At 72.7% G+C, this 55,888-nt stretch carries 55 protein-coding genes (1 of these 55 cut by a window edge); 35 read left to right on the top strand and 20 right to left on the bottom strand.

The window, feature by feature from the left end:
- Positions 1-18 precede the first annotated feature (18 nt).
- Both BAW75_RS28800 and BAW75_RS28805 read left to right on the top strand, forming a co-directional pair.
- Positions 19-702 (top strand): transketolase, encoded by a 684-nt coding sequence (locus BAW75_RS28800; protein WP_104115615.1) that lies wholly within the window; start codon positions 19-21, stop codon positions 700-702.
- Positions 703-716: 14 nt separating this feature from the next.
- Positions 717-1,592, top strand: a complete 876-nt coding sequence (locus tag BAW75_RS28805; RefSeq protein ID WP_167435632.1) for a transketolase family protein — start codon at positions 717-719, stop codon at positions 1,590-1,592.
- Positions 1,593-1,662: 70 nt separating this feature from the next.
- Here BAW75_RS28805 and BAW75_RS28810 read toward each other — a convergent pair whose 3' ends face one another.
- The 6 genes from BAW75_RS28810 to BAW75_RS28835 all read right to left on the bottom strand — a co-directional run bounded on the left by BAW75_RS28810 (position 1,663) and on the right by BAW75_RS28835 (position 7,040).
- Entirely contained in the window at positions 1,663-2,373 is a 711-nt protein-coding gene (locus BAW75_RS28810) for a glycosyltransferase family 2 protein (protein WP_043327778.1), read from the bottom strand.
- Between the two features lie 78 nt (positions 2,374-2,451).
- Positions 2,452-3,036 (bottom strand): hypothetical protein, encoded by a 585-nt coding sequence (locus tag BAW75_RS28815; RefSeq protein ID WP_104115617.1) that lies wholly within the window; start codon positions 3,034-3,036, stop codon positions 2,452-2,454.
- A gap of 59 nt (positions 3,037-3,095) precedes the next feature.
- Complete coding sequence (locus BAW75_RS28820) at positions 3,096-4,502, bottom strand: sensor histidine kinase (protein WP_104115618.1); 1,407 nt, start codon at positions 4,500-4,502, stop codon at positions 3,096-3,098.
- Positions 4,495-5,178 carry a response regulator transcription factor gene (locus tag BAW75_RS28825; RefSeq protein ID WP_104115619.1) on the bottom strand — a complete coding sequence of 228 codons (684 nt, stop codon included), beginning with the start codon at positions 5,176-5,178 and terminating at the stop codon, positions 4,495-4,497. Before BAW75_RS28825 ends, BAW75_RS28820 begins: the two co-directional genes overlap by 8 nt.
- Before the next feature lie 68 nt (positions 5,179-5,246).
- Positions 5,247-5,759, bottom strand: a complete 513-nt coding sequence (locus BAW75_RS28830) for a hypothetical protein (protein WP_064448114.1) — start codon at positions 5,757-5,759, stop codon at positions 5,247-5,249.
- Positions 5,760-5,867: 108 nt separating this feature from the next.
- Positions 5,868-7,040, bottom strand: coding sequence for a thiolase family protein (locus BAW75_RS28835; protein WP_043327774.1), 1,173 nt, complete (start codon positions 7,038-7,040; stop codon positions 5,868-5,870).
- A 99-nt stretch (positions 7,041-7,139) separates the two neighbouring features.
- Here BAW75_RS28835 and BAW75_RS28840 point away from each other — a divergent pair, with 99 nt between their 5' ends.
- Positions 7,140-7,574: a PH domain-containing protein gene (locus BAW75_RS28840; protein WP_208635336.1), complete on the top strand. Its 435-nt coding sequence runs from the start codon at positions 7,140-7,142 to the stop codon at positions 7,572-7,574.
- Positions 7,575-7,577: 3 nt separating this feature from the next.
- Here BAW75_RS28840 and BAW75_RS28845 read toward each other — a convergent pair whose 3' ends face one another.
- Together BAW75_RS28845 and BAW75_RS28850 are read right to left on the bottom strand one after the other, a co-directional pair.
- Positions 7,578-8,519 carry a rhomboid family intramembrane serine protease gene (locus BAW75_RS28845; protein ID WP_167435630.1) on the bottom strand — a complete coding sequence of 314 codons (942 nt, stop codon included), beginning with the start codon at positions 8,517-8,519 and terminating at the stop codon, positions 7,578-7,580.
- Between the two features lie 25 nt (positions 8,520-8,544).
- Entirely contained in the window at positions 8,545-9,075 is a 531-nt protein-coding gene (locus tag BAW75_RS28850) for a peptidylprolyl isomerase (protein WP_030499381.1), read from the bottom strand.
- Positions 9,076-9,159: 84 nt separating this feature from the next.
- Here BAW75_RS28850 and BAW75_RS28855 point away from each other — a divergent pair, with 84 nt between their 5' ends.
- Entirely contained in the window at positions 9,160-9,999 is an 840-nt protein-coding gene (locus tag BAW75_RS28855; RefSeq protein WP_104115621.1) for a hypothetical protein, read from the top strand.
- 72 nt (positions 10,000-10,071) lie between these two features.
- On the opposite strand, the gene corA is transcribed toward BAW75_RS28855, so the two are convergent.
- A complete protein-coding gene (corA, locus tag BAW75_RS28860) occupies positions 10,072-11,223 on the bottom strand; it encodes a magnesium/cobalt transporter CorA (protein ID WP_104115622.1) in 1,152 nt (383 codons plus the stop codon).
- A 324-nt stretch (positions 11,224-11,547) separates the two neighbouring features.
- Entirely contained in the window at positions 11,548-12,642 is a 1,095-nt protein-coding gene (locus BAW75_RS28865) for an aminotransferase-like domain-containing protein (protein WP_104115623.1), read from the bottom strand.
- 199 nt (positions 12,643-12,841) lie between these two features.
- Here BAW75_RS28865 and BAW75_RS28870 point away from each other — a divergent pair, with 199 nt between their 5' ends.
- Positions 12,842-13,720 (top strand): 3'(2'),5'-bisphosphate nucleotidase CysQ, encoded by an 879-nt coding sequence (locus BAW75_RS28870; protein WP_104115624.1) that lies wholly within the window; start codon positions 12,842-12,844, stop codon positions 13,718-13,720.
- Between the two features lie 100 nt (positions 13,721-13,820).
- Positions 13,821-15,317, top strand: coding sequence for a hypothetical protein (locus BAW75_RS28875; RefSeq protein ID WP_104115625.1), 1,497 nt, complete (start codon positions 13,821-13,823; stop codon positions 15,315-15,317).
- Positions 15,318-15,377: 60 nt separating this feature from the next.
- Here the strand turns inward: BAW75_RS28875 and BAW75_RS28880 are convergent, their stop codons facing one another.
- The 4 genes from BAW75_RS28880 to BAW75_RS28895 are packed head-to-tail and all read right to left on the bottom strand — an operon-like array spanning position 15,378 to position 18,338.
- The gene (locus BAW75_RS28880; protein ID WP_104115626.1) at positions 15,378-16,292 is read right to left on the bottom strand and encodes a glycosyltransferase family 2 protein; all 915 of its coding nucleotides are present in this window, start codon (positions 16,290-16,292) and stop codon (positions 15,378-15,380) included.
- Positions 16,289-17,287, bottom strand: a complete 999-nt coding sequence (locus BAW75_RS28885) for a sulfotransferase family protein (protein WP_104115627.1) — start codon at positions 17,285-17,287, stop codon at positions 16,289-16,291. The genes BAW75_RS28880 and BAW75_RS28885 overlap by 4 nt, the downstream gene beginning before the upstream one ends.
- Positions 17,284-17,862 (bottom strand): glycosyltransferase, encoded by a 579-nt coding sequence (locus BAW75_RS28890; RefSeq protein WP_043327766.1) that lies wholly within the window; start codon positions 17,860-17,862, stop codon positions 17,284-17,286. Before BAW75_RS28890 ends, BAW75_RS28885 begins: the two co-directional genes overlap by 4 nt.
- Complete coding sequence (locus BAW75_RS28895; protein ID WP_030499390.1) at positions 17,862-18,338, bottom strand: glycosyltransferase family protein; 477 nt, start codon at positions 18,336-18,338, stop codon at positions 17,862-17,864. Before BAW75_RS28895 ends, BAW75_RS28890 begins: the two co-directional genes overlap by 1 nt.
- A gap of 498 nt (positions 18,339-18,836) precedes the next feature.
- Here BAW75_RS28895 and BAW75_RS28900 point away from each other — a divergent pair, with 498 nt between their 5' ends.
- From BAW75_RS28900 to BAW75_RS28940, 9 genes are all read left to right on the top strand, one after another.
- A complete protein-coding gene (locus BAW75_RS28900; RefSeq protein ID WP_104115628.1) occupies positions 18,837-20,660 on the top strand; it encodes a Wzz/FepE/Etk N-terminal domain-containing protein in 1,824 nt (607 codons plus the stop codon).
- Complete coding sequence (locus BAW75_RS28905) at positions 20,657-21,664, top strand: DUF3048 domain-containing protein (protein ID WP_104115629.1); 1,008 nt, start codon at positions 20,657-20,659, stop codon at positions 21,662-21,664. The genes BAW75_RS28900 and BAW75_RS28905 overlap by 4 nt, the downstream gene beginning before the upstream one ends.
- Complete coding sequence (locus BAW75_RS28910) at positions 21,661-23,142, top strand: O-antigen ligase family protein (RefSeq protein WP_069089222.1); 1,482 nt, start codon at positions 21,661-21,663, stop codon at positions 23,140-23,142. The genes BAW75_RS28905 and BAW75_RS28910 overlap by 4 nt, the downstream gene beginning before the upstream one ends.
- The gene (locus BAW75_RS28915) at positions 23,142-24,347 is read left to right on the top strand and encodes a hypothetical protein (protein ID WP_064448107.1); all 1,206 of its coding nucleotides are present in this window, start codon (positions 23,142-23,144) and stop codon (positions 24,345-24,347) included. Before BAW75_RS28910 ends, BAW75_RS28915 begins: the two co-directional genes overlap by 1 nt.
- 17 nt (positions 24,348-24,364) lie before the next feature.
- Positions 24,365-25,228: a sulfotransferase family protein gene (locus BAW75_RS28920; RefSeq protein ID WP_043327762.1), complete on the top strand. Its 864-nt coding sequence runs from the start codon at positions 24,365-24,367 to the stop codon at positions 25,226-25,228.
- Complete coding sequence (locus BAW75_RS28925; RefSeq protein WP_104115630.1) at positions 25,195-26,808, top strand: oligosaccharide flippase family protein; 1,614 nt, start codon at positions 25,195-25,197, stop codon at positions 26,806-26,808. The genes BAW75_RS28920 and BAW75_RS28925 overlap by 34 nt, the downstream gene beginning before the upstream one ends.
- A gap of 28 nt (positions 26,809-26,836) precedes the next feature.
- A complete protein-coding gene (locus tag BAW75_RS28930) occupies positions 26,837-27,769 on the top strand; it encodes a sulfotransferase family protein (protein WP_104115631.1) in 933 nt (310 codons plus the stop codon).
- Between the two features lie 141 nt (positions 27,770-27,910).
- A complete protein-coding gene (locus tag BAW75_RS28935) occupies positions 27,911-28,954 on the top strand; it encodes a glycoside hydrolase family 26 protein (protein ID WP_043327759.1) in 1,044 nt (347 codons plus the stop codon).
- 189 nt (positions 28,955-29,143) lie between these two features.
- Positions 29,144-32,230, top strand: coding sequence for a malectin domain-containing carbohydrate-binding protein (locus BAW75_RS28940; RefSeq protein ID WP_104115632.1), 3,087 nt, complete (start codon positions 29,144-29,146; stop codon positions 32,228-32,230).
- A gap of 96 nt (positions 32,231-32,326) precedes the next feature.
- Here the strand turns inward: BAW75_RS28940 and BAW75_RS28945 are convergent, their stop codons facing one another.
- Positions 32,327-32,719, bottom strand: coding sequence for a CBS domain-containing protein (locus BAW75_RS28945; protein WP_030499400.1), 393 nt, complete (start codon positions 32,717-32,719; stop codon positions 32,327-32,329).
- 112 nt (positions 32,720-32,831) lie between these two features.
- Between BAW75_RS28945 and BAW75_RS28950 the strand changes: the two genes are divergently transcribed.
- The 4 genes from BAW75_RS28950 to BAW75_RS28965 all read left to right on the top strand — a co-directional run bounded on the left by BAW75_RS28950 (position 32,832) and on the right by BAW75_RS28965 (position 35,841).
- Positions 32,832-33,287, top strand: coding sequence for an NUDIX domain-containing protein (locus BAW75_RS28950; protein ID WP_231915615.1), 456 nt, complete (start codon positions 32,832-32,834; stop codon positions 33,285-33,287).
- A gap of 70 nt (positions 33,288-33,357) precedes the next feature.
- Positions 33,358-34,089 (top strand): phosphocholine cytidylyltransferase family protein, encoded by a 732-nt coding sequence (locus tag BAW75_RS28955; RefSeq protein WP_043327756.1) that lies wholly within the window; start codon positions 33,358-33,360, stop codon positions 34,087-34,089.
- Positions 34,077-35,144: an iron-containing alcohol dehydrogenase family protein gene (locus BAW75_RS28960; RefSeq protein WP_043327755.1), complete on the top strand. Its 1,068-nt coding sequence runs from the start codon at positions 34,077-34,079 to the stop codon at positions 35,142-35,144. The genes BAW75_RS28955 and BAW75_RS28960 overlap by 13 nt, the downstream gene beginning before the upstream one ends.
- Entirely contained in the window at positions 35,119-35,841 is a 723-nt protein-coding gene (locus tag BAW75_RS28965) for a CDP-alcohol phosphatidyltransferase family protein (RefSeq protein WP_104115633.1), read from the top strand. Before BAW75_RS28960 ends, BAW75_RS28965 begins: the two co-directional genes overlap by 26 nt.
- Positions 35,842-35,914: 73 nt before the next feature.
- Here the strand turns inward: BAW75_RS28965 and BAW75_RS28970 are convergent, their stop codons facing one another.
- Positions 35,915-37,189 (bottom strand): glycosyltransferase family 4 protein, encoded by a 1,275-nt coding sequence (locus BAW75_RS28970; RefSeq protein ID WP_104115634.1) that lies wholly within the window; start codon positions 37,187-37,189, stop codon positions 35,915-35,917.
- Between the two features lie 24 nt (positions 37,190-37,213).
- Between BAW75_RS28970 and BAW75_RS28975 the strand changes: the two genes are divergently transcribed.
- The 5 genes from BAW75_RS28975 to BAW75_RS28995 all read left to right on the top strand — a co-directional run bounded on the left by BAW75_RS28975 (position 37,214) and on the right by BAW75_RS28995 (position 42,646).
- Positions 37,214-38,074 (top strand): Fpg/Nei family DNA glycosylase, encoded by an 861-nt coding sequence (locus BAW75_RS28975; RefSeq protein WP_030499405.1) that lies wholly within the window; start codon positions 37,214-37,216, stop codon positions 38,072-38,074.
- Positions 38,075-38,399: 325 nt separating this feature from the next.
- Complete coding sequence (locus BAW75_RS28980) at positions 38,400-39,908, top strand: sugar transferase (RefSeq protein WP_064448099.1); 1,509 nt, start codon at positions 38,400-38,402, stop codon at positions 39,906-39,908.
- Between the two features lie 33 nt (positions 39,909-39,941).
- On the top strand, positions 39,942-41,165 hold the full coding sequence (locus tag BAW75_RS28985) for a sensor histidine kinase (protein WP_104115635.1): 1,224 nt from the start codon (positions 39,942-39,944) through the stop codon (positions 41,163-41,165).
- The gene (locus BAW75_RS28990; RefSeq protein ID WP_043327751.1) at positions 41,162-41,917 is read left to right on the top strand and encodes a LytR/AlgR family response regulator transcription factor; all 756 of its coding nucleotides are present in this window, start codon (positions 41,162-41,164) and stop codon (positions 41,915-41,917) included. Before BAW75_RS28985 ends, BAW75_RS28990 begins: the two co-directional genes overlap by 4 nt.
- 66 nt (positions 41,918-41,983) lie before the next feature.
- On the top strand, positions 41,984-42,646 hold the full coding sequence (locus BAW75_RS28995; RefSeq protein ID WP_244206305.1) for a DUF5701 family protein: 663 nt from the start codon (positions 41,984-41,986) through the stop codon (positions 42,644-42,646).
- 22 nt (positions 42,647-42,668) lie between these two features.
- Here the strand turns inward: BAW75_RS28995 and BAW75_RS29000 are convergent, their stop codons facing one another.
- Positions 42,669-43,220 carry a Uma2 family endonuclease gene (locus BAW75_RS29000; protein WP_167435631.1) on the bottom strand — a complete coding sequence of 184 codons (552 nt, stop codon included), beginning with the start codon at positions 43,218-43,220 and terminating at the stop codon, positions 42,669-42,671.
- 307 nt (positions 43,221-43,527) lie between these two features.
- Here BAW75_RS29000 and BAW75_RS29005 point away from each other — a divergent pair, with 307 nt between their 5' ends.
- Positions 43,528-43,878 (top strand): hypothetical protein, encoded by a 351-nt coding sequence (locus BAW75_RS29005; RefSeq protein WP_051611565.1) that lies wholly within the window; start codon positions 43,528-43,530, stop codon positions 43,876-43,878.
- Positions 43,878-45,518, top strand: coding sequence for a sodium/solute symporter (locus BAW75_RS29010; RefSeq protein ID WP_104115639.1), 1,641 nt, complete (start codon positions 43,878-43,880; stop codon positions 45,516-45,518). The genes BAW75_RS29005 and BAW75_RS29010 overlap by 1 nt, the downstream gene beginning before the upstream one ends.
- A 45-nt stretch (positions 45,519-45,563) precedes the next feature.
- Here the strand turns inward: BAW75_RS29010 and BAW75_RS33120 are convergent, their stop codons facing one another.
- Both BAW75_RS33120 and BAW75_RS29020 read right to left on the bottom strand, forming a co-directional pair.
- On the bottom strand, positions 45,564-46,421 hold the full coding sequence (locus tag BAW75_RS33120; RefSeq protein WP_244206306.1) for a hypothetical protein: 858 nt from the start codon (positions 46,419-46,421) through the stop codon (positions 45,564-45,566).
- A complete protein-coding gene (locus BAW75_RS29020) occupies positions 46,414-46,914 on the bottom strand; it encodes a SigE family RNA polymerase sigma factor (RefSeq protein WP_043327745.1) in 501 nt (166 codons plus the stop codon). Before BAW75_RS29020 ends, BAW75_RS33120 begins: the two co-directional genes overlap by 8 nt.
- Positions 46,915-47,065: 151 nt before the next feature.
- On the opposite strand from BAW75_RS29020, the gene BAW75_RS29025 reads away from it, so the two are divergent.
- From BAW75_RS29025 to BAW75_RS29035, 3 genes are read left to right on the top strand one after another with little or no spacing between them, the layout of a single operon-like run.
- Entirely contained in the window at positions 47,066-47,830 is a 765-nt protein-coding gene (locus BAW75_RS29025; protein WP_043327744.1) for an ABC transporter ATP-binding protein, read from the top strand.
- Positions 47,815-49,503 (top strand): ABC transporter permease, encoded by a 1,689-nt coding sequence (locus BAW75_RS29030; protein WP_104115640.1) that lies wholly within the window; start codon positions 47,815-47,817, stop codon positions 49,501-49,503. Before BAW75_RS29025 ends, BAW75_RS29030 begins: the two co-directional genes overlap by 16 nt.
- Positions 49,503-49,994 (top strand): SRPBCC family protein, encoded by a 492-nt coding sequence (locus BAW75_RS29035; protein WP_043327742.1) that lies wholly within the window; start codon positions 49,503-49,505, stop codon positions 49,992-49,994. The genes BAW75_RS29030 and BAW75_RS29035 overlap by 1 nt, the downstream gene beginning before the upstream one ends.
- Before the next feature lie 6 nt (positions 49,995-50,000).
- On the opposite strand, the gene BAW75_RS29040 is transcribed toward BAW75_RS29035, so the two are convergent.
- Positions 50,001-50,258, bottom strand: coding sequence for a hypothetical protein (locus tag BAW75_RS29040; protein ID WP_043327741.1), 258 nt, complete (start codon positions 50,256-50,258; stop codon positions 50,001-50,003).
- Here BAW75_RS29040 and BAW75_RS29045 point away from each other — a divergent pair.
- From BAW75_RS29045 to BAW75_RS29070, 6 genes are all read left to right on the top strand, one after another.
- The gene (locus BAW75_RS29045) at positions 50,248-50,844 is read left to right on the top strand and encodes a flavin reductase family protein (RefSeq protein ID WP_338109332.1); all 597 of its coding nucleotides are present in this window, start codon (positions 50,248-50,250) and stop codon (positions 50,842-50,844) included. The two genes, BAW75_RS29040 and BAW75_RS29045, sit on opposite strands and share 11 nt — an antisense overlap.
- A 239-nt stretch (positions 50,845-51,083) precedes the next feature.
- Positions 51,084-51,452 carry a DUF485 domain-containing protein gene (locus BAW75_RS29050; protein ID WP_030499418.1) on the top strand — a complete coding sequence of 123 codons (369 nt, stop codon included), beginning with the start codon at positions 51,084-51,086 and terminating at the stop codon, positions 51,450-51,452.
- Positions 51,430-53,103, top strand: a complete 1,674-nt coding sequence (locus BAW75_RS29055; protein ID WP_104115642.1) for a solute symporter family protein — start codon at positions 51,430-51,432, stop codon at positions 53,101-53,103. The genes BAW75_RS29050 and BAW75_RS29055 overlap by 23 nt, the downstream gene beginning before the upstream one ends.
- Positions 53,104-53,169: 66 nt before the next feature.
- The gene (locus BAW75_RS29060) at positions 53,170-54,147 is read left to right on the top strand and encodes an NAD-dependent epimerase/dehydratase family protein (RefSeq protein ID WP_104115643.1); all 978 of its coding nucleotides are present in this window, start codon (positions 53,170-53,172) and stop codon (positions 54,145-54,147) included.
- A 73-nt stretch (positions 54,148-54,220) separates the two neighbouring features.
- Positions 54,221-55,468, top strand: a complete 1,248-nt coding sequence (locus BAW75_RS29065; protein WP_104115644.1) for an LCP family protein — start codon at positions 54,221-54,223, stop codon at positions 55,466-55,468.
- Between the two features lie 203 nt (positions 55,469-55,671).
- Positions 55,672-55,888: the 5' end (the start) of an LCP family protein gene (locus BAW75_RS29070; RefSeq protein WP_043327735.1), read on the top strand. Its footprint extends 998 nt past the window's final position; only the first 217 of its 1,215 coding nucleotides appear in the window; its start codon is at positions 55,672-55,674; its stop codon lies beyond the right edge, outside the window.

The following is a 55,888-nucleotide window of genomic DNA, read 5'->3' on the forward strand; positions in this document are numbered from 1 at the left end:
AAGTCCGAGGCTATCGGTATGACGACGACCACCGCCACCGAGCTGGGCGCGCTGCTGGACCGGGTGCGCGCCGGCCGCGAGTTCGGCGCCAACGTGTACTCGACGCTGGACGTGCTCCAGGTGCTCTACGACCGGGTGCTCCGGATCACCCCGGCCACCGTGGACGACCCGGACCGGGACCGCTTCCTGCTCTCCAAGGGGCACGCGGTCGCCGGCTACTACGCGCTGCTCGCCGCCCGCGGCTTCGTACCGCCCGAGTGGCTGGACGACCAGGGCGGCCCGGCGAGCCGCCTCGGCGACCACCCGGACCGCACGCTCGTGCCGGGCGTCGAGATCGGTTCCGGTTCGCTCGGCCACGGCCTCGGGCTGGGCGTGGGCACCGCGCTCGGGCTGCGGGCCCAGGGCCGCACCGAACCCCGGGTGTACGTGCTGCTCGGCGACGCCGAACTGGACGAGGGCTCCAACCACGAGGCGATCGCGTACGCGGGCGCGACCGGGCTGGGCAACCTGACCGCGATCGTGCTGGACAACCGCTCGGCCACGTACGGCTGGCCGGGTGGTGCGGCGAGCCGGTTCACGGTTAACGGGTGGAGCGCCGCCACCGTCGACGGGCGCGACCACGACGCCCTGCACGCCGCCCTCACCGGGCACGACGATCACCGGCCGCACGTCGTCGTCGCGGTCGTCACGGACGGAGAGTGAGCATGAGCAGCACCATGCGGGACGCGTTCGTCACCAGCACCGAGGAGGTGCTCGCCGATCCGCGTACGACAGTCGTGCTCGCCGACATCTCCGCCGCCGCGTTCGAGCCGGCCGCCGCCCGGTACCCGGACCGGGTGATCAACGTCGGAATCCGGGAGCAGTTGATGGTCGGGGTCGCCGGTGGGCTGGCGCTGACCGGGCAGCGGCCGATCGTGCACAGCTACGCCCCGTTCCTGGTCGAGCGGGCGTACGAGCAGATCAAGCTGGACCTCGACCACCAGGGCGTCGGCGCGGTGCTCGTCGGCATCGGCGGCTCGTACGACCGGGCGGAGGCGGGACGCACCCACCTCGGTCCGGCCGACGTGGCGCTGATCGACACGCTCCACGGCTGGACCGTGCACGTGCCGGGGCACCCGGACGAGGTCCGGCCGCTGCTGCGCGACGTCGTGTGCGGGCAGGACTCGGCGTACCTGCGGTTGTCGATCCGGGCCAACGCGCGGGCGTACCCGGAGGCGGGTGACCTGCGGGTGGTGCGCGACGCCGGGCCGGGCGCGGCGCTGCTGGTGGCGGTCGGGCCGGTGCTGGACGCGGCGCTGGCCGCGACCGCCGACCGGTCGGTGACCGTGGCCTACACCCACCGGCCGCGCCCGTTCGACACGGCCGGGCTGCGGGCGCTGGCCGGAACCGAGGTGATGGTGGTCGAGCCGTACCTGGCGGGCACCTCGGCGCGGGTGGTGTCGGAGGCGCTGGCCGACCGGCCGCACCGGCTGCTGTCGCTGGGGGTGGGTCGCGAGGACCTGCGCCGCTACGGCAGCGCCGAGGACCACGAACGCTGGCACGGCCTGGACGCCGCCGGGCTGCGCCGCTCGGTGGACACGTTCCTCGGCTGAGCGCCCCGGACACGACGCAACCCCGCGGCCTCGGCTCGGGCCGGGATCGCGGGGTTGCGGCGGTGCTGGCTCAGTGCGCGGCGGCGGGAGTGGCCGGGCGGCGGCGGGCGCGCTCGCGGGCCAGGATCCAGATCGCCTCGACGCCGTCCTTCCAGGTGATCTTCTTGCCCTCCTCGCGGCCCCGCGCGCGGTAGCTGATCGGCACCTCGTAGGGGCGAATGCGCTGGCGGAGCAGCTTGCCGGTGACCTCCGCCTCCATGCCGAAGCCCCGGGAGCGGACCTGCAGCGAGCGGTACAGCTCCAGCGGCATCAGCTTGAAGCAGGTCTCCAGGTCGCCGATGTAGGAGTTGTAGAGCACGTTCGCGGCGAGCGTGACGCCCTTGTTGCCCATCACGTACCAGAAGCTGTACGAGCTGTGGCTGCCGAAGGTCCGATTGCCGTAGACGACTGTCGCCCGACCGTCGAGCACCGGCTCCAGCAGACGCGGGATGTCCTGCGGGTCGTACTCGAGGTCTGCGTCGAGGATGACCATGTACTCGCCCTCGGCGCTGTCGACGGCGGTCTTGATGGCCGCGCCCTTGCCGGCGTTGCGCTGGTGGGTGATCACCCGGAGGCGCGCGTCGTCGACCCGGCCCAGAATCTCGCCGGTGCCGTCCCGGCTGCCGTCGTCCACGACGACAAGCTCGATCTCGCACGGGTAGTCGACCGCCAATGCCTGCTTGAGGGCATCCGCGATACGTTCTTCCTCGTTGTAGACCGGCATGAGGATCGAGAGCTTCACGGATTCTCCACGGAGGCGATGTCGGGTCGGGGCATAGCGTAGCCTGGCACATTGCTTCCGTCACGACAGCCCAGGCACCTATTCCTGGCGAATCGGCACCACCACGAGCCGGGCCACGTTCCCGCCGTCGTCCTTCGCTCCGGCCACCGCGACAGTCGTGCCGATCTTGATGTCGTTCGATCGGATCGCGGTCCGGCGCTCGACCACCCGCAGTTTGTCGCCGAACGTCCAGGTCGCTGTGAAACCGTCGGTGGATTTCACGGTCATCGACCGTTCGTCGATCGCGGTCACCTCGCCGCGCTGGACCGCCACCGTCCTGGTGCCGCCGTCCCTGGTCCGCACCACCGCCTCGCCGTGCAGCGTGTTGCGCCGCAGCAGCACCCGGGCCCGGTGGCGCTTGTTCCCCTCCGCCCGCTCGCCCTTGCCGTCCGGCCCGGCCTGCGGCGTACCGGTGGACGCCGGCGCGGCTACCGGTTCCACGTCCAGGTCACCGGCGTCGAGGCCGAGCGCGGCGAGCGCCTGGCCCTCCGCGCCCATGGCGGCGCTCACCTCGACCGCCCGGTCGGGTTCCGCGCCGGGCCGGCTCGCGCCGCACCCGGCGAGTCCGAGCGCGGCGGCGGCGAGCAGCGCGGTGGCGCCGGTGACGATTCGCTGACGTGCCATCTGTGGTCCTTTCCTCGCGGTGACGACCCCGAGCGTTCCGCACCGACACGAGGGAACGGTCAAGCCGATGTTCGAGCCCGGTAAGGATCCGGGGGCACCACGACGGTGAAGGCGGCCCCGCCCTCCTTGGCGTGCCCGGCGGTGATGTCGCCGCCGAGCCGGCGGACCAGCCCGGCGGCCAGCGCCAGGCCCAGACCGCTGCCCACCTTGCGCACCCCCCGGTACCGCTGGTGCAGCGCGCCCCGCTCGAACGCCACGTCCAGGTCGTCGTCGGTGAGGCCGGGTCCGCCGTCCCGGACCTCCAGCGTCCCACCGCCCGCCGGACCGGCGGCCCGGACCGCGAGCACCACCGGCGCCCCCGGCGGTACGACCCGCAGCGCGTTCTCCAGCAGCCCGTCCACCACCTGCCGGATCCGGCCCGGATCGGTGTACGCCGGCACCGGCGCGTCCGGCGTCTCCAGCCGGAACGGCACCCCGAGCGCCGCACACCGGCCGGACCAGGCGCGCTCCGCGTCGGCGGCGAGCCGGGTCAGGTCGACCGGCACCGGTTCCAGCGGGAAGTCGACCGCCTCCAACCGGGCCAGCGCCAGCAGGTCGCGGACCAGCCGGTCCAGGTGTTCGGCCTCGGCGAGCACGGTCCGGCCGGTCGCCGGAACCGCGTCGGCCTCGATCACCCCGTCGGCCAGCGCCTCGGCGTAGCCACGGATCGCGGTCAGCGGGGTCCGCAACTCGTGCGAGACGGAGAGCAGGAACTCGCGCTGCCGACCCTCGCTCGTGGCCAGCGCGGCGGCGAGGCCGTTGAGCGCGTACGCCAGGTCGGCCACCTCGTCGGGTGGCTCGACCGGCACCCGGACCGTCCGGTCCCCGGCCCGGAGCCGCGCGGCGGCGGTGGCGGCGGTACGGATCGGCCGGGCCAGCCGGCGGGCGAGCAGCAGTCCGGCGGCCGCCCCGGCGGCGAGTCCGGCGAGCAGCGGCAACCAGAGTCCGCGCAGCACCTGCCGCCACGGCGCTGCGCTCCGGGCGCGGGTCAGCACCACCCCGTCCCCGCCGGGCAGCGCCCGCGCCTCGACCAGCCGGCGTTCCCCGTCGACCAGCCGCCGGCCGGAGACGTTGTCGCCGCCGGCCACCCGTGTCACGAGCGGTCGGGGCAGGCCCGGCCGGTCGGCCTGCCCGTCCCGGATCAGGTACACCTCAATCTGCTGCTGACCCAGTTGGCGGATGAGCCGGTCCCCGGCGCCGTCGCGCTGGCGTACCGCCCGCACCCGGAGCACGTCGGCGGCGAGCCGGGCCTGGGCGGCCAGCGCCTCCTGGTCCCGGCGCTCCGCGCCGCGTACCGCCAGGGGCACCGCCACCAGCGCGGTGACGAGCACCGACACGAGCGCCACCGCGCAGGTGGCCACTACCGCGCGGGCGGTGAGCGTCCGCCCGGGGCGGCGCGGCATCGGTCCGGCCGGCTGCTCAGGCATCGGCGGCGTACCCGACGCCCCGGTGGGTGCGGATCACGCTGTCCGGGCCGAGTTTGGCCCGGACCTGCGCCACGTGCACGTCGACGGTCCGGGTGCCGGCGTGCGCCGCGTACCCCCACACGCCGGCCAGCAGTTCCTCCCTGGTGAACACCCGGCCCGGACGGGCCATCAGGTGCGCGAGCAGGTCGAACTCGGTGGAGGTGAGCTGCACCGGCGTACCGGCGGCGGTCACCGTGCGGCGGGCCGGGTCGAGCGTGACGGCGCCGAGCGTGCGGGGCTGCTCGGCGGGCACGCCGGACGTGCGGCGCAGCACCGCCCGCAGCCGGGCGAGCAGCTCGCGCGGGCTGAACGGCTTGGTGACGTAGTCGTCGGCGCCCAGTTCCAGCCCGACGACGCGGTCCACCTCGTCGTCCCGGGCGGTGAGGAAGATGACCGGCGTCCAGTCGCCGGCCGCGCGCAGCCGGCGGCAGATCTCGGTGCCGGCCAGGCCGGGCAGCGCGATGTCGAGCACGCAGGCCACCGGGCGCAGCCGCCGTGCGGCGGCCAGCCCGGCCTCGCCGTCACGTTCCAGGTGTACGCCGAACCCGTCCCGGGTCAGGTAGAGCCGGACCAGGTCGGCGATGGCGGGCTCGTCCTCCACCACGAGGACGAGCCCGGGCGGGGCGGCGGTGGTCACCGGCCCATGATGACCGACGGTCGACCGCCCGGCCGGTCAGGAAATGTTCGGATCCGGTAAGGAGAGTGTCAGCGGGCCGGCGCCGGCCGGAGCACTGTGGGCCGGGCGCTCGCCGGCGGCTCGCCGATCGTGGCGACGACCCGCTCGGCCGGAGCCCGCAGCCGGGTACGGAAGGCGTGGTTGAGCAGCGTGTCGAGCTGCCACACCTGCTTCGGGTGGTGGGTACGGATGACGAAACGCTCCCGCGCCCCGTCGATGGCGGTCGCTGCCAGCTCCACGCTGTGCGCGCGGGGGTCGGGGCTCCACGTCACGTTGCTCAGCTCGCGCAGCTCCGTGTTGAGGTGCAGGCGCAGCCGGTGCAGCACGCGGGTCTGCCGGGTGACCACCAGGCGGCGGTGGGTGAGCAGCATCAGGTAGTCGCCGCCGACCGGGTCGTCCGGGCGGCTGCACCGGGTGACCAGGATGGTGGCGTCGCCGGAGCCGACGCACCGGCGGAACACCGGCATGTGCCGGGTGACGGTCTGGGTCGCCAGGCCGGTCTCGGCGGCGGCCGGAAGGAACGTTCGCGAGAACACGTCCATGCCCGGTCCAACGACGCGATGACCAGGGGTGATATGGGTCACGCCCGATTTCTGGAACTTCCACACGTGCAAGTCGCACCTGAGGTGCGACACCGGCGGCCGGTCGGCTCAGAGCAGCTCGACGATGGTGGCGTTGGCCATCCCGCCGCCCTCGCACATGGTCTGCAGGCCGTAGCGGATGCCGTTGTCCCGCATGTGCTGGAGCATCGTGGTCATGATCCGCGCGCCGGACCCGCCGAGCGGGTGACCGAGCGCGATCGCCCCGCCCCGGGGGTTGAGCCGCTCCGGGTCCGCCTCCGTCTCGGCCAGCCAGGCCAGCGGCACCGGGGCGAACGCCTCGTTCACCTCGTACACGCCGATCTCCTCGATGCCCAGCCCCGCGCGGCGCAGCGCCTTCGCGGTGGCCGGGATGGGCGCGGTGAGCATGGTGACCGGGTCGTCGGCGGCGACCACTGCGGTGTGCACCCGGGCCAGCGGGCGCAGGCCGTGCCGGCTGGCCCACTCGGCGGTGGTGACCGCGAGCGCGGCGGCGCCGTCGGAGATCTGCGACGCGGAACCGGCGGTGACCACGCCGTCGGCGCGGAACGGGGTGGCCAGCTCGCCCAGCTTGGCCAGCGAGGTGTCACGGCGGATGCCCTCGTCGGCGGAGAACTTGCCGCCGTCGGCGAGCGCCACCGGCGCCAGCTCGGCCTCGAACGCGCCCGCGTCCTGCGCGGCTGCCGCCTTCTCGTGGCTGGCCAGCGCGAACTCGTCCAGCTGGGTACGCGAGAAGCGCCACCGCTGGGCGATCAGCTCGGCCCCGACGCCCTGGTTGAACGGCAGCGGAGAATCCGCCGCGACGCCCTCGACACCCCGGTAGCGCTCCAGGATCGCCGCGCTGAACGGCATCCCGCCGGCAACGCTGGACCCCATCGGCACCCGGGTCATCGACTCGACGCCACCGGCCACCACCAGGTCGGCCTGGCCGGAGAGAACAGTCGCGGCGGCGAAGTGCAGCGCCTGCTGGCTCGACCCGCACTGGCGGTCGAGCGTGGTGCCCGGGACCGACTCCGGCCAGCCGGCGGCCAGCACCGCGTTGCGGGCCACGTTCCAGGACTGCTCGCCGACCTGCGACACACAGCCCCAGATCACGTCGTCGACCAGACCGGGGTCGATGCCGGTGCGCTCGGCGAGCGCACGCAGCACGTGCGCCGAGAGGTCGACCGGGTGCACTCCGGCGAGGCTGCCCTTGCGCCGCCCGACCGGGGTTCGTACCGCGCCGACGATGACCGCGTCACTCATGTCTACTCCCGGGTAACCTCGCTTGCCCCGATAGTACGTGCTGACCGGACCGGCCGTCCTCCCCCGGCGTGCGGACGGCACGGCTGGCATGCTGGTCGGATGGATCCACAGTCGCCACCGGTCCGGCAGTGGCGGGTGCCCCGGGAGGCGCCGGTGCTCAAGGCGCTCGGCGCGCTCGCGCTGCTGGCCCTGGGGCTGCTCTTCGCCGGCGGTGACCCGGTCCGCCCGGGGCTGGCCGGGCTGGCCGCGGCCGGCCTGCTCGTCTGGGCGCTGCGCGACGTGGTCGCGCCGGTCCGCCTCGCCGTCGACAGGGACGGGCTGACGGTGCTGCGGGGGTTCGCCGGGCGACGCCGGCTGCCGTGGGACTCGGTCGAGGCGATCCGCCTGGAGCGGCGCGCCCGGCGCGGAATCACCGCCGAGACGCTGGAGATCGACGCCGGGGAGTCGCTGCACCTGTTCGGCCGCCGCGACCTGGACGCGCCGCTGGACGAGGTGGCGGCGGCGCTGGACGAGGCCCGCCCCGCCGCGGGCTGAGGCTCAGCCGAGCAGGGCGGCGGTACGGACCAGGGTCAGGCCGATCATCGCGACCAGCACGATCGCGCAGCCCGCCACCTGGAACGCGGTCCGGCGTGACCGGGGGGCGTACGCCAGGATCAGCGACACCACCGCGCCGGCCGCCAGACCGCCGAGGTGCCCGGCCACCGAGATGCTCGGCACGGTGAACGTGAAGATCAGGTTGATCACCAGGATCGGGACGATCGCCGAGGTGTCCCGGCCCAGCCGCCGCATGATCACGAAGATGGCGGCGAAGAGGCCGAAGACGGCGGTCGAGGCACCGGCCGTGAAGCGGTTCGGCTCGGTGAAGACGTACGCCGCGACGTTGCCGCCGAGCCCGGCGAGCAGGTAGAGCGCCAGGAAGCGCAGCGGCCCGAGCACCGCCTCCAGCGTCCGGCCGAGCACCCAGAGCGCCCACATGTTCAGCAGCAGGTGCAGCACGCCGTAGTGCAGGAACATGGCGGTGACCAGCCGGTACCACTCGCCGTCGGCCACCCCGCCGATGTGCCCGTCGGGGAAGCGCGCCAGGCCGAGCACCGAACCCCATTCGGTGAGCGGGGTCCCGCTGCCCATCAGGCCGCCGAGGCCACCGCCGGCCACCGCGTTGCCGCTGCGGGCCGAGGCGATGGAGAGCAGCATCATCAGCACGTTCAGCGCGATCAGCGCCTTCGTGACGTTGCCCTGGCGGCCGGCGGCACCGCCACCGAAGGCGGTACGCGCCGGCCGCACGCTGCGGCGTCCCTCGGCGACACACTCCGGGCACTGGTGGCCGACGGAGGCGTCCCGCATGCACTCGGTGCAGATCGGCCGGTCGCATCGAGAGCAGCGGATGTACGTCTCCCGGCCGGGGTGCCGGTAGCAGACCGGAGTGGTCGGCACCGGGTCCCCGGTGGTGTCGCCGGGCTGGCCGGAGCGCTCAGTCATGCGAGCAAAGGTACCCGCGTGTCGCTCAGGCCTGCTTGTGCTCGATCTCGACCCGCTCGATCACCACGTCCTGCAGCGGCCGGTCGCTCGGGCCGGTCGGGGTGTTGGCGATCGAGTCGACGACCTTGGCGGACTGCTCGTCGGCGACCTGGCCGAAGATGGTGTGCCGGTTGTTCAGGTGTGGCGTGGGCGACACCGTGATGAAGAACTGCGAGCCGTTGGTGCCCGGCCCGGCGTTCGCCATGGCCAGCAGGTACGGCCGGTCGAAGCGCAGCTCGGGGTGGAACTCGTCGCCGAACTTGTAGCCCGGGCCACCGCGTCCGGTGCCGGTCGGGTCGCCCATCTGAATCATGAAACCGCTGATCACGCGGTGCGAGACGGTGCCGTCGTAGTACGGCCCGCTGCCCGGCTGGCCGGTACGCGGGTCGATGTACTCCCGGGTGCCCTCGGCCAGCTCCACGAAGTTGCGGACGGTCTTCGGCGCGTGGTTCGGGAAGAGCTCCAGCCGGATCGGGCCGGCGTTGGTGTGCAAGGTGGCGTAGACAGCCTCGGCCACGGGTACTCCTCACTCGTTGGTCAGTTCCTTGCGGATCCTCCCATGTGCCCGATCTGGCCATGCGGAGGCATCCGAAGGTGGAGGATGACGAAGGAACAACTCCCAGGAGGTGGGACCGTGTTTGGAATCGGGCGGCGAAAGACCCAGGGCCAGCTCGCCAAGGTGGAGCTGAACCAGGGCATCGGTCACCTGAGGCAAGCCGCCACGCACGCGGCGAAGGGTGCCGGCGCCACTGTCGGCCCGCGGGTCCAGGCAGCCCGGGGCGCCGTCGCGCCGACCGCGGTCATGGTCCGGGACCGGGCGTCCAGCGGGTTCGCGTCGACCGCCGCGGCGCTCGCGCCGGTGCTGCTGGCCGTGCGCAACGCCCGGGTCGAGGCCGCCGGCAAGGCGTCGGGTGGCCGCAAGGCGATGGCCGCGAAGCAGTCCGCGATGACGAAGAAGGCGAAGAACATGAAGGCCGGAAAGAAGAAGCAGCGCAGGTCGCGGGGCATGACCGCGGGCCTGCTGGTGGCCGGCACCGTCGCCGGCCTGGCCGGGGCGATGGCCATGCGGCGCCGCCGCGAGCAGCAGGAGTGGGCCGAGTACGACCCGACCGGCACGCTCGGCACGACGGGCACGCTCGGCGCGACCGGCCGGGACAAGCTGGAGCCGATGCGGGAGGACGTGGACACGATCGTGGTGGAGACCCCGGACGCGAGCGCGAAGGTGACGCAGGCCGGCCCGACCGGCGCCGGCTCCTCGGCCGTGGCCAAGGGCAGCAGCGCGTCGACCGCCACCTCCGGCAGCCAGCCGGTGATCCACCCGAACGACCAGGTCCCCGCCGTCGCCGAGGGCGCCCGGGACGTCTCCGGCCGTCCGGCCGACGACATCACCAAGGCCGTGCAGGCCGGTAAGAACGCCGCGAAGGCCGGCGGTCGCCGCTGACCTCGTACCGTCGGATCAGCGCCGGCACGCGGGGCGACCCGCGTGGCCGGCGCTTCCGCGTGTACGGGGCGGCTACAGCCAGCCGTTACGGCGGAACAGGCGGTAGAGCGTGAAGGACGCCGCGAGCATCAGCGCCCACACGCCCGGATAGCCGTACGTCCATTTCAGCTCGGGCATGTTGTCGAAGTTCATGCCGTAGATGCCGGCGATCGCCGTCCACACCGCACCGATCGCGGCCCAGGCGGCGATCTTGCGCATGTCGTTGTTCTGGTCGACGGTGACCTGGGCCAGCCGGGCCTGGAGGATCGAGTTCAGCAGGTCGTCGTAGGAGTTCACCTGCTCGACCGTGCGGCTGAGGTGGTCCTGCACGTCCCGGAAGTAGCGCCGGACCTCCTGCGGCACCGCGCGGTTGACCTGCGAGGTGAGCGTCATCAGCGGGCGCTGCAGCGGCGCCACCGCCCGCTTGAACTCGACCAGCTCCCGCTTCATCTGGTAGATCCGCTGGATCCGGCCGCTGCTCTGCCGGTCGAAGACGTCCGCCTCCAGCACGTCGAGGTCGTCCTCCAGCCGGTCGGCCACCTCCAGGTAGAGGTCGACCACGCGGTCGGTGATCGCGTACGCGACCGCCCACGGGCCGTGCCGCAGCAGGTCCCGCTTCGCCTCCAGGTCGGCGCGGACCGGCGCCAGCCGGCAGGCGTCGCCGTGACGCACGCTGATCACGAAGTGCGGCCCGATGAAGAGCATCACCTGGCCGGTCTCCACCACCTCGGAGTTCTCGGTCAGCTCCGCGTGCTCGCAGTAGCGGGCGGTCCGCAGCACCAGGAAGACGATCTCGCCGAAGTGCTCCAGCTTCGGGCGCTGCTGGGCCTTCACTGCGTCCTCCACAGCCAGCTCGTGCAGGCCGAAGGTGGCGGCGATCTCGGTCATCTCGGCCAGGTCGGGCTCGTGCAGGCCGAGCCAGACGAAGCCGTCCCGCTCCTGCCGGGCGGCGGCCAGGGCCTCGGCGTACTGGGGACGGCCGGGGCGGCGCTCGCCGTCGACGTACAGCCCGCAGTCGACGATGCCGCTGCGCTCCGGGCCGGCCGGCTGGGCGGCACGGGGGGAGCCGTCGGCGTTGAGGATGCGGGACATCGCGCGTACCGGGGCCGCCCAGGCGCGGGGGCGCAGTGCCCGGCTGCCGCCGTCGGCGCCGGCGGTTCGGTCGCGTGCCACCCGGTCCGTCATCTCTCGCCCCCTCTCCCTAGAGCTGCGGCTTGCAGGTTACGCCGACCGGCGGCAGGCGCAGCGCGGGAGCGGGACGGGCGGTGCGACGGGCGTCACGCCCCGGCGCCGGGCGGGCCGGGCCGCGTCAGGGGGGTGAGGGGCGACACGGCCCACCCGGCACCCCTTGGGGGCGGGGAGTGATGCTGGGCGTGCCGTCGGCCCTGGCCGGAGCGGCCCGGCCACCGGAAAGGTGAACGGCACTCGCAGCATTGTGGGCTGCTGGCCGGTCCAGCGGGAGTGCCGAACCGGCCAGCGGGGCCTTTTTGTCAGAAACCCGACAGAAAATCAGCCGCGTACGGCGGCCATCGCCTCCGCGAGACGCCGGACGCCCTCGTCGATCTGGTCCGCGGTCACCGCCGAGTACGCCAGCCGCAGCGCGTGCCGGCCGCCGTCGACCATGAAGTCGCTGCCCTTCACCACCGCCACGCCACGCTCGGCGGCGGCCGGCGCGAGCCGGTCGACCTCGACGTCCTCCGGCAACTCGACCCAGAGGAAGTAGCCGCCGTCCGGCTCCACGAACCGGGCCTCCGGGACGTGCCGGCGCAGCGACTCGGCCAGTACCGCCGACCGCTCGCCGAGCGCCGTACGGACCGTCCGGATCGACTCCTCGATCGCGCCGGAGACGCAGAACTGGTGCACGATCGCCTGGGCCACCATGCCCGGCGAGATGTAGAGGTTGGTGGCGCGCTTCGCGATCGTCGCGATCAGCTCGGCCGGGCCGACCAGGTAGCCGACCCGCACCCCCGGGCAGACCGTCTTGGTGAAGCTGGACGCGTGCACCACCACGCCACGGGTGTCCATCGACAGCATCGACGGCAGCGGCTCGCCCCGGAACCGGATGTCCGCGTACGGGTCGTCCTCGAAGATCGTGAACCCGTACTCGGCGGCGAGGTCGAGCAGCTCACGGCGCTTCTCCAGGGAGAGGGTCACGCCGGCCGGGTTCTGGTAGTTGGGGATCACGTGCGCCAGTCGCGGCCGTACCCCGGACTCCAGCAGCTTGCGCAGCTCGGCGGTGTCCAGGCCGTCCGGCTGGATCGTCACGCCGTGCACCTCGCCGCCCATCTGCTGGAGGTTGAGCAGCGTGCGGTCGTACGTCGGGCGCTCGACCACCACCGCGTCGCCCCGGCGGACCAGGTGGTCGAAGAGGAACGCGTCGGCCTGCAGCGAGCCGTTGGTGATCAGCACCTGATCGGCCTCGACGCCGTGCTTCTCGGCGATCCACTTCCGCAGGGGCGGGTAGCCGACGGAGGTGCCGTACGCGGTGACCCCGGCGGGGTCGGCGTCGAAGGCGCGGACAGCGGCGGCCTTGAGCCCTTCGACATCGACGATGTCCAGCGAAGGCGCGCCACGGGCGAACGAGATCAGCTGCTCGGCGGTCATGCGCAGAGCCTAGGGCCTGGCCCGGCGGGTCCGACCGCCATACACGCGAAGTTCAACATGCGGGCGGCCGGGCGGGGCACCGGGTGCGTCCGGGGGATCCGAGGGCACCTCGCGACTGTCTACGATCCGACGGACGCTGGCGCCGGTCCGACCGGACGCCGAAGGATGACGGGTCGCGGCAGACCCGGGAGAACAAGGGATGAGGCTCGTGACCGAGGACGAGGCGGGACGGCTCGACGACCAGCGGTTCGCGCAGTGGCTGGCGACCGAGGCCGGCAAGGCGCTCACCGCGCTGCGGGACCGGCAGGGCTTCGCCGACCCGAAGGCGCTCAAGGACGCCGGCGACCGCGCGTCGCACGAGCTGATGACGGCGGCGCTGGCCCGCCTGCGGCCGGCCGACGCGGTGCTTTCCGAAGAGGAGGCCGACGCCCGCCGCGCATGGGCGGACGGCGAGCGCGCGCCCCGGCACGAGGCGGACCGGGTCTGGATCATCGACCCGCTGGACGGCACCCGTGAGTTCTCCGAGGAGGGGCGGGACGACTGGGCGGTGCACGTGGCGCTCTGGCAGCGCTCCGCCGCGCCCGACGGCGCCCTGGTCGCCGGTGCCGTCGGCATGCCGGCGCGGACCACTGTGGACGGTACGCCGCTCGTGCTCGGCACCACCTGCCCGCCGCCGAAGCCGACCGACGGGCCGATCCGGATCGCGGTGAGCCGCAGCCGCCCGCCCGCGTTCGTGGGCGAGCTGGTCGAGATGCTCGGTGCGATCGCCGTACCGATGGGCTCGGCCGGTGTGAAGGTCTGCGCCGTGGTGACCGGCGAGGTCGACGCGTACGTCCACGCGGGCGGCCAGTACGAGTGGGACAGTGCCGCCCCGGTCGCGGTGGCGCTCGGCGCGGGCATGCACGCGTCCCGGATCGACGGTTCGCCGCTGCGCTACAACCGCGCCGACCCGCGCCTGCCCGATCTGCTGGTCTGCCGGCCGGAGCTGGCCGACCAGTTGCTCGACGCGATCGCGCGGACCGGGGTCGAGATGCCCGCTTCGACCGTCACCGACACCCCCGGTCAGGCGTTCGGCTGAGTGTCACGGTACATACGGCCAGGTGAATGAGGGTTATCGTCGGGCAGGTATGCGTGGCGATCTGAGCCCGGACACGGGCCGCCGACAGCCAGGGAGGGTCATGCCGGCCGATCGAGAGCCGCACAACGCCTTCGGGCAGCCGACCGGCCTGTGGCCGGGTCAGGACATTCCACGCCAGGCAGGCGGCCCGTCGCTGCCCTGGCCGGAGGCCGAGGTCACCTCGTCTCCGCCGCCACCGGCCCGGACCGGCGGCGGCGACCTGCCGTGGCCGGAACGGCCGGACGCCGGCCACCGGGACGCCGCCTGGCCGCAGGACGAGCCGACGGTCCACGGTGACCCCGGCTGGGCGCCGCACGACGACGCCGACTGGGCCGGGCCGGGTCCGGCGGGCGACGCGGTACGGGGTGCGGGCGCGGCGGCGACCGCCACCCTGACCGGGCCGCCTCCGGTGGACGCCCCGCACGATCCGGCCACCGGCGGGCCGGGCCGCCCGCCCGCTCCGCCGCTCGCACCGGGGACGACTCCGCCGCCCGGCGGCGCCCGGCGACGCTGGCGCGTGGCGGTCGCGGCGGCGCTGGCGCTGGCAGTGGCCGGCGGCGGGGTCGCGGTGGCCGCGCTGCGGCCCGACTCCGCGAACCCGCAAGCAGGCGAGGCGCCCGGATCGGTCGGCCCGGCGACCTCGATGGGCCCGGGGGCGCCGGCTACGCCGGGTGCGTCCCCGAGCGCCGACCAGGGCCTAGGTGGCAGACCCTCGGCCCGCCCGTCGGCCTCCGAGAACGCGGGCCCGGCCTTCGGCGGTACGCGGCTGACGCTGCCCGGCGCCTCCATCGGCGTGCAGAACGGGGAGACCTTCGGTCAGGCGCTGGCCCGCTCCGACCGGACGTTCGGCAAGCTGCGGATGGCCCGGATCTTCTTCCCCGGCCTGCCGCCGGCCTGGTCCGGCAGCCGGGCCGACGTGGTGGACCGGACCGTTGTGGTGTCCTTCAAGGCGGCGCCGCAGGAGATCAACACCGGCAAGTTCGACTCCCGCCTGACCTCCTGGTTCGCCTCGATCCCGCGCGAGCACAACGTCTACTGGTCGTACTTCCACGAGCCGGAGGACGACGTCGAGCGCGGCGCCTTCACCACCGAGGCGTACCGGACCGCGTGGAAGCGGGTGGCCGGGCTGGCCGCCCGGGCGAACAACCCCAAGCTGATCAACACGCTGATCCTGATGTGCTGGACGCTCGACCCGAAGTCCGGGCGCAGCTTCGACGCGTTCTACCCCGGCTCCGACGTGATCGAGACGCTCGGCTGGGACTGCTACAACTGGGGCAAGAAGTGGAAGCGGTACGCCCCGCCGCAGGAGATCTACGGCCCGATGATCAGCAAGTCGAAGGCGCTCGGCAAGCCGTGGGGCGTCGCGGAGACCGGCAGCGACCTGGTGCCGGGTGACCCGGGCACCGGCCGGGCGGCCTGGATCCGGTCGATGACGAACTTCCTCAACGGCCAGCGGCCGGAATTCGTCGCGTACTACAACCAGACCGTCAGCCAGGGCGACTTCCGGCTGCTCGACCAGCCGAGCATCCAGGCGTGGAAGTCCTTCTGCACGGCCTGACCTGATGACCGGACGAGAACGGGCGGGCGACCGAGGTCGCCCGCCCGTTCCGCGTACGCGTCAGATGCCCCGGCCGCGCTTGTGCAGCGTGCGCAGCACCCGGTCGGCCTGCACCGCCCGGCTCGCCACCGCCAGCGCCAGGTAGGCACGCGGCTCCTTCGGGTTGCGGGCCAGCGTGCGCCGCGCCCAGCGGACCGCGTCCCGCCGGTTACCCATGGCGGCCTGCGCGAACGCGATCTGACCGGCCACCCGAGCCTCGCCGTGCGGCACGGTGGCGAACTCCGGGTAGCGGCGCAGAAGCCACTGCAACGCGGTCGAGATGGTCTCCCAGCGCTGCGCGAAGTAGGACCGCTTGTGCCAGCGGACCAGCACGTACGGGCTTTCCACGTTCACCAGCGGCGCGTACCGGGCGGCGCGGAGCAGGAACTCGTAGTCCTCCGCGTAGCTGCCCGGGATCTGCTCGTCGACCAGGCCGATCGCGTCGAGCAGCGCGGCCCGGCGGATCAGGAACGTGGACGGGTGCAGCTCGGTGAGCCGGTCGCGCAGCAGCGCCTCCAGCGAGATCCGGGCGCGGTCCAGCGAGCGGTCCACCGTACGGTCGTCGTAGCTGACCCGGATGCCGCAGCTCACCAGCGCGCCGTCCGGGTGCGCGTCGAGCGCCCCGAACTGGGCGGCGAGCTTGCCGGGCAGCCACTCGTCGTCGTCGTCGCAGAACGCCACCCAGTCGCCGGCGGCCGCCTCGATGCCGGTGTTGCGCGCGCCGGCCAGCCCGGCGGTACGGGTATTGGTGATCACCCGGATCCGCCGGTCACCCCGGTCGGTCTCCAGCGACCGGTCCGGCTCGGACTGGTCGTAGACCACGATCGCCTCGATCAGGCCCGGGTGCGCCTGGCTGAGGATCGCGTCGAGCGCCGCGCGCAGCAGCTCCGGACGGTCCCGCGTCGGTACGACCACCGAGATGCTCGGCCCACTCATGCTCTCTCCACGGACTCGTCGGATCCCCGCTGGCCCAGATAGCCGTAACGGACCCGCAGGGGAAGCGTGGCCAGGCTGACCACGGCACGGCTGCGTCGCGGCAGGCGGTCGCGCCATGCCTCGTCGCGGCGCACTGTCAACGGCCCGCCGCTGAACCGCAACGGGTTGCCGGCGACGCTGTGCGCGCGGAACGGCGCGGCCGGCTCGCTGGCCGCGTCGGCCGCGTCCGCCGAGAGGATCCGCAGCGCGGCCGGGTCGTCCGGCAGGCCGGCGAAGTCCCGCACCCGGCTTACGGTGCCGGCCGGGTCGGCGGTGAAGTCCTCGTACCGCAGCCGCAGCACCTTGGCCCGGGAGGCGAGCAGGTGGAACGCCGCGTTCTGCGCGGTCCACAGCTTGCTCACCTCGAACGGCGAGAAGGTCGGCATGAAGTCCTCGCCGTCGACCACCTCGGGGCGGCGCACCTGCTTGCCCCACGAGTACGCCACCGCCCGGCTGTCCCGGACCAGGTGCAGGACCCGCAGGTCGAGCCCTTCGGCCCAGCGCAGCGCGAACGCGAGCGAGGCGTGCTTGCTGGAGTCCACCACGACCCGGGCGCCGGTCACCGCGAGCGCGGCCCGGTAGATCCGGGTGTACAGGTCGGCGTAGCGGCGCACGTCGGCGAGCTGCTCCGGCGGGAGCGCCTCCTTGGCGAGCCGGGGGATGTGCCGGGTCCGGTCGACCCGGTCCTTGAGCGCCAGCACGTCGTCCCGGTCGACCGCGTCCCAGCCGCCGAACGCCTGGTTGCCGACCTGCCGCCAGAACGGGCAGCCGGTGAACCGCTCGCCGCAGCCGCACCGCTCGTCGGCCCCGAGCGCCCGCTCCCACAGGTGCACGACCTCACCGACGGCGCACACGTCGGCGCTCTGCGCGAGCAGCAGCTCCAGCAGCGTGGAGCCGCTGCGGCCGAGGCCGCCGACGAAGAGGACCCGCGGCGCAGCCGGGTCCGGGCCGCTCATCCGCGCCGCCCGGCGGTCCGCTGGCGTACCCGGCCGGCGACCAGGCCGTCGATCACCGCGCCGACCCGGGCGACCGCCTCGGCGCGCGGGTCCGGACGGCCCGGGTCGGCGGCCAGGACGAACCGGCTCGGGTCGGCCAGGCCCTCGTCCAGCGCGGCGACCAGCTCGGCCTCGGACTCGCACAGCCGCACCATGCCGGCCGCGCCCAGGCGGCGGGAGAACAGCTGCTGGTGGTTGTCGACGTGCTCGTCGTGGGCCGGGTCGCGGGGCACCACGATCGGCAGGTGGCCGGTGCGCCGGGCCTCGGTGATGGTGGCCGGGCCGCCGTGGCTGACCACGAGCGTGGACTCCGCCATCGCCTGCTGGAGTTCCTCGTGGCCGAGGAACGGGGTGGCCTCGGGCAGGGCCGGGGTGCGGCTGTGGCCGTACTGGAGGACCAGCCGGACCTCGGGCCGGGCCGCGTGCCAGCGTTCCAGCCAGCCGACCAGCCGGTCGAAGCGGTGCACGTCGGTGCCGACCACGACCAGCACGAACGGCCTGGACCGCCGGTCCCGCTGCTGGGGAATGTGCGCCATCAGAGGAGGTTCCCCACGACGGTCGCCTCCGGGTACATCCGGCGCTGCTCCTCCCACTGCACGAGCATCGCCGAGAGGAAGGGACGGCAGAGCCGGGCGGTGAGCGTCGCGCTGTCGATCCGGTCGTACACCTCGATGTAGACCGTGGGGATCTTGCGCATGCGGGCCGCCACCACGAACGGCAGGGCGACCCCGGCGCCGGTGGTGACGACCGCGTCGACCTGGCGCCGGCGGATGACCTTCAGCGCGAGGAACGCGTTGCGTACCAGGTTCTTGACGTTGCGTGTGGTGGGGTGGTGCGCCCAGACCACGTCCTCGCCGGCGAGCAGCGAGCGCGCGTCCGGGGTGTCGAAGGTTACCCATGCGCGGCGCCGATCCCGGTACCACGGTTCCAGGGCCAGGAGCTGGGCCAGGTGCCCGCCACTGGAACCCACCAGCAGGACCTGTCCCGAGTCCTCGGTTGACCCGCTCACCACAAACGTCCTCCCGTACGCGGATGACGCGTCCGGATTTTTGTGAATGCCCCTCGGACGCGTCCTGACAACCTACTGGCGGGCCCGTGGGCAACTGAAGGGGCCATTGGACGGATCCTGGCTCGCCGGTCGGCTCACCTCGCGATTCCCGTCAACGGGATGCGCGTCGACCGGCCGTCGGGCAGGTCAGCCCGGCGGCGCCCGGACCACGGGCCGGGACACCCGGACGAAGTGAGATGTGTCAGGATTCCGTCACCGCTCCGCACGAGAGCCGTCGGCGACGTCGGCTTACCGGGGGCAAGTCGGGCCCGGCACCGGGAAACCCGCCGAATGGTCAGCGCCGATCGGCCATTTCTACGCGGGCTGCCCACACCCGGGCAGGCTTACCGGAACGTGAGCAGACTTTCCCTCGTCGTTCGGATCGGGGACACTCAAGGCCACGGTCAGGTCCAGCTGTGCCGTGGACTGCCCGGCTCGGTCGAAAGGGAGCGACAGACTCTGATGCCCTCACCCCATTTGGCCGAGAGCGACGCCGACGGTCTTGCCCTGATGGCCTACCTGGGCTGGCTGCGCCGCCGTTGGTGGATCCTGCTGCTCGCCGCGGTCCTCGGCCTGGGCGGAGGGCTGGCGCTGAGCCAGGTCCAGGAGGCGCGCTACACCTCGACCACGTCGCTGCTGGTGCGCCCGCTCGGCTCGGGCGCGGAGAACAACCCCAACGCCAAGGTCAACCTCGACACCGAGGCGCAGGTGGTCCGCTCGCTCGTGGTGGCGGAGCGGGCCAAGGCGCTGATGAAGGTCGACACCGGGGCCGACCAGCTCGTCAAGTCGGTGACCGTCAAGGTCCCGCCGAACAGCCAGATCCTCCAGGTGGCGTACGAGGCGAACAGCCCCGAGGGCGCCCAGTCGGGCTCGCACGCGTTCGCCCAGGCCTACCTCGACCTGCGCAAGGCCACCGCGCAGAAGTCGCTGGAGAACGAGACGAACACGCTCAAGCAGCAGATCGCCGATCTGCAGAAGCAGTTGAGCGCGATCGCCGGGCGGATCTCGGCGGCGCCGTCCAACTCGCCCGAGCGCGAGCGGGCCGAATCCGACCGCCAGCTCGTCACCAACCAGATCAGCAACCTGTACAACCGGCTCAACCCGCTGAGCGCGGCCGGCTCCGATCCCGGCGAGATCATCTCCGACGCCCGGCTGCCGGAGCGGCCCAGCTCGCCGAACCGCACGCTCAACCTCGCCAGCGGCATGGGCGCGGGTCTGCTGCTCGGCATCGTGCTGGCGCTGGTGCTGGACCGGCTGGACACCCGGATCCGCCGCGGACGCGACATCTCCGACCGGGTCGGCCTGCCGCTGCTTGTGGAACTGCCGTCGCGCGCGCCGTCGCTCGCAGTCCTGCCGGCCACCCACCGGGCCTCCCGCGAGCTGGGCCGGCTGCGCAACGTGCTGCTCTCCGCGGTGCCCGAAGCGGCGCAGGGCGGGCGCGGGCGCCAACTGCTGCTCTGTGACGCCTCGGCCGGCGCCGCCGCCGGGTTCGTCGCCGCCAACCTCGCCGCCTCGTACGCCCGTACCGGCCAGCAGGTCGCGCTGATCACCACCAAGCCCGACTCGGCGGTGGGCGCGATCACCGGCGTCGCCGAGGGGCGGCACAGCCTCGCCTCGGTGCTGCGCCGCGACGTGCCCCCGCTCAAGGCGCTCGCGCCGGTGCCGGGGCTCGGCCAGCTCCGGGTGCTGGTGGGCGGCGACCTGGACGCCGAGGTGGAGCTGCCGGTCGCCGGTCTGCTGGAGATCCTGCACGAGCTGTCCGCGCGCTTCGACCACGTGATCATCGAGACCCCGCAGCCCACGTTCGCCGTGGAGGCCCAGGCCCTGGGCCGGTACGTCGACGCGGTGATCATGGTGGCCGAGGCGGGCAAGACCCGCAGCGGTGAGATCACCGCCGCGCTCCAGCAGTTCGAGCAGGTGAACGCGCCGGTGATCGGCGCCGTGCTGGCTCCGCGCCTGCCCGAACCGCCCGCCGGCGCCACCCGCCCGGCGACGTCCGGCGGGTCGAACGCGTCGAGCGCCCCGGCTGCCCCGGCCAACCGGCCCAAGCCCCGGCCCAGCCCCGGCCCGTCCGCCGAGTCGACCATGGTGCTGCCGCGCATGCAGTCGTCCCGGCCCGCCCCGGCGAAGCCGGCCGCTCCGGCGCCGCAGATGCCCGGCAAGGCCACCCCGCCCGCCGCCCCGGGCAAGCCGGTGCCGCTCAACGGCACCGGCGGCACGTACCGCTCCCGGGGTGACGGCGACGGCCGCAGCTACGCCCTCGACTCCGGCGAGGACCTGGGGTGAACCGTCGGCAGATGCTCCGCGCCGCCATCGCCCCCGCCGTCGTCCTCGGCGTCGGGACCGGGTGCAGCGAGCCCGAGCCCAAGCCGGGCAAGGTCCAGGTGGTGGACCCGGGCGACGTCACCGCCTCGCCGTCCGCGGCCAGCGCTTCGCCGACCCTGCCCAAGGGCCCGCTGACCGGGGCTCCGGTCAGCACTCCGGCCGCGGCGACCCGCCAGGCGGTCGCGGTGCCGCTGCGGGTGAGCCCCGCGACCACACCGGCCGGCCTGGACGCCGCCGACCTGGTCTACGCCGAGTTCGCCGAGTCGGACACGCTGCACCTGACCGCGGTGTTTCACTCCAAGGACGCCGCCAAGATCGGCCCGGTCACCGAGATCCGGCCGGTCGACATCCGGTCGCTCACTGTGCTGCGCCCGTTCGTCGGCTACAACGGCGGCCCCACCGGCTTCCTCACCCAGTTCGAGAACTCCGACCTCGACGGCGTCACGCCCGACGACGACAGCAAGGTCTTCTCCGGCGGCTACACGTCGACCGCCGCGCTGCTCAAGGCCGCCCCGAAGGGGGGCCAGCCGCCCCCTGCGCCGATCGACCACACCACCGACGGCGAGGCGCTCGCCACCCGCGACCTGGCACCCGCCACCGAACTCACCGTCACCGTCTCCGGCGGTCCGCCGATGGTCTGGCGGTACGACCAGGCGAAGTCCGTCTGGGCCGGCAGGATCGGCAAGGTCACCGTGACCGCCGCATCCGTCATCGTGCTGACGATGGAGTACCGCACGCTCGACGTACGCAACCCGTCCCCGCGCTCGCTGCCCTCGGCGAACGTCTTCGGTGAGGGCGCGGTGCTCGCCGTGTCCGGGCCGAACAGCGCCAAGGGCCGGTGGCGCAAGCCCGGCCTGCCTCTGGTCTGCACGCTCGCCGACACCGGCGGCGACCTCCTGCGCCCCCAGCCCGGCAACGCGTGGGTCATCTACGCGCCGACCACCGCCAAGGTCTCCGTGAAATGAGCACCGCCACCCCGCCCCGTACCGCGCGCGGGTCGGTTCCGCTCGCCGCGGTGTCGCCCGGCGGGAACCGCCTCCGCCCGGTGCGGGTACGGCCGGAGGGCTGGTCGTGGCGGCTGCCGACGGCATGGCCGCTGATCGCGGTCTTCCTGCTGTACCCGCTGTGGTGGGTGCTCGGCGTGTCGAGCTTCGTGTTCGTCATCTTCGCGGTGCCGATGGTGGCGCAGATGCGCAAACGCGGCCCGGTCCGGGTGCCGCCCGGCTTCGGGATCTGGATGGTCCTGCTGCTCTGGGTGTTCCTGTCCGTGCTCACCCTCGACCTCACCGCGCCGAACACGCTGCCGCCCGGCGGCAGCGGCAAGTACATCGGCTGGGGCATCCGGCTCGCCAACTACGTCGCGATGACAGTGACCATGCTCTACGTCTACAACCTGCGCGAGCGGGAGCTGTCCCAGCGCCGGATGGTCCGGCTGTTCGGGTTCATGGGCGTGGTCGTGGTGCTCGGCGGCTGGATCGGCTCGCTCTTCCCGAACCTCAGGTTCGTCGCGCCGCTGCGGTTCGTCCTGCCGCAGTCGATCGCCGGCCACCCGTACGTCACCTCGCTCATGGAGATCAAGTTCGCCCAGGTGCAGCAGGTGATCGAGGGGGAGGCCAGCTCGCCCCGCCCGTCCGCGCCGTTCACCTACACGAACTCGTGGGGCCAGAACACCGCGATCCTGCTGGTCTGGCTGATCGTCGGCTGGGTGGTGCTGGGCAAGCCGCTGCGCCGCACCGCCGGCGTGGCCATCGCGCTGGCGGCGATCTTCCCGATCGTCTACTCCCTCAACCGCGGCCTCTGGATCGGCCTCGGCATCGCCGCCGCGTACGTGGCGCTGCGGCTCGCGCTGCGCGGCCGGATGGTGGTGCTCGGCGGGCTCGCCCTGGCGGTCGGACTGATCGGCGTGCTGATCGTCGCGACCCCGCTCGGCCGCACCTTCGACGAACGCCTGCAGAACGGGCACAGCGACGACATCCGCACCACCCTGTCGCAGGGCGCGGTCCGGGCGGCCAACCAGTCGCCGATCCTCGGCTACGGCGGCAACCGGGCGCTGATCGGCAGCAACCGGTCGATCGCCATCGGCAAGTCCGAGGACTGCAAGCAGTGCGGCAACCGGGAGCTGGGCAGCAACGGCCAGGTCTGGGCGCTGCTCGTCGGGCAGGGCTGGGTCGGCGCGATCTGCTACAACGCGTTCTTCATCTACTGCATCTGGCGCTACCGGCGCGACCACAGCGCCATCGGGATCGCCGGCACGCTCGTGCTCATCCTCATGCTCTTCTTCCAGTTCACCTACGGTGCGATGGAAGCAACCCTCGCCTACGCCCTGATCACTGTCGCCCTGCTGGCCCGCAACGACCGGATCCGCCGGTCGCTCGCGCCCGCGCCACCGCAGGGCACGATCGCCGGGCTACGGGCCCGGCTGGAAGCGACCGGTGACCGCTGATGGTGTTCCGCGTACCCCCGGACGGCGACGGCCGTGCCGCGTACCTCGGTGAACTGGCCGGGCTGATCTGGCCCGCGCCGGCCGAGCCCAGCCTGCGCCGCGGCGGCGCCGGCTGGGTGGTGGTGCCCTCGGCGGCCCGCCCCCGGCTGCTCGTGCCCACCGGCTCCGGCCGGGCGGCGGCGAGCGCGGTCCGGCACTCCACCGAGGCCGTCGGCCGCAAGGCCAAGCTGGTCCGGCAGGGCCTCGCCACCGCGTTCCGGCTCGGTCTCGGGCCGCTCGTCTTCCGCGACCGGCTGGTCGTCGACGGCGGCGGGCTGGACGCGCACCTGGCCGAGGTGCTGGGTGAGCCGGCGCTGGTCAGCCTGCACATCGGGCCGGCCCGCGCGAACCGCAAGCCGGTGCTGCAACTGCTCGCCCCGGACGGCCGGGCCCTCGGGTACGCGAAACTCGGCGTCGACCCGCTGACCCGCGCGCTCGTGCACGCGGAGGCGGACGCGCTGCGCCGCCTCGCCGAGGTGCCGCTCGGCCCGGTGGTCCTGGCCGGGGTACGCCACCACGGCGACTGGCACGGGCACGCGCTGCTCGTGCAGGAGGCGCTGCCGGTGCGGCTGCCCCGGGCCGCCCCGGCCGCCGCGCAGGCGGCCGAACGCGCGGCCATGGTGGCGGTCGCCGGCTGTCTCGGCGTACGCCGGGAGTCGTGGGCGGCCAGCGGGCACGCGGCCCGGCTCACCGCCGCGGTGGACGCGCTCGGGCCCCGGCCGGAGGCCGGGCGGCTGCGCGCGGTGCTGAAGTCCGTCGCGGACGCCGACCCGGTGGTCGCCTTCGGCGCGTGGCACGGGGACTGGAACGGCGGCAACAGCGCGGTGCTCGCCGACGGCCGGGTGCTGGTCTGGGACTGGGAGCGGTTCGAGGCGGACGTGCCGGCCGGGTACGACGCGCTGCACCTGGCGGTGCAGGGCGCGATGAGCCACGACGGGGTGGAACCGGTCGAGGCCGCGCGTGCGCTGATCGCCGGCGCCGGGGCAACCCTGGCACCGTTCGACCAGACCGGTGGGGGCGCCGATCTGGTCGCCGTGCTCTACCTGGTGGAGCTGGCTGCGCGCTACCTGCGCGACCGGCAGGCGGAGGCGGGTGCGCGACTGGGGCACGTCGACACCTGGCTGCTGCCCGCCGTGGAGGAACACCTGGCCCGCCGGGCCCGGTGAGAGTGAGGAGTGGGGACGTGACGGTGGCCAGGGAGCAGGCGCTCCGCGCGGTGAAGTCGGTGAGCCGGACGGTCGGTCGGTTGACCGCCGGCTCACGGATGGTGCCGGGATTCCTGATCGTGGGGGCGCAGCGCTGCGGCACCACCTCGCTTTTCAAGACGCTCTCGCAGCACCCCGGCGTGCTGCCGCCCGCGTACCACAAGGGCGTGCACTACTTCGACATGGACTACCACCGGGGGATGAACTGGTACCTCGGGCACTTCCCCACCACGGCCAAGGCCGAGGCGGTCAAGGCCCAGATCGGGGTACGCGGGATCACCGGCGAGTCCAGCCCGTACTACATGTTCCACCCGCTGGCCGGGCAGCGCATCGCCAAGGACCTGCCCTCGGTGAAGCTGCTGGTGCTGCTGCGTGACCCGGTGGAGCGGGCGTACTCGGCGCACTCGCACGAGCTGGCGCGGGGCTACGAGACCGAGTCTGACTTCGAGCGGGCGCTGGCGCTGGAGGAGCAGCGGACCGCGGGCGAGCGGGAGCGGATGATCCGCTCGGCCGCGTACGCGAGCGAGCACCTGCAGCACAACGCGTACCTGGCCCGGGGCCGCTACATCGAGCAGCTGGAGCGGCTGGAGGCGCTCGTCGGGCGGGAGCGGATGCACGTCATCGACAGCGACGACTTCTTCGCCGACCCGCGCCCGTCCTTCGACGCGGTCTGCGACTTCCTCGGGCTGCCCCGCTGGGCGGACATCGCGTTCGGCAAGCACAACTCGCGGTCCCGTTCGCCCATGTCGGCGGAGCTGCGGGCCCGGCTGGAGGACCACTTCGCCCCGTACGACGAGCGGCTGGCGGCGTGGTGGGGACGCGTGCCGTCGTGGCGGCGGTGACCCGGCCGGACGCCGGCGGCACCCCGACGCTCACCGCACCGCCGCCCGGGCCGGGCGCGGGGCTCGGCGGCGCGGCCCGGCAGGGCTTCGCGAACCTGGTCGGTGTCGGCCTGGCCGCGGTGGCCGGGTTCGGGCTCAACATCGTCATCGCCCGGGGCTGGTCCGTCCGCGAGGCCGGCATGTTCTTCGCGGCCACCAGCGCGTTCATGATCGCCGCGTCGGCGGCCCGGCTCGGCACCGACGTCGGCACCGTCTACTTCGTCAGCCGCCAGCGCACGCTGGACCGCCGCGACCAGATCCGGGGCACGATCCTGGTCGGGTTGCTGCCGGTGCTCGCGGTCGGCGCGCTGCTCGGCCTCGCCGGCTGGCTGGCCGCGCCGGCGCTGGCCCGGGCCACCATGCCGGAGGCCGGGCCGGAGGCGGTGACCGCGCTGCGTATCCTGCTGGCGTTCGTGCCGCTGGCCGCGCTCAACGACTACGCGCTCGCCGCCTGCCGGGGCTTCGGCCAGATGCGCCCGCTGCTGACAGTGGAGCGGCTCGGCCGCACGCTGGTGCAGTTCCTGGCCGTGGCGGTGGCCGCCTGGCTCGGGCTGTCCGCCACCGTCGCGCTGCCGCTGGCCTGGGTGGTGCCGTACCTGCTCGCCGCGGTGGTCGCGCTGTTCTGGCTGAGCCGGCTCGTCGGCCGGGCCGGGCGGCAGGTGACCCGGCCGGTGCCGGCGCGTGAACTGGCCGGGCCGTTCTGGCGCTTCACCGGGCCACGTGCGGTCAGCAGCCTGGCCGCGATCGTGGTGCAGCGGCTGGACATCGTGCTGCTCAGTGCGCTGCGCGGGCCGGCCGAGGCGGCCATCTACACGGCGGCGACCCGGTTCCTGGCGCTGGGCCAGCTCTCCAGCGTCGCGCTGTCCAGCTCGGTGCAGCACCGGCTGGCCGCCGCGTTCGCCCGCAACGACCGGGCCGAGGCGGGCCAGCTCTACCAGGTCGCCACCGGCTGGCTGGTGATCCTCTCCTGGCCCGCGTACCTGATCTTCGCGGCCTTCGCCACGCCGATGCTGGCGCTGTTCGGAGGCGACTACGCCGACGGCCGCCGGGTCGTGGTGCTGCTGGCGCTGACCATGCTGCTGGCCACCGGCTGCGGCATGGTCGACATGGTGCTCAACATGGCCGGGCGCACCGCGTGGACGTTCTACAACGCGATGACCGGCACCGTGCTCAACGTGGTCGGCAACCTGCTGCTCATCCCGCGGTTCGGCATCCTCGGCGCGGCCCTGGCCTGGACGATCTCGATCCTGGTCACCAACCTGGTGCCGCTGACCCAGCTCTGGTGGTCGATGCGGCTGCACCCGTTCGGCGCCGGCACCCGTACCGCGATGGCGCTCGCCGTCGTGGCGCTGGGCCTGCCGCTGGGCGCGGCGAGCCTGCTCGACGCCACGCCGCCGGTGCTCGCGCTGGTGAGCGCCGTCGGCCTGGCCGCGTACGCGGCGGGTGTCTGGCGCTGGCGGCGCACGCTGAACCTCGACGCGCTGCGGTCCCTTCGCCGCGGCCGCAACCGCGCCGGGTCGGACCCGGCCGCCCAGTCCTGACCGATCCTGCGCACCGATGGGACCTTCGATGACCAGCGACTCCCCCCTCGCCCCGCACTCCGGGCTGTCCACCGTGAAGGCCGCGAAGCTCGCCGCGGTCGGCCTGCTGGCGGACCGCAAGGAACGCCGCGAGCTGGAACGGCCGGTGGAGGCGGGCAACCGCCGCCTCACGCTGAAGGTGGAGCGCCCGATCTTCATCCTGGGGGCCCCGCGTTCCGGCACCACGTTCCTGGGCAGTTGCGTCGGCGCGCTGCCGGACGTGTCGTACCACTTCGAGCCGCGCCTGACCAAGGCGGTCGCCCGCTGTGTCTACGAGGGAAGCTGGACGCCGCAGCGGGCGGCCCGCTACTTCCGGGGCTACTACGGCGCGCTGCTCGCCGCGTCCGGGCACGGTGGACTGCGCTTCGCCGAGAAGGACCCGGAGAACTGCTTCATCGTGCCGTTCCTGACCGAGGTCTTCCCGGACGCGGTCTTCCTGCACGTCTACCGGGACGGCCGGGACGTGGCGGTGTCGCACGCCGAGCAGCCCTGGCTGAACGCCGCGTCCACCGGCACCGGTCGCAGCGGCCGGGGCGGTACGCCCTGGGGCGCCGCGCCGCGGTTCTGGGTGGAGCCGGAGCGGCGCGACGAGTTCACGCAGGTCTCCGACCTGGGCCGGTCGGCCTGGATGTGGCGGCGCTTCACCAGCAGCGCGCTCACCCAGCTCGCCGAGCTGCCCGCGGACCGGGTGCGGCACCTGCGCTACGAGGACGTCGTCACCCGGCCGGCGGAGGCCGCCGAGGTGGTCGCCGACTTCCTGGAGGTACGCGACCCGGCCGGCCGGGCGGCGTTGCACGCCCGCTTCGCCAAGGCCCGGCCGGGCTCGGTGGGGCGCTGGCGGCAGCGACTGACCGAAAAGGATCTGGCCGATGTGCTGGCGCAGGCCGGACCGCTGCTGGCCGAGCTCGGCTACCCCGCCTGAGCGCTCCTCCCCGGGTAGAGTGCCAGGGGTCGCCCGCCCGGCCCGGCGTGCCTCTCCGCTCACGCGGATCCGTCAGGGCCCCACCGTGGCCGGCGACCGTCCTGGGGAGAGGTTGCGGTGGTACGACGGTTACGACTGACGATGGCTGCCGTGCTGGGCCTGGCCTTGCTGGCACCGGCCGTGACGGCCTGTGAGATCGGCTCCGAACGGTCCGACGAGGGGACCACGGCGGCGCCGCCTCCACCGACCGTGACGCCGCGGACCGCGCCGGTCCGCACCACCGGCCGCGGGCCGGAGCCGCCGGAGCAGGGCGCCTGGCTCGGCACCTGGGTCAAGCCGCAGTACCACACCGCCACCGGGCGGGCCGCCGCGTTCGACGAGTTCAACCGGGCCGCCGGCGGCACACTCGCCATCGCGCACATGTTCCACGAGTGGAACGAGCCGTTCCCGGGCGCCAGCGAGCGGGCGTTCCAGGCCCGGGGCAGGCTCCAGATGATCTCCTGGCAGGGCACCGACACCCGCTCCACGGTCAGCGGCATCTACGACACGCTGATCCGGGAACGCGCGCGCGACGTCAAGGAGTTCGGCGTTCCGGTGCTGCTGCGCTACCGGTGGGAGATGGACCGGCCGAACCTGGCCGCGAGCATGCACTCGCCGGAGGACTACGTCGCCGCGTGGAAGCACGTCCGCGGCATCTTCACGGAGATGGGCGTCACCAACGCGGCCTGGGTGTGGTGCCCGCACGCGGACGGCTTCGCCGAGCCGCAGCGCCGGGCCGCCGCCTACTACCCCGGCGACGACCAGGTCGACTGGCTCTGCGCCGACGTCTATCCCAGCCCGGAGTGGAACAGCTTCTCCAACCGCATGGACCACTTCATGGCGTTCGCCAAGAAGCACCCGCGGCCGGTCGTCATCGGCGAGTTCGGCCTGACCCAGGACGGGCGTCCGGGCCAGCGTGCCGACTGGATGCGCGAGGTCGGGCCGTACCTGAAGAAGCACCCGCAGATCAAGGCGGCGGTCTACTTCGCGGCGAAGCAGACGCAGAAGCCGATTTACGACAGCACGTTCGGCGACGACCCGGAAAGCGAGAAGGTCTTCCGGGAGATGGCGACGGATCCGTACTTCCAGCCGCCGATGCCCGACCTGAGCGTCCCCTCAGGGACACCCTCCGTGTCCGGCGAGTGATAGTCGCTCGTCTTTTCGTGCGACCCGGGCCGTTTCCTCGGCCAAAAAGGCCGATCCCGGGTGGACGCGCGACCGGCGAATGCGAGAAGGTATTGCTCTCACGTCTGCGGTCGGTCGAGTGACGCCCCGCCTCAAGTCGGCACCGGCCACGATCGCAGCGCCTCCGACGTATTCCCCCCGGAGTAGCCTGTGGCTTCCTCGATCCTGAGACACCGCTCGGTGTCCGCCTTCGGCGCTGCCGTACTCGGCATCGCCACCCTGTTCACACCGGTGCCGGCGCTCGCCGCGCCGACCACCGCGCCCGCGCCCGACCACAGCACGATGGTCGGCGAGGTGCCCTCGGACAAGACGCCGAACATCAACGACGGCAACGTGGTGGCCATCCACGACGCCGGCAGCAAGGTGATCGTCGGCGGCTCGTTCACCAATGCGCAGAACCGGGGTTCCTCACCCACTCCGGTCGACCGGCGCGGGCTGCTCGCCTTCGACAAGGCCACCGGCAAGATCGACAATGCGTTCGCGCCGGTGCTGGACAACGACGTCACCGCCATCATCGCCGGCCCGACCCCGGGCACCGTCTACGTGGCCGGCAAGTTCAACAAGGTCGGCGACAAGAACTTCCGCAAGCTGGCGCTGCTGAACGTCGCCGACGGCACCCCCGTCGAAGGGTTCAAGGGCCCGGCGTTCAACGGCACCGTCAGCGACATCGCGCTCGTCGACGGCCACCTGCTCGTCGGCGGCATCTTCACCACCGTCACCGCGACGACCACCCGCAACGGGCTGGCCTCGCTGAACCCGACCACCGGCGCGGTGGACGACTACCTCACCGTGGCGCTGACCGAGAACCACAACTGGACCCCGACCAACAACGGGGCCTCGGCCGGAGTCGGCGTGGAGAAGTTCACCGTCTCGCCGGACGGCAAGCACCTCGTGGTCATCGGCAACTTCAAGAAGGCCGACGGCGTCGTGCACGACCAGATCGTGCGGATCAACCTGGGCACCAGCTCGGCCACCGTCGCCGACTGGAACACCGACAGCTACGCCGCGGCCTGCAAGTACACCGCGTTCGACTCGTGGGTGCGCGACGTCCAGTTCTCCCCGGACAGCAAGTACTTCGTGGTCGTTACCACCGGCGCGTCCTACCCCGGCACGCTCTGTGACTCCGCGGCCCGCTGGGAGACCGACGCCACCGGCGCCGGCCAGAAGCCGACCTGGACGAACTTCAGCGGCGGCGACACCTTCCTCTCCGTCGGCATCAGCGAGAAGGCCATCTACGTCGGCGGCCACTTCCGCTGGTCGAACAACCCGCTCGCCCGGGACAAGGCCGGACCGGGCGCACCGCCGCGCGCCAGCATCGCCGCCCTCGACCCGGTCAGCGGCCTGCCGCTGTCCTGGAACCCGGGCCGCCACCCGCGCGGCTACGGCGTCACCGAGATGCTGGTGACCCCGGAGGGGCTCTGGCTGGGCAGCGACCAGGAGTACATCGGCGACTTCGACTACCAGCGCAAGCGGCTCGCGTTCTTCCCGCTGGCCGGTGGCAACGCCCCGCACTCGACCAGCACCAAGGGCCTGCCGGGCAACGTCTACCAGGCCGGTCGCGCGGCGCAGACCGAGGTGCTCTACCGGGTCAACGCCGGCGGTCCGGCCATCCCGGCCACCGACGGCGGGCCGGACTGGGCCGCCGACAGCGAGGCCTCGCCGAGCCCGTACCACAACACCGGCAACAGCGTGACCACGTACCCGACGAACGCCACGTTCGACGCCACCGTGCCGGCGAGCACGCCGGCCACGCTGTTCAACTCGGAGCGGTGGGACGAGGCGACCGCGCCGGACATGCAGTGGGACATCCCGGTCGCGGCCGGCACCCGGATCGACGTCCGCATCTACATGGCCAACCGCTGGTCCGGCACGAGCAAGCCGGGTAACCGCAAGTTCGACGTCAGCGTCGACGGCGTGCTCAAGCTGAACGACTTCGACCCGGTCGCCGCCGCCGGTGGCACCGACCGCGGCACGATGCAGTCGATCTCCCTGGTCAGCGACGGCGTGGTCGACATCGACTTCGGCCGGGTGGTCCAGAACCCGCTGGTCCACGGCATCGAGATCGTCAAGACCGCGCCCACCCCGGACGCCTCGGACGTGCTCTACCGGGTCAACGCCGGTGGCGACCAGATGGCCGCGCCGAGCGGGCCGGCCTGGGCCGCGGACACCGCCGCCGCGCCGAGCACCTACCACAACACCGGCAGCCAGGTGACCAGCTACCCCACCAACGCCGCGCTCGACGCCACCGTGCCGGCCGGCACGCCGGTCGAGCTGTTCAACTCGGAGCGGTGGGACGAGTCGACCGCGCCGGACATGCAGTGGGACTTCCCGGTTCCGGCCGGCACGCCGGTGCAGGTGCGCCTCTACCTGGCGAACCGCTACGCCGGCACCGCCACCGCCGGCAAGCGCAAGTTCAACGTCAGCATCGACGGCGTCGTCAAGCTGAGCAACTTCGACCCGATCACGGCGATCGGCGCCACCAACCGGGGCACCATGCGGGCGTTCCCGGTCACCAGTGACGGCAACATCGACATCGACTTCGGTCGCGTCCTGGAGAACCCGCTGGTGCAGGCCATCGAGATCGTCAAGCTGCCGCCGGTGCCGCCGTCCACCACGGTGGACAGCATCACCAAGCGGACGTACGACGGCGCGTCCTCGGTCGGCAACGCGATGTCGGTGCCGAACGGCGACAACACCGGCTGGTCGAACATCAAGGGCGCGTTCTGGGTCGGCGGTGACCTGTTCTACGGCGTCGGCGGCGACCTCTACAAGCGCTCGTTCGACGGCACCGAGTTCGGCACCGCGAAGAAGCTGGACCCGTACCACGACGCGAAGTGGGACCTGGTCGTCACCGGCTCCGCGCCGGAGGGCTCCACCTACGCCGGCATGACCGGCAACTTCTCCGCCGAACTGCCGAACGTGACCGCGATGTTCTACTCCAAGGGCCGGGTCTACTACTCGCTGGCCGGTCAGAGCACGCTGTTCTGGCGCGGGTTCGCGCCGGACACCGGCACCGTCGGCGCCGAGCGCAACACGGTCACCGGCACCACCGGCTTCGCCGACGCGGGCGGCCTGTTCCTGGACGGCGACACGCTCTACGTCGTCTCCCGGAGCACCGGCAACCTCGCCTCGATGGCGTGGTCGGGCGGCGTGCCGACCGGTACCGCCACGGTGCGCAGCGGTCCGAGCGTCGACGACGTGGACTGGCGCGGCACCTCGGTCTTCGTCGGCCCCTGACGGGCGGCACGACCGAAACAGAACACACACGACGATGGCCCGGCCGGTATCGGCCGGGCCATCGCCCTTCTCCGGCGCCCGTCGCGCCGGCCCGGTTCAGCTCCGGGTCGGCGCGTGCTGCCCCGCCCAGACCCGCATCAGATCCCGTACCGAGATCACTCCAGCCACCTCACGCCCGTCGAGCACGACCAGGTGCCGGAAACCGCCCCGGGCCATCGCCGCGGCGGCCTCCTCGACCGTCCAGTCCGGGCCGGCGTAGACGACGTCCCAGGTCAGGTGCGCGCCGGTGCGCTCGACATCCGGGTCGAGCCCGGCACCGATCGCCTTCAGCACGTCGCGTTCGGTCATGATCCCGACCCCTTCGGAGTCCGGGTCGATCACGACCGCCGACCCGACACCGCGGGCCGACATCATCCGGGCCGCCTGCCGGAGCGTGTGCTCCGGCCCGACCACGAGTACCTCGCTGGACATCGCTTCGCGTACCTGCATCACACATCACCCCTGTGGGACGGCGACTGAGTACGGACATGGTGGGCCCTCTATGCGTACCGGGACAAGGACGGGCATCGCCGGAGGCGGCGCGGATGGCTACTGTCGGAGGGTGCCCACCGAGCCCCTGCGCTGCGCCGGCGCGCTGATCGTCGACGACGACGGCCGCATCTTCATCCAACGCCGATCCCCCGACCGACGCCTCTTCCCGAACTGCTGGGACATCGTCGGCGGCCACCTCGAACCGGGCGAGGAGATCGACGACGCGCTGCGCCGGGAGGTCACCGAGGAGACCGGCTGGTCCGTGTCGCACGTGCTCGGCCTGGTCGGCGAATACCGTTACACCGCCGACGACGGGCTGACCCGGGTGGAGACCGACTTCCTGGTCCGGGTGGACGGCGATCTGAGCCGCCCTCGGCTGGAGGCCGGCAAGCACACCGAGTTCCGCTGGCTGGCGGAGTCGGACGTCGACCTGCTCGACGAGCATCGGGACGTCAACGACGGGCTGATCCGGCGGATCGCCGAGGACGGCTTCGCCGCGCTGCGTTCGATCGGGCTGACGGGCTGAACCACTGCCGGTCGGCGCCCGACGATATCCTCGCCGGGTGGAATCGGGTCGAGAAGAGGAGCGTGTCGGCATGATCGGGATGGTGCTCGCCGCGGGAGCGGGGCGCCGGCTGCGGCCGTACACCGACACCCTGCCCAAGGCCCTGGTGCCGGTCGACGGGGAGACCACCATCCTCGACATCGCGCTGCGCAACCTCGCCGAGGTGGGGCTGAACGAGGTCGTGATCGTGGTCGGCTACGCGGCCGACGCGGTGCGGCAGCGGCAGGCCGCCCTGGAGGAGAAGTACGGCGTCACGCTCACCCTGGTCCACAACGACAAGGCCGAGGAGTGGAACAACGCGTACTCGCTCTGGCTGGCGCGCGAGTACTTCTCCCGGGGCGTGTTGCTCGTCAACGGCGACACCGTGCACCCGGTGAGCGTGGAGAAGACGCTGCTGGCCGAGCGCGGGCCGGGCATCCTGCTCGCCGTGGACACGCTCAAGCCGCTGGCCGAGGAGGAGATGAAGACCACCTTCGACGCCGCCGGCCAGCTCACCCGCATCACCAAGTTGATGGACCCGGGCGAGGCGTACGGCGAGTACATCGGCGCGACGCTGATCGAGCCGCAGGTGGCCGAGCCGCTCGCGGACGCGCTGGAGGCGACCTGGCGGCGCGACCCGAACCTCTACTACGAGGACGGCTACCAGGAGTTCGCCGAGCGCGGCGGCGAGGTGCGGGCGGCCCCGATCGGTGACGTCTCCTGGGTCGAGGTCGACAACCACGCCGATCTGGCCCGGGCGCGGGAGATCGCGTGCCGCTACTAGCCCGCAGCGTCCTCACCCCGCTGCACATCGACGTGCGGCGGGGCGCGGTGGCCGACCTGGCGGCGATCCTCTCCGACGGGCGGATCTCCGCCGGTGGCGACGTCGCCGTGGTGGTCGGGCCGGGGCAGGGCGAACGGATCGCCGAGCTGATCCGGCCGTCGTTGCGCTCGGCCGACGTGTTCACCGTGGCCGGGGGGACGCTGGACGCCGCCGACGACCTGGGGACGAAGCTGCGCGCCCGGTCGTACGACGCGGTGGTCGGCATCGGCGGCGGCAAGACCATCGACGTGGCCAAGTACGCGGCGACCCGGCGCGGGCTGCCGATGGTGTCGGTGGCGACGAGCCTCGCCAACGACGGCATCGCCTCCCCGGTGGCGAGCCTGATTACCGAGGGCCTGAAGGGGTCCTACGGCGTGCACATCCCGATCGCGGTGATCGTGGACCTGGACTTCGTGGAGGCCGGGCCGGAGCGGCACAACCGGGCCGGCATCGGCGACGTGGTCAGCAACATCAGCGCGCTGGCGGACTGGGAACTGGCCCGGCGGGTCCGTGGTGAGCGGGTCGACGGGCTGGCCGCCTCGCTGTCGCGCGCGGGCGCCGAGGCGGTGCTCAACCACCCGGGTGACATGAACGACGACGGCTTCGTCACGGTGCTCGCCGACGCGCTGATCTCCAGTGGCCTGGCGATGGCGATCGAGGGCACCAGCCGGCCGTGCAGCGGCGGCTGCCACGAGATCATGCACGCGATCGACGCGCTGTTCCCCGGTACCGCCTCGCACGGCGAGCTGGCCGGGCTCGGCGCGCTGTTCTGCACGTACCTGCGCGGCGACGAGCGCCGGTTCGCCGAGATGGCGGCTTGCCTGACCCGGCACGGGCTGCCCCGGCTGCCTGCCGAGGTCGAGCTGACCGACGACCAGTTCGTGGAGGCGGTGCAGTTCGCGCCGGCCACCCGGCCGGACCGCTACACCATCCTCGAACACCTCGCGATGTCGGCTACCGAGACGCGGGAGCGGCTGGCAGACTACGCCGGTGCCCTCCGCGACCACATTGGCTGAGCCCCGTCCCACAGTCGCCGACTTCCACCGGGTCAACCGGGGAGGCGGCTTGTTCAGCGAGTCGATCAGTCAGTGGATCGGGGCGGCCTTCGCGCTTGCCGCCCAGCGCCTGGGGTTGCGCCCGACCGCGCTGACGCTGGCCAACCTGGTGCTGGGGCTGGCCGCCTCGGTCACCGTGGTGGCGCTCGCCGACGACGTGGCCGCCGGCACCGTACCGGCCTGGGCGGTCGGGCTGTTCGCGCTGGTCGCGTGGCAGATCGCGTACGCGCTGGACTGCGCCGACGGGCAGCTCGCCCGGGTGACCGGTCAGGGCAGCGCGGCCGGCGCCCGGATCGACGTGCTCTGCGACGTGGCCGCCCAGATCGCGCTGGTCGCGGCCATCGGCGCGACGGCGGTGGCGCAGCGCCCGTCCACGCCGGTCTGGCTGGTGGCGGTGTTCGCGGGCACCTGGATGGTCAACCTGGTGACGTCGGTGATGCAGTCCGGGCCGAACGCGGCGAGCATGGTCACCTCGACCTCGCTCCCGGTACGCCTGGCGAAGCTGGTCCGCGACTACGGTGCGGTGATCTTCGTGGCCGGTCTGGTGCTGGCTTTCGCGCCCGCGCTGGCGTTCTGGGTGATGGTCGCGTTCACGATCGTCAACGGCGGCTTCCTGCTGGCGAGCATCGCCTTCTCCGCCCGCGCCTCCCTGCGGTAAGGAAGGGCCCCTTCTTAACGCCTCGTGCATAAAAAGGGGCCCTTCCTAACACCCGGGCTCAGCACACCTGGGCTCAGCGCGCGGGGCGGCCTCCGGGGGCGGCCAGGCCGGCGTAGATGTCGATCAGGCGCTTGGTGATCACGTCGGGGTGGAACGTGCGCTCGTACCGGCTCCGGGCCGCCGGAGCCAGCGCTGTCGCCTCGGCGGCGGCCTGCGGCAGCGCGGCGGCCAGCGCGTCCGCCTCCGGCGCCACCACCCAACCCGCCTCGCCGCGCTGCACCCCGGACGGCAACGCGACATGCCCGTCGCCGGGCGCGGCGGTGGCCACCTCGGCCGGGCCGGTGCCGGCGGGCTCGCGCGGGCCGTCCGCGCCCACCAGGTACGGGATGCCGCCCAGCGCGGTGCCGAGCACCGGCCGCCCGGACGCCAGCGCCTCGATGATCACGGTGGGCAGCACGTCGTGCCAGGTGGAGGTGGCCAGCACCACGGAGCTGTCGGCCAGCGCCGCGCGTACCCCGGAGCGGTCGAGCTGGCCCAGGTAGAGAACGTCGGACCGCTCCGCGGCGGCCGCCTCGGCGAGCGGGCGCAGCTCGCCGTCACCGGCGATGCGCAGCGGGCCGAGCGCACCCACCGGATGCCGCCGCCACGCGGCGAGCAGCAGGTCCAGCCCCTTCTCCGGGCTGAGCCGCCCCATGAAGAGGAAGCCGTTCCCGACCGGCGCCGGTGTGCCCGGGTCGGGTACCGCGTTCGGCTTGACCACGATCCGCTCGTCCGGGATGCCGTAGTCGCGCAGATGATCAGCCACAGCCGTGGTGAGCGCGATGTACCGGTCCACCGACTTCCAGGTCGGGCGGTGCACGGCGAGCGTGGTCGCCATCAGCGCGCTCTGCGCCCGCGAGTTGCGGTAGCAGCGGTGCACGATCGCCGGCACGCCCAGCGCCCGGCCCCGGCAGTCCTGGCAGATCACGCCGTCACGGAAGTACAGCCCGGAGGAACAGACCTGCCGGTAGTTGTGCACCGTCTGCACCACCGGCACCCCGCGCTTGTGCGCGGTCCGCACCACCCAGGGCGAGAGCAGAGGGTACGGGTTGTGCAGGTGCAGCACGTCCGGCCGGTGCTCGGTCAGCAGGCGGTCGAGGTCGTGCTGGGCCTTCGGGGCCCAGATCGGCGAGATCGGCAGCAGCGCCTTGGCCGGCTTGGACATCGACGGGATCTCGTCGGAGCTGCGCAGGAACGGCAGCACCTCCACGCCGGCGGCGGTGAGCTGGGCGATCTCCGCGTCGACGATGGTGTTCTCGCCGGAGGGCTGGGCTTCCCGGTACCGGTTGTGCGCCACCACGATTCTCACGGGAAAGAAGGCTACCGTTGGACGATGCCCGAACTTCCGGAGGTGGAAGCGCTCGCCGGTTACCTGCGCGAGCGCGCGGTGGGCCGCCGCGTGGAGCGGTTCGAGGTCGCCGCGATCAGCGCGCTCAAGACGTACGACCCGCCGCCGAGCACTGTCGCCGGCCGTACGGTCACCGGCGCCGGCCGGTACGGCAAGTTCCTCGATGTCCGGTTCGACGAGGGACTGCACCTGGTGGTCCACCTGGCCCGGGCAGGCTGGCTGCACTACCGGGAGGCGTTCCCGGCGGCGACCCCGCTGCGGCCCGGCAAGGGCCCGATCGCGGTGCGGGTACGCCTCGACGACGGCTCCGGCTTCGACCTGACCGAGGCGGGCACCCAGAAGAAGCTGGCCGCCTATCTGGTCACCGACCCGGCGCTGGTGCCGGGTGTGGCGAAGCTCGGGCCGGACGCGCTGGAGGCGGATCTGCCGACCTTCGCCGAGCGGCTGCGCAGTCGCCGGGGCCAGGTGAAGGGCGTGCTGACCGACCAGTCGGTGCTCGCCGGGGTGGGTAACGCGTACTCCGACGAGATCCTGCACGCGGCGCGGCTCTCGCCGTTCGCGATCACCGACCGGCTCACCGACGACCAGCTCGCCGGCCTGCACGCGGCGACGCGCACGGTCCTCGGCGACGCGGTACGCCGGTCGATGGGCCAGCGGGCGGCGGAGCTGAAGGGCGAGAAGCGCTCCGGGCTCAAGGTGCACGCCCGCAAGGGCCTGCCGTGTCCGGTCTGCGGCGACACGGTGCGTGAGGTCTCGTTCGCCGATTCGAGCCTCCAGTACTGCCCCACATGTCAGACCGGCGGGAAGCCGCTGGCTGACCGAAGGTTGTCCCGTCTCGTACGGTGAGTAACCGCACCCGGCGATTACTGAGTGGAATCGACCCGGGATCACCGAAGGTCCGGGTCCGCCCCTCTACCCGAGTGGTCATCCATCGGTATAGTGGCTCGGTCCCCGGCTTCACAACTGATTCGGAGCCGGCCAGATCTCACCGAGCACCAGCGGCACGGCTTCTTCGCGGGGGCCGGTCCGGGCCGGGCCCGCGTGGGAGACTGGGACGGTGAGCGACCCGGATCCTCACGGCGAGTGAGGGTGCGGGTCATGCGGGAGGACATGGGTTGAGGTGACGACAAGCCTCCAGCGCCCGGTAACCGACAGAGGCCGGAGCAAGAGCGTGCGGCACGTCGACAGCTTTGAGATCCAGCCGCCGACTCCGCCGTCGCACAACGGCGTACCCCGGTCGGCGTGGGCCCGCGCCCGGCGCCGGGTCTCCCGGTGGCACCGGCCCTACATCCTGTTCCTGCTGCTGCTCGACTTCGGCGCGGCGGCTCTGGCCAGCTTCCTGGCAGTGCAGATCTTCGAGCAGGCCGACTCGGGCTTCCGCAACTCCCCGCAAGCCTGGTTCTACACCGTGGCGTTCGTGCTCCTGCCGCTCGGCTGGCTGCTCTTCCTCTGGGGCAACCGGGCCTACGACCGGCGCTACCTGGGGCTCGGCCCGGACGAATTCAAGCGGGTGATCCGGGCCGGCGTGGCGGTGGCGGCGGCGGTCTCGTTCATCGCCTTCGCCACGAAGACCTACTCCCTGTCCCGGTGGACGGTCGGCTTCGCGCTGCTCGGCGCGATGTTGCTGATCGTGCTCGGCCGCATGATCGCCCGGGCCGCCCTGCACGGGCTGCGCCGCCGGTTCGGGCACGCCGGGCACCGGATGGTGCTCGTCGGCACGCTGCCCGAGTGCCTGGAGGTCTACACCACTGTCACCCGGCACCCGTCGGTCGGCCTGATCCCGGTGGCCATCCACCTCACCGACGGGTACGCCGCCGCCCGCGGCCTGGAGACCCCGGTGCCGGTGTACGCGGGCCGCGACGTGCTCGCCCTGGTACGTGAGGTCGGCGGCGACACCATCGCGGTCTGCGGCTCGGCCAGCGCCGAGCCGGGCGAGCTGCGCCGCCTGGCCTGGCAGCTGGAGGGCTCCGGCGTCGACCTGGTGGTCGCGCCCCAGCTCACCGACATCGCCGGTCCCCGGGTGCACATCCGCCCGATCGAGGGCCTGCCGCTGCTGCACGTCGAGGAGCCGACCCTGTCCGGGCCGGCGCTGCTGGTCAAGAACCTGATGGACCGGGTGGCCGCCGGCCTGGGCCTGCTGATGCTGGTCCCGCTCTTCGCCGCCATCGCCCTGGCCATCCGGATCTCCGACCCCGGGCCGGTCTTCTTCCGCCAGCCCCGCGTCGGGCACGAGGGGCGGACGTTCCGGGTCTGGAAGTTCCGGACCATGTACGTCGACGCCGAGGAGCGGCTCGCCGGTCTGGTCGACCGGAACGAGACCGACGGCATGCTGTTCAAGATGAAGCAGGACCCCCGGGTCTTCCCGGTGGGCCGCTTCCTGCGGGCCACGTCGCTGGACGAGCTGCCCCAGCTGATCAACGTGCTGTGGGGCGAGATGTCGCTCGTGGGCCCGCGCCCGCTGCCCGCCGACGACGGCGACTTCCTGGGCGACGTACGCCGCCGGCTGCTGGTCCGGCCGGGCATGACCGGGCTGTGGCAGGTGTCCGGCCGCTCCGACCTGTCCTGGGACGAGGCGGTCCGGCTCGACCTCTACTACGTCGACAACTGGTCGCTGGCGTACGACCTGAGCATCCTGTGGCGGACCGTGGGCGTGGTGCTGGCCCGCAAGGGCGCGTACTAGCGCTACCGGGCCGGCACCCGGCAGGATCGATGCGTGGGTGGCAACCTCTCCGCCGTCTTCGCCGTCGTCTCGCTCGTGACCGCGTTGGCGGCGGCGCTCTGGGCGGTGCTGCGGCTGCGTGGCCGACGGGGCATCGCCACGGCGACGCAGCGCGCCACGTACGAGGTGCTGCACACCGCCGGGCTCGCCGCCGAGCCGCTGCGCGCCGGGCTGACCGCCGCGGACGCGGCGAAGGCCGTACGCCATCTGCGGGCCCTGGTGGGCGCGGCCGGGCTGGCGCTGCCGGACCGGGACACGCTGCTCGCCGTCGACGGGCAGGGCGCGCACCACGGCGATCAACTGGTCGCGGCGGCCCGGCGCGCGGTCGGCAGCGGGCGTTCCACCGTGCTGGGCGAGTCGGAGCTGCGCTGCGACCTGGTCGACTGCCCGGTCCGCGGCGCGGTGGTGGCGCCGCTGCGCGCGGACGGCCGGGTGGTCGGCGCGCTGGTGGCGGTGGCCGGCGAGCGGCCGGCCCCGGGTCTGGTGCAGGCCACGCTGGAGACCGCGCACTGGGCGGGCGACCAGCTCGCCCTGGCCGAGCTGGAGTCGTCGCGGGAGCGGCTCGCCCGGGCCGAGGTGCGCGCGTTGCGCGCCCAGATCAGCCCGCACTTCATCTACAACGCGCTGACCGCGATCGGTTCGTTCGTGCGTACCGACCCGGAGCGGGCCCGGGAGCTGATCCTGGAGTTCGCCGAGTTCACCCGCTACTCGTTCCGGGCGCACGGCGAGTTCACCACGCTCGCCGAGGAGCTGCGCTCGATCGACCGCTACCTGACCATCGAGCGGGCGCGGTTCGGCGAGCGGCTCCAGGTGCGCCTGCAGATCGCCCCCGAGGTGCTGCCGGTGACGCTGCCGTTCCTCTGCCTGCAGCCGCTCGTGGAGAACGCGGTCCGCCACGGGTTGTCCCGCAAGCCGGGCACCGGCATGGTGAGCATCGAGGCCCGGGACGCGGGCGCGGAGTGTCACATCACGGTGGAGGACGACGGGGTGGGGATGGATCCGACGACGCTGACCGCCGGGATCGCCGAGCTGTCCGGGGCGGGCAGCGACCCGGCCGACGACCCGGGGCAGCACGTCGGCCTCTCGAACGTCGACGAACGGCTCCGGTCGGTCTTCGGGGACGGGTTCGGCCTGGTCGTCGAGACCGGCCTCGGCTCGGGTACGAAGGTGAGCATGCGGGTGCCGAAGTTCCACCCCGGCGTACGGGTTTCCTCGTGACGGGGTTCCTTCGGGTGCTGGCGGTGGACGACGAGCCGCCCGCGCTGGACGAGCTGGCGTACCACCTGCGCGCCGATCCCCGGGTGGCCCGGCTGCACACGGCGGGGGACGCGACAGAGGCGCTGCGGGTGCTCCGCGACGACGACGTGGACGTGGTGTTCCTCGACATCCGGATGCCGGGGCTGGACGGCATGGAACTGGCCCGGGTGCTGCGCCGGTTCGCCCGTCCGCCGGCGATCGTGTTCGTCACCGCGTACGACGACGGCGCGGTGGACGCGTTCGACCTGGGCGCCACCGACTACGTCCGCAAGCCGGTACGCGCCGAGCGGCTGGCCGAGTCGCTGCGCCGGGTGATCGGCTCCCGGGTGGTGCCGTCGCACCCGGCCGCGCTGGCCCGGGCGGAGGAGGATCCGACCATCCCGATCGAGCTGGCGGGCACCACCCGGATGCTGCCCCGTTCGGCGGTGCGGTGGGTGGAGGCGCAGGGCGACTACGCGCGCCTGCACACGGCGGACGGGTCGCACCTGGTCCGGGTCTCGCTGGCGACGCTGGCCGAGCGCTGGGCCGATGCCGGGTTCGTCCGGATCCACCGTTCGTACCTGGTGCAGTTGCGGCTCATCGCCGAGTTGCGGCTGGTCAACTCCGGCTATGTGGTGGTGATCGACGGATCCGAGCTGCCGGTCAGCCGCCGGCACACCCGGGAGCTGAAGGACAAGCTGGTACGCGCCGCGAAGCAGGACTGGAGTCGCTGAGGGACGGGTCACCGCAAACCCTGGCGTACAATGTACGGCAGACCGTACGACAGGGTGGGGGACCGCATGTCCGACGACCGCTTCGACGCCGCCGCAGAATTCGACAGCCAGCTCGACCGCCTCGTTCAACTCGGCTATCCGGCGCTGGCCGGGCAGACCGAGGAGACGTTCCGCGCCCTGCTCAGCCCGCTGCGCGACGCGGCGGTCACCGGTTCCGCCGGGCTGCGCGGCCCCACCGAGGGGCGGGTGCCGTTCCTGCTGGTGACCACGCGGGAACTGGTGCCGGTGCCGGAGCGGATCGCGCTCACCACGCTCGTCGGCAAGCGCAAGACCGGCATCCTCGACCGGAACTTCCCCGCCGACGACCTGCCCACCTTCCACCCGATCAAGGAGCTGGAGGTGCCGGCCGGGCCCGCGTACCTGCTCTTCGACGTGGATCGGGGCGAGGAGTACCGCAACGTGGCGCCGTCGGCCGGGCTGGAGGACATGACCGCGAAGGACCGGCTCCCCATCACCATCGACGAAGGTCTGGCGTTCGTCACGCTGTACCCGGCGGCGCTGGCGAGCAACAGGTGCTTCTCGCTGGTGGGCTCGCGCTGCGGTGACCGGCGGGTGCCCGCGCTCTGGATCAGTCAGGGCGCGCCGAAGCTCGGGTGGTGCTGGTTCGGCAACCCGCACACCTGGCTGGGCTCGGCGACCGCGAACCCGGTACGGGTGGGACTCGGCTGACGCCCAGGCGGGATCAGGGCGCTCAGAAGATCTCGGCGACCGGCAGGACGAGCGGGAACGGCTGGTCGGCGCGGTACACGTCGGCGGTGGAGAGCACCGCCGCCTCGCGGTAGCGGCCGTCGACGTTCTCCAGCACGGTCAGGGTCTCCTTGCGCGGCTCGACGAGCCAGTAACGCGCGATGCCGGCCACGCCGTACTCGTGGCGCTTGAGGACCAGGTCACGACCGGCGTTGCCGGGCGAGACGACCTCGACCACGAGCAGCACGTCGGCCGGGGCGAGGGCCGGGCCACCCCGTTCCAGTGCCTCCTCGCGGGCGACGAAGACGTCCGGCACGAAGTAGGAGGAGCGCTTCGCGCTGACGCCGACGTCCTGCCCGACGAGCAGACCGGCCGGAGCCTGCCGGTCGAGGAGCCGGCGGAGACGGTTGGCGATCGCGCCGTGCCGGACGTCGGCGTGTGGGGACACGAGCAGGCTCCCGTCGAAGATCTCGTAGTCCTGGCCGTCCTCGGGGAGGTCCTGGAGGTCGTCCACCGTCCAGACGTCGCCGGTGCCGGGTCGTGCCGGGCTGGTCACTGTCACACCTCCTCTCTACCGGCTCACCCTGACACCCCGCCCGGTCGTCCACAACGACTCCGCGCCGTCCACCGGGTTATCCACAGGGGTGAAGCGTTATCCACAGGTTGTGCACAGGGCGCAACGGCGCGGTCTTGACAATTCGGCTCAGCGGGCGAGACTGCCGGGGGTGACCGGAGCCGAGGAACAGCATCCACCGGGGCGGCCCGTCGAGACCGCCCCGGTGCGCGGCCCGCGCGCGTCGCCGGCGCCCGCCCCCCGGCAGCCGGAGAGCCCGCAGCCGACCGCCACCCCGCAGCGGACCCGGATCGTGCTGGCCGAGGTCTCCCGGGCCGGCAGCCCGGCCGACCGCACCCGCTCCGAACTGGCCCAGCAGACCCCTGTGGGCGAGACGCTGGTGCAGGGACTGATGCGGGCCCAGCTCTCGCTCGCGTTGCGGCTCAGCCTGCTGGTGATGATCGGGCTCGGCGGCCTGCCGTGGCTGTTCGCCATCGCGCCCTCGGTCGGCCGGGTCACGGTGCTCGGGGTCAACCTGCCGTGGCTGCTGCTCGGCGTCGTGTCCTTCCCGTTCCTGATCGTGGTCGGGTGGGCGTACGTGCGGCTGGCCGAACGCAACGAGCAGGACTTCGTCGACCTGATCCGACGGCCGGAACGCTGATGTCCAACGGGTACGTGGTCCCGGCGATCGTCGCCGTCACGCTGGTCACCGTCGGCATCGGTTTCTACGGGCTGCGGCTGGCCCGCACCACGTCGGACTTCCTGGTCGCCTCCCGGGCGGTCAGCCCGACCTGGAACGCCGCCGCGATCGGCGGGGAGTACCTGTCGGCCGCGAGCTTCCTCGGCGTCGCCGGGCTGATCCTCAAGTACGGCGTGGACGTGCTCTGGTACCCGGTCGGCTTCGCCGCCGGATACCTCGCGCTGCTGCTGTTCGTGGCCGCGCCGCTGCGCCGCTCCGGCGCGTTCACGCTGCCCGACTTCTGCGAGGTACGGCTCGGCTCCCGGCGGCTGCGGACGCTCGCCACCGTCTTCGTGATCTTCATCGGCTGGCTCTACCTGGTGCCGCAGTTGCAGGGCGCCGGGCTGACCCTGGCCACGCTCACCGGCTCGCCGTACCCGCTCGGCGCGCTGCTGGTCGCCGTGGTGGTGACCGCGAACGTGGCGCTGGGCGGCATGCGGGCGATCACCTTCGTGCAGGCGTTCCAGTACTGGCTGAAGCTCACCGCGCTCGCCGTACCCGCGATCTTCCTGGCGTTGCAGTGGCAGGCCGACGCCCGCCCGGCGGTGACCCCGCCCGACGGGCCGACGTTCCGGACCGCGACCACCGTCGTGGTCGAGCACCGCGCGACGCTCACGCTGCCCGACGGCGACATCCGGGAGGTACGCCCCGGAGACCGCCTCGAATTCGCCGCCGGTGACCCGGTGCCGGAGGTGTCCGGCGCGGCGACCGGCCCCACCGAGTGGCTGCTGCCGGACACGGCGGGGGAGAACGACAGAGGGCTGTTCGCCACATACTCGCTGATCCTGGCCACGTTCCTCGGCACCATGGGCCTGCCGCACGTGCTGGTCCGCTTCTACACCAACCCCGACGGCGCCGCCGCCCGCCGCACCACGCTCGTGGTGCTGGCGCTCGTCGGCGTCTTCTACCTGCTGCCCACCGTCTACGGCGTGCTGGGCCGCATCTACACGCCGCAACTACTTGTCAGCGGCCAGACCGACGCGGTGGTGGTGCTGCTGCCCGGGGCGGCGCTCGGCGACGGCACCACCGGCCGGCTGCTCGCCGCGCTGGTCGCGGCCGGCGCGTTCGCGGCGTTCCTGTCCACCTCGTCCGGCCTGCTCACCAGCGTCGCCGGGGTGATCTCCACGGACGTGCTGGGCCGCGGCTCGGTACGCGGCTTCCGGCTCGCCACGGTGATCGCCGGCGGGGTGCCGGCGTTGCTCTCGCTGAACGTCTCCGGGCTGGACGTCTCGCAGGTGGTGGGGCTGGCGTTCGCGGTGGCCGCGTCGAGTTTCTGCCCGCTGCTGGTGCTCGGCATCTGGTGGCGCGGCCTGACCGACCTGGGCGCCGCCGCCGGGGTGCTGGTCGGCGGCGGCGCGGCGGTCGGCGCGGTCCTGCTCACGGTGATCTGGCCGCCGCTGACCGGATGGCCGGCGACGCTCACCACGCAGCCGGCCGCGTGGACGGTGCCGCTGGCGTTCGCGGTGATGGTGCTCGTCTCCATGGCCAGCCGGCGGCGTCTCCCGCGTGACGTCGGCGCCACCATGCTCCGCCTGCACACCCCGGAGTCGCTGCGCCTGTGAGGCGGGGCCGCGCTCGCTCGGCCCCGCCTCACCTCCGCGCACCCGTCAGCAGGTGTCCGTGCCGGCACACAGCCGGTTCGCCACCGACCGGGCGGTACGACGGGCCTCGGTGGGCGTGGTCTGGGAGTCGAGGCGGAGCTGCGCCACCAGATCGCCCTGCCGGACGAGGAGCCAGCGACCGGGCCGCCCGCCGACGTCGCTTCCCACCAGCACGCCGTCGTCACCGCCGAGCGACTCCGCCATGATCGACAGCGAGTCGCCCGGCTGCTCCATCTCGCAGCCCGTGACCAGCTTGCGGAGATTCTTCATCACCGTGGTGGCGGACGTGCCCGAGTGCCGGGTCACCCGCTGGACGATCCAGTCGGTGGGCGAGTTGAACGCCACCGACCGGGTGGCCACCTCCCCGTCGGACAGCGTCGGCGACTCGTTCACGCAGAAGGAGGACATGAACTCCAGGGACCAGTCACCGTCCACCTTTCCCGTCTGCATCGTGAAGCCCGTCGGCAGGTCGGCGAGCTGGAGCGTCGCCGCCGCCGGAATCGTCCGGCTCGGCGTACGGCTGGTCGGCCCGCCGCCGATGCTGGCGGCCGGCTCTCCCGCGGTGCGACTCGGCGTCGGCGCCCCGCTCGCCGACGGCTCGGCCGACGGCGTGGTGCTCGGCGTGGGCGCCGGCGTCGGCGTGATCGGATCGACTGTCGCCGGGGGCACCGGTGGCGGTGCGGCGTCCGGACGGGCCAGCACCACACCGGTCGCCACGACCGCGACGGCGACCGCGGCGGCCAGGCCGGCGGCGAGCTGGGTACGCCGGGTACGCTGCCGCCCTCGGCGGCGCACCTGCTCGGTGGGCGCCCAGATCAGATCCTCGGTGTCCTGGTAGAGGTCAGAGAAGATCGGGTCAGGCATTGCGGACCTCCTCCGGGAAGTTCACGTCGAGCAGGGCGGCGAGAGCCTTGCGGCCCCGGGCCAGGCGGGCCTTGACGGTGCCGCTCGGCACGCCGATCTGCGCCGCGATCTCCGCGACCGACAGGTCGGCCAGGTGGTAGAGGACGATCGCCTGCCGCTGGTCCGCCGACAACTGCCGCAACGCGCTGACCAGCGCGACAGTGTTCTCGGAGGGTGGCCGGACCGGAGGTGGTGGTCCGTGCCGCCGGTAGGCGACCACGCTGTTGCGGACCTTGCGCCACCGGTTGACCAGCAGGCGGTGCCCGACGGTGCGCACCCACGCCTCCGGGTCGTCGTACGTGCCGACCTGGGACCAGCGCTGCCAGGCCCGCGCGTACGCCTCCTGGGCGGCGTCCTGCGCCTCGCTCCGGTCGCCGCCGAGCGCGTACAGCACTGTCACCACGCGTTGTCTGCTGTTCCGGTAGAACTCCTCGAACCCACTGTCCGGATCCATCTCTCTCCCCGCTGCCGTTCGTACGCCTGACACCCCCCGCCGTGGTGGGCGGTTGCACGCCGTCGGCGATCCGACTCGTACCTCTCAGGGATGAGGCGAGATCATCCTGCCGTCCGAGCAGCCGTTGGGCGGGGACCGATACGGTCGGACCATGACCGACCAGCACCCCGCGCTCTCCCTTCGTGGCCTGGCCAAGCGCTTCGACACCAAGATCGCGGTGGCGGGCGTCGACCTCGCCGTGCCGACCGGCTCGTTCTACGGCCTGCTCGGACCGAACGGGGCCGGCAAGACCACCACGCTCTCCATGGCCGTCGGCCTGCTGCGGCCCGACGCCGGTGAGGCGCGGGTGCTCGGGTACGACGTCTGGGCCGACCCGGTACGCGCCAAGAGCCTGCTCGGCGTGATGCCGGACGGCGTACGCCTCTTCGACCGGCTGAGCGGGGCGGAGCTGCTCGCGTACCACGGTCTGTTGCGCGGCATGGACCCGGCGGTGGTCGACCAGCGGGCGGCGGAGCTGCTCGACGTGCTGGCGCTCTCCGACGCCGGGCGCACGCTCGTCGTCGACTACTCGGCCGGCATGAAGAAGAAGATCGGCCTGGCCTGCGCGTTGCTGCACGGCCCGCGCCTGCTGGTGCTGGACGAGCCGTTCGAGGCGGTCGACCCGGTCTCGGCCGCGCTGATCCGGGACATCCTGCACCGGTACGTCAGCGGCGGCGGCACGGTGATCTTCTCCAGTCACGTGATGGAGGTGGTCGAGCGGCTCTGCTCGCACGTGGCGATCCTGGCCGAGGGCCGGATCAAGCGGGTCGGCACGCTCACCGAGGTGCGCGGCGACCGGTCGCTGGAGGACGTGTTCGTGGAGGTCGTGGGCGGCCGGACCGCCACCGGGGAGGAGCTGTCGTGGCTGTCCCGGTGACCGTCCCCGAGCGGCCGGCCCGGCGCGTGTCGTCCCGGCACTTCGTCCGGCTCAAGCTGCGGGTGCTCGGCAACAACTTCCGGGGCCAGAAGTGGCGGATCGCGCTGTTCGTGCTGGGCCTGCTGCTCGGGCTCTGGTTCGCCGCCGTCGGGTTCTTCCTGCTCGCCACGCCGGGCCTGGCCGACGAGCCCCGGTACGCCCTGATGGTGGCCGCCTTCGGCGGTGGTCTGCTCACGCTCGGCTGGCTGCTCCTGCCGCTCGTCTTCTTCGGTGTGGACGAGACGCTCGACCCGGCCCGGTTCGCGCTGCTGCCGTTGTCCCGCCGCACCCTGGTCACCGGCCTGCTCGCCGCCGCTCTGGTGAGCGTGCCCGCGCTGGCGACGGCGCTCACCGCGGCCGGTCTGGTGGTCAGCGCCGGGCTGCTGGGCGGCTGGTCAGCCGCAGTGGTCGGCGCGCTCGGCGTGGTCGCCGGGCTGCTGGTCTGCCTGGCCGGGGCCCGCGCGCTGACCAGCGCGTTCGCCACGATGCTGCGGTCCCGCCGGGTACGCGACCTGGCGGCGGTGCTGCTCGCCGTCCTGGCCGCCCTGCTCGGGCCGTTGCAGTTGCTGGTGCTCGCCGCGGTGCAGCAGACCGACTGGGACCGGCTGGACGGGGTGGCCCGGGTGGTCGGCTGGACGCCGTTCGGCGCGCCGTGGACGGTCGGCGTCGACGTGGCCGAGGGCCGGCCCGGCGCGGCGGTCGCGAAGCTGCTGATCGCGGTCGCGACGCTCGGCGTACTCCTGTTCTGGTGGTCGCGGTCGCTGGAGTCGGCGATGGTGGGCGCGGCGAGCGCCGGCCCTTCGCGCGCGCCGCGCGGCGTGGCCGGCGGCGCGGTCACGCAGTTGTTCCCCCGCGCGGTGGGCTGGGCGCGGCGGGACCGGTTCGGGGCGCTCGTCGCCCGCGAGTGCCGCTACTGGTGGCGGGACGCGCGGCGGCGGGCCAACCTCATCACGGTCGCCGTGGTCGGTGTGTTCGTACCGGTGATGGTCAACCTCGGCGGCGTCTCGTTCTCCACCGAGGGCGGGGCGGAGTTCGGTGGCGGCGACTCCTCACCGGCGCTGGTCAGCCTTTCCATGATCTTCGTCGGGGTGCTCGCGTCGCTGACGCTGGCCAACCAGTTCGGCTTCGACGGCAGCTCGTACGCCGCGAACCTGGTCGCCGGGGTGCCCGGGCGGGTGGAGCTGCGGGCCCGGATGACCGCGTTCTCGATCTACGTGGTGCCGATGCTCGTCGTGATCGCGGTCGCGCTGGCGCTCTTCCTGGGGCGTCCCGCATGGCTCGGCGTGATGGGTGGCGCGTTGGCCGCCGCGTACGGCTGCGGGCTGGCGATCAACGGGTTCGTGTCGGTGCTCGGCGCCTACTCGCTGCCCGAGTCGAGCAACCCGTTCGCCATGAACAGCGGCGCGGGGTTCACCAAGGGCCTGCTCACGCTGGTTTCCATGGTCGCCTCCGCGGTGGTGGCGGTGCCGTTCGTGGTGGCCGCCGCGCTGCTCGGCGACGTGTGGCTGTGGCTGGCGCTGCCGATCGGACTGGCGTACGGGGTGGGCGCGGCGCTGCTCGGCGCGTACCTCGCCGGGGACACACTGGACCGCCGGCAGCCGGAGCTGCTGGCCACCGTCACGCCGAGGCGCTGATGCCGGTCGTCGAGGCGGTCACCACGGTTCCGATCCCGCCGGAGTTGGCGTTCGCGGTCTCCCAGACCGTCGCGCCGGTCCGCTACCGCTGGGATCCGTTCGTCCGTGAGCAGCACTTCGTCGACGGCGCGACGGCGCCCGGCCGGGGCGTGCGCACGTACACCCGCTCCCGGCACGGCCTGGTCATGGTCAGCGAGTACGTCTCCTGGTCACCGCCGACGAACGTCGGCATGAAGATGGTGCGCGGGCCGTGGTTCTTCGAGCGGTTCGGCGGCGGCTGGCGCTTCGCGCCCGGCCCCGAGGCCGGCACCACGATCGCGACCTGGCGGTACAACTTCCGCTGCCGCCCGGCGTTCCTGCGCCCGGTGGCCGAGCGGATCGGGGTGTGGCTGCTCGGGCGCGACATCCGCCGCCGGATCGCCGGGTACGCGGCCGGATGCGCGGACCCGGAGGTGCTGGCCGCCGCCCGCCGCCTGCTCGCCGACGGCTGATCCCGGTTACGCGGTGCGGCGCATCGCCGCGTAGACGTGGTGGCCGTCGCCGACGCTCGTCATGGTGACCAGCTCCCAGCCGTAGTTGGACAGGTGCTCGACCGCTTCCATCAGCGGCTGGAACGCCCGGCGGCCCCAGGTGTTGTTCGCCCGGACCAGCAGGTGCCGGTGTGGATAGGCACGCAGGTCGACCTGACCGCCGAGGACGGCGTCGGCGGCGACGACCCGTTCCTGGGCGAGTTGCTGCGGGGGGATGAGACTCATGCCCGGCAGGGTATGGCGTTGCGTCGAACCCCGCCCGGCAGCGGGCGGCACAATGTTTCACGTGAATCCAGAGCCGGGCGCGCAGATCCATTCCACCGACCCGTTCGCGGCGCCGGCCGGGCAACGCTCGCCGGCACGGCGGCTGTCCGGCCGGCTGGCGGCCCCGGTGACGCTCTGGACCGCGCCCGGCCCGGCCGGGCTGACTGTCTCGTCCACGCTGGTCGCCGAGGGCGAGCCGGACCGGCTACTCGGCCTGGTCGACGCGGAGTCGGACCTGTGGGCGGCCATCGAGGAGGCGGGGCGGTTCGCGGTGGCCCCGCTGGGCCCGCAGCACCGGCAGCTCGCCGACCGCTTCGCCGGCCTGTTCCCGTCGCCCGGCGGCCTGTTCGCGCTGGACGCCTGGACCGAGACGCCGTACGGGCCGGTGCCGGCGGACGCCGGCGGGTGGGCGGGGTGCCGGCTCGACACCGCCCGCGAGTACGGCTGGGGCCTGCTGGTCGAGGCCACCATCGAATCGGTGGACCTGCCCCGGGACACCCCCCCGTTGCTGCACTACCGGGGCCGTTACCACGACCTCCCCGGCTGACCCCTCTACTCCGACGATCATGAAGTTGGCCGCGTTCCGCGTCCGATTTGTCGCCGCCAACCTCATGATCGACGGGGTTCGGGTGACCGGTTAGCGGAGTGATGTGGGTCACTCGGCGCAGCCGGAGCGCCGTTCGGCGCAGCCGTTCGCCGCCGGGCGGTGGAGCCTTCCCGGGCGGGGAGCGCGCTCTCTACCGTGCGCGAAACTCCCCCCACGCCTGCGAAGGTGGTGATCCACAGATGTCCACGGACACACCCGCGTCCGCGCCCGCCGAGTCGGCGGCGGAACGGTACCTCGCCGTCCAGCGGTCCGACGAGTTCGCCGGGTTGCGGCGCGCGCTGCGCGGCTTCATCTTCCCGATGACCGTCGCGTTCTTCCTGTGGTACGCGCTCTACGTCATCCTCTCCGCGTACGCGCGGGGATTCATGGGCACGAAGCTGATCGGCAACATCAACGTCGCCCTGGTCTTCGGCCTGCTCCAGTTCGTCTCCACGTTCGTCATCGCCTGGCTCTACTCCCGGTTCGCCAACCGCCGGATCGATCCGGTCGCCGACCGGATCCGCGACGAGATCGGGGAGGTGACCCATGAACACGGTCCTCGCGGCTGAGGCGGGCAGCACCACCGCCCGGAACCTCACCATCACGCTGTTCCTGGTCTTCGTGGCGATCACGCTGGCGATCACCGTCTGGGCCAGCCGGCAGACCAAGACCGCCACCGACTTCTACGCCGGCGGCCGGTCGTTCTCCGGTTTCCAGAACGGCATGGCGATCGGCGGCGACTACATGTCGGCGGCGTCCTTCCTGGGCATCGCCGGCATCATCGCGCTCTACGGCTACGACGGCTTCCTCTACTCGATCGGCTTCCTGGTCGCCTGGCTGGTGGCGTTGCTGCTGGTGGCGGAACTGCTGCGCAACTCCGGCCGGTACACGATGGCGGACGTGCTGGCGTTCCGGATGCGGCAGCGGCCGGTCCGGACCGCGGCGGCGGTCTCCACCATCACCGTGTCGATCTTCTACCTGCTGGCCCAGATGGTCGGCGCCGGCGCGCTCGTCGCGCTGCTGCTCGGCATCAAGCCGGGCACCACCTTCCTCGGCATGGACGCCGACACCGCCAAGGTCGCCACGATCATCATGGTCGGCGCCCTGATGATCATCTACGTGACGGTCGGCGGCATGAAGGGCACGACGTACGTGCAGATCGTCAAGGCGTTCCTGCTCATGGGCGGCGCGCTGGTGATGACGCTGCTGGTGCTCGCCAAGTACAAGTTCAACCTGTCCTCGCTGCTCGGCGACGCGGCCAGCGCCTCGGGCAAGGGAGCGGCGTTCCTCGAACCCGGGCTGCGCTACGGCGTGGAGACACCCGGCGACGCGCTGAAGACGTTCTACAGCAAGATGGACCTGCTCTCGCTGGGCATCGCGCTGGTCCTCGGCACGGCCGGCCTGCCGCACATCCTGATCCGCTTCTACACCGTGCCGACCGCGCGGGCGGCCCGCAAGAGCGTGCTCTGGGCGATCGGCATCATCGGTGCGTTCTACCTGCTCACCCTGGCCCTCGGCTTCGGCGCGGCGGCGATCGTCGGCGGGCAGGCGATCACCGAGCAGGACAAGGCCGGCAACACGGCCGCGCCACAGCTGGCCGAGGCGCTCGGCGTGGACTTCCTCGGCGGGAACCTGGGCGGGGCGACACTGCTGGCGATCATCGCGGCGGTCGCGTTCGCCACGATCCTCGCCGTGGTCGCCGGGTTGACGTTGGCGTCGTCGTCCAGCCTGGCGCACGACTTCTACGCCAACGTGGTGAAGAAGGGTGAGGCGTCGGAGCGGCAGGAGGTGAACGTCGCCCGGATCTCCGCGCTGGTGATCGGCGCGGTCTCGATCGTCCTGTCCATCTTCGCGCAGAACCTGAACGTGGCGTTCCTGGTCGCGCTGGCGTTCGCGGTGGCCGCCTCGGGCAACCTGCCGGCGATCCTCTACAGCCTGTTCTGGAAGCGGTTCAACACCTCGGGCGCGGTCTGGGCGATCTACGGCGGCCTGCTCTCCGCCGTGCTGCTCGTCTTCTTCTCGCCAGTCGTCTCCGGCGCGCCGACGGCGATGTTCCCCGACCACGACTGGCAGTGGTTCCCGCTGTCGAACCCGGGCATCATCTCGATCCCGTTCGGCTTCCTGTGCGGCTGGCTCGGCACGATCCTGTCCAAGGAGAGCGACGAGGAGAAGTACGCGGAGCTGGAGGTGCGCTCGCTCACCGGAGCCGGCGCGCACTGATCGGCACGTCGAGCGGGGCCCCTGCCGTACGCGGGGGCCCCGCCTCGCGTGTATAGGCTGACCGCCATGAAGGTCGCTCCCCGCTTCGGTAGCGGACACCGCATCCTGGTCACCGGCGGCGCCGGTTTCGTCCCGTCCCACCTGGTCGACCGGCTCGTCGAGCGCGGCTGCACGGTAGTGGTGCTGGACAACTTCGTCACCGGGTCCAAGGAGAACGTGGCCCACCTGCTGGACAAGCCGACCTTCACGCTGGTCGAGGCGGACATCTCCGACGGCCTGCCGCACCACCCGGCGATGGCCGAGCGGTTCGACGCGATCCTGCACATGGCGTCCCCGGCCAGTCCCACCGACTTCGAGAAGCTGCCGGTGGAGATCCTCCGGGTGGGCTCGGTGGCCACGCTGGCGCTGCTGGAGCGGGCCACCGACGACGGCGCGCGGTTCCTGATGGCCTCCACCTCCGAGGCGTACGGCGACCCGAAGGAGCACCCGCAGCGGGAGACGTACTGGGGCAACGTCAACCCGATCGGCATCCGGAGCGTCTACGACGAGGCGAAGCGCTTCTCCGAGGCGGCCACCATGGCCTACCACCGCAGCCGGGGCACCGACACTGCGATCGTGCGGATCTTCAACACGTACGGCCCGCGGATGCGCCCGGACGACGGCCGGGCCATCCCGACGTTCATCTCCCAGGCGCTGCGCGGCGAGCCGATCACCGTGCACGGCACCGGCAACCAGACCCGCTCGATCTGCTACGTCGACGACCTGGTGCGCGGCATCCTGCTGCTGCTCGACTCGACGCAGACCGGTCCGATCAACTGCGGCACCGAGCACGAGATGTCGATGCGGCAACTGGCCGAGACGATCGTGTCACTCACCGGAAGCACGTCCGAGGTGAGCTACATCACTCGCGCCTCCGATGACCCGGAGATGCGCCGACCGGACCTGACCCTCGCCCGCGAACTGCTCGGATATGAGCCGAGCGTCACTCCCGAAGACGGACTCCGGCGCACGATCGAGTACTTCCGCGGGCGGCTCGGGTACTGAACCGCCCGGGACGCGGCTGACATCGGCGCGCGTCCGGGGGCGTCGGTGGCCCGGCCGACCTACCCTCGGTTACATGTCAGCGACCTCGTCTGCCGGCGCTCCCTTCCCGCACCCCCTGAACCGGGACGCGGGCCGCGCTCCGGTTCCCGGCTCCGGCCGGGGCGCCGCCGGGCGCGCCCGCACCTCGGATGCCCGCTGGTATCCCCCGCGCGACGAGGCGCCCCGCTCGGGGCGTACCGGCGGTCCGGTGGGACCGACCGGACCCGGCGGCCCGGGCGACGGCGGTCCGGGCGGCCCGGGCCGGCGCGGCCCGCGACCGCGCTGGGGACGCATCGGCCTGGTGGCCGGCGTCGCGGTGCTGGTGCTGGCGCTGCTCGGCGGCCTCGGCGCCTGGTTCTACGCCCGCAACCTCGACGACGACCTGGCCCGCACGGACCCGTTCGCCGGGATCACCGGCGGGCGCCCGGCCAAGCAGGTCGACGGCGCGTTCAACATCCTGCTCGTGGGCAGCGACTCGCGGGATCCGGACGCTCCGGTCGACGGCTCCGGCAAGTGGCGCGCGGACACCCTGATCGTCATGCACATCCCGGCCGACCACAAGCGGGCCTACCTGGTCTCGGTGCCGCGTGACCTGTACGTGCCGATCCCGGAGAGCGCGGGCGCGTCCTGCGACTCCGGCTCCCGCAACAAGATCAACGCGGCGTTCGCGTTCGGCGGCCTGCCGCTCGCGGTGAAGACCGTGGAGTGCTTCACCGACGTACGGATCGACCACGTGATGGCCATCGACTTCGGCGGCTTCAAGGAGGTCACCGACGCCCTGGGCGGGGTCGACCTGAAGGTGGAGCGGACCATCACGTCGATCCACAAGCCGTACCGGACGTTCACCAAGGGCGTGAACCACATGAACGGCGCCGAGGCGCTGGACTGGGTCCGGCAGCGCAAGCAGTTCCCGGACGGCGACTTCGCCCGGATGCGGCACCAGCAGGAGTTCCTGAAGGCGCTGATGGACAAGGCGGCGAGCACCGGGACGCTCACGAACCCGAAGAAGCTGAACGACTTCCTCAAGGCGGTGACCGCCGCCGTCACGGTCGACCAGGGATTCTCGTTGACCGACATGGCAGTGCAGTTCCGCAGCCTGCGGGGCGAGAACCTGACGTTCGTCACCAGCCCGCACCTGGGTGGCCAGACCATCGACGGCCAGTCGGTGGTGGTCTCCGACCGGGAGAAGGCGCTGGCGATGTACAAGGCCATCGCCGCGGACCGGATGGCCGAGTGGATGCAGGCCAACCAGAAGGGTTCGGGCGACGACACGGGCGGCTGACGCCGGCACGACATGACCGGGAACGAGCGCTAGGACCTCACCACCACGGAGGCCAACCGCCGACCGGCTCCTTACCCCTGCCCGTTCGGCCACAACCCGAGGATGTAGGCCGGTATTGACGGGAATTGCGAGCCTACGAGGTCGCGAATACGGGAACAGATACGTAAAGTGGTCCCGCCCCCGATCACCGAGCTGGAGCACGCATGTCGGTCCAGACCAGCCGTCGCCCGCAGTCACCGGCACCCGGATCATCCGGGCGGGTCCCTCCGGTCATCCCCACACAGCCCGGTTCCGGCGGTCGCGGTCCCGGTGGTGGCAAGAAGAAGCGCACCAAGCGCAAGGACCCGCTCTGGGCGAAGCTCACGCTGGTGCTCGGCGCCGTGCTGATGGTGACCAGCGGCGTCGCCATCGTCGGCAGCA

Source organism: Micromonospora chalcea, assembly GCF_002926165.1.
GTDB lineage: Bacteria > Actinomycetota > Actinomycetes > Mycobacteriales > Micromonosporaceae > Micromonospora > Micromonospora chalcea.

Excerpts from the sequence above, each read along its gene's own strand:
- BAW75_RS28975 (WP_030499405.1), top strand. The coding sequence starts at position 37,214 with ATGCCCGAACTTCCGGAGGTGGAAGCGCTCGCCGGTTACCTGCGCGAG.
- BAW75_RS28840 (WP_208635336.1), top strand. The coding sequence starts at position 7,140 with ATGGATCCACAGTCGCCACCGGTCCGGCAGTGGCGGGTGCCCCGGGAG.
- BAW75_RS28870 (WP_104115624.1), top strand. The coding sequence starts at position 12,842 with ATGAGGCTCGTGACCGAGGACGAGGCGGGACGGCTCGACGACCAGCGG.
- BAW75_RS28930 (WP_104115631.1), top strand. The coding sequence starts at position 26,837 with ATGACCAGCGACTCCCCCCTCGCCCCGCACTCCGGGCTGTCCACCGTG.
- BAW75_RS29035 (WP_043327742.1), top strand. The coding sequence starts at position 49,503 with ATGCCGGTCGTCGAGGCGGTCACCACGGTTCCGATCCCGCCGGAGTTG.
- BAW75_RS29045 (WP_338109332.1), top strand. The coding sequence starts at position 50,248 with ATGAGACTCATGCCCGGCAGGGTATGGCGTTGCGTCGAACCCCGCCCG.
- BAW75_RS29050 (WP_030499418.1), top strand. The coding sequence starts at position 51,084 with ATGTCCACGGACACACCCGCGTCCGCGCCCGCCGAGTCGGCGGCGGAA.
- BAW75_RS28865 (WP_104115623.1), bottom strand. The coding sequence starts at position 12,642 with ATGACCGCCGAGCAGCTGATCTCGTTCGCCCGTGGCGCGCCTTCGCTG.
- BAW75_RS28830 (WP_064448114.1), bottom strand. The coding sequence starts at position 5,759 with ATGGACGTGTTCTCGCGAACGTTCCTTCCGGCCGCCGCCGAGACCGGC.
- BAW75_RS28805 (WP_167435632.1), top strand. The coding sequence starts at position 717 with ATGCGGGACGCGTTCGTCACCAGCACCGAGGAGGTGCTCGCCGATCCG.
- BAW75_RS28890 (WP_043327766.1), bottom strand. The coding sequence starts at position 17,862 with ATGGCGCACATTCCCCAGCAGCGGGACCGGCGGTCCAGGCCGTTCGTG.
- BAW75_RS28995 (WP_244206305.1), top strand. The coding sequence starts at position 41,984 with ATGTCCGACGACCGCTTCGACGCCGCCGCAGAATTCGACAGCCAGCTC.
- BAW75_RS28935 (WP_043327759.1), top strand. The coding sequence starts at position 27,911 with ATGGCTGCCGTGCTGGGCCTGGCCTTGCTGGCACCGGCCGTGACGGCC.
- BAW75_RS28885 (WP_104115627.1), bottom strand. The coding sequence starts at position 17,287 with ATGAGCGGCCCGGACCCGGCTGCGCCGCGGGTCCTCTTCGTCGGCGGC.
- BAW75_RS29060 (WP_104115643.1), top strand. The coding sequence starts at position 53,170 with ATGAAGGTCGCTCCCCGCTTCGGTAGCGGACACCGCATCCTGGTCACC.
- BAW75_RS28820 (WP_104115618.1), bottom strand. The coding sequence starts at position 4,502 with ATGCCTGAGCAGCCGGCCGGACCGATGCCGCGCCGCCCCGGGCGGACG.
- BAW75_RS28955 (WP_043327756.1), top strand. The coding sequence starts at position 33,358 with ATGATCGGGATGGTGCTCGCCGCGGGAGCGGGGCGCCGGCTGCGGCCG.
- BAW75_RS29040 (WP_043327741.1), bottom strand. The coding sequence starts at position 50,258 with ATGAGTCTCATCCCCCCGCAGCAACTCGCCCAGGAACGGGTCGTCGCC.
- BAW75_RS29055 (WP_104115642.1), top strand. The coding sequence starts at position 51,430 with ATGAACACGGTCCTCGCGGCTGAGGCGGGCAGCACCACCGCCCGGAAC.
- BAW75_RS29010 (WP_104115639.1), top strand. The coding sequence starts at position 43,878 with ATGTCCAACGGGTACGTGGTCCCGGCGATCGTCGCCGTCACGCTGGTC.
- BAW75_RS28855 (WP_104115621.1), top strand. The coding sequence starts at position 9,160 with ATGACGAAGGAACAACTCCCAGGAGGTGGGACCGTGTTTGGAATCGGG.
- BAW75_RS28915 (WP_064448107.1), top strand. The coding sequence starts at position 23,142 with ATGGTGTTCCGCGTACCCCCGGACGGCGACGGCCGTGCCGCGTACCTC.
- corA (WP_104115622.1), bottom strand. The coding sequence starts at position 11,223 with ATGACGGACCGGGTGGCACGCGACCGAACCGCCGGCGCCGACGGCGGC.
- BAW75_RS28900 (WP_104115628.1), top strand. The coding sequence starts at position 18,837 with ATGCCCTCACCCCATTTGGCCGAGAGCGACGCCGACGGTCTTGCCCTG.
- BAW75_RS28835 (WP_043327774.1), bottom strand. The coding sequence starts at position 7,040 with ATGAGTGACGCGGTCATCGTCGGCGCGGTACGAACCCCGGTCGGGCGG.
- BAW75_RS29025 (WP_043327744.1), top strand. The coding sequence starts at position 47,066 with ATGACCGACCAGCACCCCGCGCTCTCCCTTCGTGGCCTGGCCAAGCGC.
- BAW75_RS28875 (WP_104115625.1), top strand. The coding sequence starts at position 13,821 with ATGCCGGCCGATCGAGAGCCGCACAACGCCTTCGGGCAGCCGACCGGC.
- BAW75_RS28800 (WP_104115615.1), top strand. The coding sequence starts at position 19 with ATGACGACGACCACCGCCACCGAGCTGGGCGCGCTGCTGGACCGGGTG.
- BAW75_RS33120 (WP_244206306.1), bottom strand. The coding sequence starts at position 46,421 with ATGCCTGACCCGATCTTCTCTGACCTCTACCAGGACACCGAGGATCTG.
- BAW75_RS29020 (WP_043327745.1), bottom strand. The coding sequence starts at position 46,914 with ATGGATCCGGACAGTGGGTTCGAGGAGTTCTACCGGAACAGCAGACAA.
- BAW75_RS28815 (WP_104115617.1), bottom strand. The coding sequence starts at position 3,036 with ATGGCACGTCAGCGAATCGTCACCGGCGCCACCGCGCTGCTCGCCGCC.
- BAW75_RS28910 (WP_069089222.1), top strand. The coding sequence starts at position 21,661 with ATGAGCACCGCCACCCCGCCCCGTACCGCGCGCGGGTCGGTTCCGCTC.
- BAW75_RS28945 (WP_030499400.1), bottom strand. The coding sequence starts at position 32,719 with ATGCAGGTACGCGAAGCGATGTCCAGCGAGGTACTCGTGGTCGGGCCG.
- BAW75_RS29065 (WP_104115644.1), top strand. The coding sequence starts at position 54,221 with ATGTCAGCGACCTCGTCTGCCGGCGCTCCCTTCCCGCACCCCCTGAAC.
- BAW75_RS28880 (WP_104115626.1), bottom strand. The coding sequence starts at position 16,292 with ATGAGTGGGCCGAGCATCTCGGTGGTCGTACCGACGCGGGACCGTCCG.
- BAW75_RS28845 (WP_167435630.1), bottom strand. The coding sequence starts at position 8,519 with ATGACTGAGCGCTCCGGCCAGCCCGGCGACACCACCGGGGACCCGGTG.